Annotated in this window: 60 protein-coding genes (2 of these 60 only partly in view); 45 read left to right on the top strand and 15 right to left on the bottom strand. The window is 40.4% G+C overall.

From position 1 onward, the window contains the following. Window positions 1-778 carry the 3' portion of an NAD(P)-dependent oxidoreductase gene (locus JOC78_RS01175; protein ID WP_204552205.1) on the top strand. The gene continues 92 nt to the left of window position 1, outside the view, so 778 of the gene's 870 nt are visible here — the last part of the coding sequence; its start codon lies beyond the left edge, outside the window; it ends in the stop codon at window positions 776-778. Window positions 779-817: 39 nt separating this feature from the next. On the opposite strand, the gene JOC78_RS01170 is transcribed toward JOC78_RS01175, so the two are convergent. Further along, a complete protein-coding gene (locus JOC78_RS01170; RefSeq protein ID WP_204552203.1) occupies window positions 818-1,978 on the bottom strand; it encodes an aminotransferase A in 1,161 nt (386 codons plus the stop codon). A 396-nt stretch (window positions 1,979-2,374) separates the two neighbouring features. On the opposite strand from JOC78_RS01170, the gene JOC78_RS01165 reads away from it, so the two are divergent. Further along, window positions 2,375-2,818 (top strand): TlpA family protein disulfide reductase, encoded by a 444-nt coding sequence (locus JOC78_RS01165; RefSeq protein WP_204552201.1) that lies wholly within the window; start codon window positions 2,375-2,377, stop codon window positions 2,816-2,818. A gap of 199 nt (window positions 2,819-3,017) precedes the next feature. Continuing rightward, window positions 3,018-3,920, top strand: coding sequence for a chemotaxis protein (locus JOC78_RS01160; protein WP_204552199.1), 903 nt, complete (start codon window positions 3,018-3,020; stop codon window positions 3,918-3,920). Between the two features lie 102 nt (window positions 3,921-4,022). On the opposite strand, the gene JOC78_RS01155 is transcribed toward JOC78_RS01160, so the two are convergent. Then, the gene (locus tag JOC78_RS01155) at window positions 4,023-4,484 is read right to left on the bottom strand and encodes a YkyB family protein (protein WP_204552197.1); all 462 of its coding nucleotides are present in this window, start codon (window positions 4,482-4,484) and stop codon (window positions 4,023-4,025) included. A 133-nt stretch (window positions 4,485-4,617) separates the two neighbouring features. On the opposite strand from JOC78_RS01155, the gene JOC78_RS01150 reads away from it, so the two are divergent. From JOC78_RS01150 to crcB, 4 genes are all read left to right on the top strand, one after another. After that, window positions 4,618-6,150: a Ppx/GppA family phosphatase gene (locus tag JOC78_RS01150; RefSeq protein ID WP_204552195.1), complete on the top strand. Its 1,533-nt coding sequence runs from the start codon at window positions 4,618-4,620 to the stop codon at window positions 6,148-6,150. A 15-nt stretch (window positions 6,151-6,165) separates the two neighbouring features. Next, window positions 6,166-8,277, top strand: coding sequence for an RNA degradosome polyphosphate kinase (locus tag JOC78_RS01145; RefSeq protein WP_204552193.1), 2,112 nt, complete (start codon window positions 6,166-6,168; stop codon window positions 8,275-8,277). A gap of 92 nt (window positions 8,278-8,369) precedes the next feature. Next, the gene (locus JOC78_RS01140) at window positions 8,370-8,744 is read left to right on the top strand and encodes a fluoride efflux transporter FluC (protein WP_204552191.1); all 375 of its coding nucleotides are present in this window, start codon (window positions 8,370-8,372) and stop codon (window positions 8,742-8,744) included. After that, a complete protein-coding gene (gene crcB, locus JOC78_RS01135; RefSeq protein ID WP_204552189.1) occupies window positions 8,744-9,091 on the top strand; it encodes a fluoride efflux transporter CrcB in 348 nt (115 codons plus the stop codon). The genes JOC78_RS01140 and crcB overlap by 1 nt, the downstream gene beginning before the upstream one ends. Window positions 9,092-9,115: 24 nt before the next feature. On the opposite strand, the gene JOC78_RS01130 is transcribed toward crcB, so the two are convergent. After that, entirely contained in the window at window positions 9,116-9,988 is an 873-nt protein-coding gene (locus JOC78_RS01130; RefSeq protein ID WP_204552904.1) for a metallophosphoesterase, read from the bottom strand. 193 nt (window positions 9,989-10,181) lie between these two features. On the opposite strand from JOC78_RS01130, the gene fadH reads away from it, so the two are divergent. From fadH to JOC78_RS01115, 3 genes are all read left to right on the top strand, one after another. Beyond that, window positions 10,182-10,946: a 2,4-dienoyl-CoA reductase gene (gene fadH, locus JOC78_RS01125; RefSeq protein WP_204552187.1), complete on the top strand. Its 765-nt coding sequence runs from the start codon at window positions 10,182-10,184 to the stop codon at window positions 10,944-10,946. 213 nt (window positions 10,947-11,159) lie between these two features. After that, on the top strand, window positions 11,160-12,371 hold the full coding sequence (locus JOC78_RS01120) for an EAL domain-containing protein (protein WP_204552185.1): 1,212 nt from the start codon (window positions 11,160-11,162) through the stop codon (window positions 12,369-12,371). 67 nt (window positions 12,372-12,438) lie between these two features. Next, the gene (locus JOC78_RS01115) at window positions 12,439-12,678 is read left to right on the top strand and encodes a hypothetical protein (RefSeq protein WP_338023146.1); all 240 of its coding nucleotides are present in this window, start codon (window positions 12,439-12,441) and stop codon (window positions 12,676-12,678) included. Between the two features lie 62 nt (window positions 12,679-12,740). On the opposite strand, the gene JOC78_RS01110 is transcribed toward JOC78_RS01115, so the two are convergent. Continuing rightward, window positions 12,741-12,983 (bottom strand): glutaredoxin domain-containing protein, encoded by a 243-nt coding sequence (locus tag JOC78_RS01110; protein ID WP_204552183.1) that lies wholly within the window; start codon window positions 12,981-12,983, stop codon window positions 12,741-12,743. Between the two features lie 196 nt (window positions 12,984-13,179). Between JOC78_RS01110 and JOC78_RS01105 the strand changes: the two genes are divergently transcribed. From JOC78_RS01105 to JOC78_RS01055, 11 genes are all read left to right on the top strand, one after another. Next, window positions 13,180-13,437: a YkuJ family protein gene (locus JOC78_RS01105; protein WP_204552181.1), complete on the top strand. Its 258-nt coding sequence runs from the start codon at window positions 13,180-13,182 to the stop codon at window positions 13,435-13,437. A gap of 172 nt (window positions 13,438-13,609) precedes the next feature. Next, window positions 13,610-14,050: a cyclic-di-AMP-binding protein CbpB gene (cbpB, locus tag JOC78_RS01100; protein WP_204552179.1), complete on the top strand. Its 441-nt coding sequence runs from the start codon at window positions 13,610-13,612 to the stop codon at window positions 14,048-14,050. Window positions 14,051-14,263: 213 nt separating this feature from the next. Beyond that, on the top strand, window positions 14,264-15,685 hold the full coding sequence (locus tag JOC78_RS01095; protein ID WP_204552901.1) for an MDR family MFS transporter: 1,422 nt from the start codon (window positions 14,264-14,266) through the stop codon (window positions 15,683-15,685). 37 nt (window positions 15,686-15,722) lie between these two features. Then, window positions 15,723-16,592, top strand: a complete 870-nt coding sequence (locus JOC78_RS01090) for a LysR family transcriptional regulator (protein WP_204552177.1) — start codon at window positions 15,723-15,725, stop codon at window positions 16,590-16,592. Window positions 16,593-16,715: 123 nt separating this feature from the next. Further along, window positions 16,716-17,426, top strand: a complete 711-nt coding sequence (dapD, locus tag JOC78_RS01085) for a 2,3,4,5-tetrahydropyridine-2,6-dicarboxylate N-acetyltransferase (RefSeq protein WP_204552175.1) — start codon at window positions 16,716-16,718, stop codon at window positions 17,424-17,426. A gap of 97 nt (window positions 17,427-17,523) precedes the next feature. Next, window positions 17,524-18,651 (top strand): amidohydrolase, encoded by a 1,128-nt coding sequence (locus JOC78_RS01080; protein WP_204552173.1) that lies wholly within the window; start codon window positions 17,524-17,526, stop codon window positions 18,649-18,651. Window positions 18,652-18,964: 313 nt separating this feature from the next. Beyond that, window positions 18,965-19,507: a peroxiredoxin gene (locus JOC78_RS01075; protein WP_204552171.1), complete on the top strand. Its 543-nt coding sequence runs from the start codon at window positions 18,965-18,967 to the stop codon at window positions 19,505-19,507. A 147-nt stretch (window positions 19,508-19,654) separates the two neighbouring features. After that, window positions 19,655-20,110, top strand: coding sequence for a TlpA family protein disulfide reductase (locus JOC78_RS01070; protein WP_204552169.1), 456 nt, complete (start codon window positions 19,655-19,657; stop codon window positions 20,108-20,110). A 177-nt stretch (window positions 20,111-20,287) separates the two neighbouring features. Next, complete coding sequence (locus JOC78_RS01065) at window positions 20,288-21,619, top strand: cytochrome ubiquinol oxidase subunit I (protein WP_204552167.1); 1,332 nt, start codon at window positions 20,288-20,290, stop codon at window positions 21,617-21,619. A gap of 22 nt (window positions 21,620-21,641) precedes the next feature. Continuing rightward, window positions 21,642-22,661, top strand: coding sequence for a cytochrome d ubiquinol oxidase subunit II (locus JOC78_RS01060; RefSeq protein WP_204552165.1), 1,020 nt, complete (start codon window positions 21,642-21,644; stop codon window positions 22,659-22,661). 74 nt (window positions 22,662-22,735) lie between these two features. After that, window positions 22,736-23,398: a potassium channel family protein gene (locus JOC78_RS01055; protein WP_204552163.1), complete on the top strand. Its 663-nt coding sequence runs from the start codon at window positions 22,736-22,738 to the stop codon at window positions 23,396-23,398. Window positions 23,399-23,441: 43 nt separating this feature from the next. On the opposite strand, the gene rnjA is transcribed toward JOC78_RS01055, so the two are convergent. Next, on the bottom strand, window positions 23,442-25,109 hold the full coding sequence (gene rnjA, locus JOC78_RS01050; RefSeq protein WP_204552161.1) for a ribonuclease J1: 1,668 nt from the start codon (window positions 25,107-25,109) through the stop codon (window positions 23,442-23,444). A gap of 4 nt (window positions 25,110-25,113) precedes the next feature. Then, window positions 25,114-25,323, bottom strand: coding sequence for a DNA-dependent RNA polymerase subunit epsilon (locus tag JOC78_RS01045; protein WP_204552159.1), 210 nt, complete (start codon window positions 25,321-25,323; stop codon window positions 25,114-25,116). A 530-nt stretch (window positions 25,324-25,853) separates the two neighbouring features. On the opposite strand from JOC78_RS01045, the gene JOC78_RS01040 reads away from it, so the two are divergent. Further along, window positions 25,854-26,624 (top strand): Cof-type HAD-IIB family hydrolase, encoded by a 771-nt coding sequence (locus tag JOC78_RS01040; RefSeq protein WP_204552157.1) that lies wholly within the window; start codon window positions 25,854-25,856, stop codon window positions 26,622-26,624. Between the two features lie 30 nt (window positions 26,625-26,654). On the opposite strand, the gene def is transcribed toward JOC78_RS01040, so the two are convergent. Beyond that, the gene (gene def, locus JOC78_RS01035) at window positions 26,655-27,209 is read right to left on the bottom strand and encodes a peptide deformylase (protein WP_204552155.1); all 555 of its coding nucleotides are present in this window, start codon (window positions 27,207-27,209) and stop codon (window positions 26,655-26,657) included. A 171-nt stretch (window positions 27,210-27,380) separates the two neighbouring features. Between def and JOC78_RS01030 the strand changes: the two genes are divergently transcribed. The 8 genes from JOC78_RS01030 (at window position 27,381) to JOC78_RS00995 (ending at window position 34,967) form a co-directional block, all read left to right on the top strand. Continuing rightward, window positions 27,381-28,007 carry a YkyA family protein gene (locus JOC78_RS01030; protein WP_204552153.1) on the top strand — a complete coding sequence of 209 codons (627 nt, stop codon included), beginning with the start codon at window positions 27,381-27,383 and terminating at the stop codon, window positions 28,005-28,007. Between the two features lie 447 nt (window positions 28,008-28,454). Next, a complete protein-coding gene (gene pdhA / locus JOC78_RS01025; protein WP_204552152.1) occupies window positions 28,455-29,567 on the top strand; it encodes a pyruvate dehydrogenase (acetyl-transferring) E1 component subunit alpha in 1,113 nt (370 codons plus the stop codon). 3 nt (window positions 29,568-29,570) lie between these two features. After that, window positions 29,571-30,548, top strand: coding sequence for an alpha-ketoacid dehydrogenase subunit beta (locus tag JOC78_RS01020; protein WP_204552150.1), 978 nt, complete (start codon window positions 29,571-29,573; stop codon window positions 30,546-30,548). A 112-nt stretch (window positions 30,549-30,660) separates the two neighbouring features. Continuing rightward, entirely contained in the window at window positions 30,661-32,019 is a 1,359-nt protein-coding gene (locus JOC78_RS01015) for a dihydrolipoamide acetyltransferase family protein (RefSeq protein ID WP_204552148.1), read from the top strand. A 4-nt stretch (window positions 32,020-32,023) separates the two neighbouring features. After that, window positions 32,024-33,433, top strand: a complete 1,410-nt coding sequence (gene lpdA / locus JOC78_RS01010) for a dihydrolipoyl dehydrogenase (RefSeq protein ID WP_204552147.1) — start codon at window positions 32,024-32,026, stop codon at window positions 33,431-33,433. 148 nt (window positions 33,434-33,581) lie between these two features. Continuing rightward, window positions 33,582-33,842, top strand: coding sequence for a hypothetical protein (locus JOC78_RS01005; RefSeq protein WP_204552145.1), 261 nt, complete (start codon window positions 33,582-33,584; stop codon window positions 33,840-33,842). A 41-nt stretch (window positions 33,843-33,883) separates the two neighbouring features. After that, complete coding sequence (locus tag JOC78_RS01000; RefSeq protein ID WP_204552143.1) at window positions 33,884-34,672, top strand: polysaccharide deacetylase family protein; 789 nt, start codon at window positions 33,884-33,886, stop codon at window positions 34,670-34,672. Window positions 34,673-34,850: 178 nt separating this feature from the next. After that, window positions 34,851-34,967 carry a GapA-binding peptide SR1P gene (locus JOC78_RS00995; RefSeq protein WP_204552141.1) on the top strand — a complete coding sequence of 39 codons (117 nt, stop codon included), beginning with the start codon at window positions 34,851-34,853 and terminating at the stop codon, window positions 34,965-34,967. Between the two features lie 121 nt (window positions 34,968-35,088). Here the strand turns inward: JOC78_RS00995 and JOC78_RS00990 are convergent, their stop codons facing one another. Next, window positions 35,089-36,558 (bottom strand): aminotransferase class I/II-fold pyridoxal phosphate-dependent enzyme, encoded by a 1,470-nt coding sequence (locus tag JOC78_RS00990; RefSeq protein ID WP_204552139.1) that lies wholly within the window; start codon window positions 36,556-36,558, stop codon window positions 35,089-35,091. 188 nt (window positions 36,559-36,746) lie between these two features. On the opposite strand from JOC78_RS00990, the gene JOC78_RS00985 reads away from it, so the two are divergent. Then, window positions 36,747-37,721: an NAD(P)H-dependent flavin oxidoreductase gene (locus JOC78_RS00985; protein ID WP_204552137.1), complete on the top strand. Its 975-nt coding sequence runs from the start codon at window positions 36,747-36,749 to the stop codon at window positions 37,719-37,721. A gap of 18 nt (window positions 37,722-37,739) precedes the next feature. Beyond that, window positions 37,740-38,015, top strand: coding sequence for a UPF0223 family protein (locus JOC78_RS00980; protein WP_204552135.1), 276 nt, complete (start codon window positions 37,740-37,742; stop codon window positions 38,013-38,015). An 82-nt stretch (window positions 38,016-38,097) separates the two neighbouring features. Here the strand turns inward: JOC78_RS00980 and JOC78_RS00975 are convergent, their stop codons facing one another. Further along, entirely contained in the window at window positions 38,098-38,718 is a 621-nt protein-coding gene (locus tag JOC78_RS00975) for a YktB family protein (protein WP_204552134.1), read from the bottom strand. Window positions 38,719-38,868: 150 nt separating this feature from the next. On the opposite strand from JOC78_RS00975, the gene JOC78_RS00970 reads away from it, so the two are divergent. Next, complete coding sequence (locus tag JOC78_RS00970) at window positions 38,869-39,063, top strand: hypothetical protein (protein WP_204552132.1); 195 nt, start codon at window positions 38,869-38,871, stop codon at window positions 39,061-39,063. A 165-nt stretch (window positions 39,064-39,228) separates the two neighbouring features. Then, on the top strand, window positions 39,229-40,023 hold the full coding sequence (locus tag JOC78_RS00965) for an inositol monophosphatase family protein (protein WP_204552130.1): 795 nt from the start codon (window positions 39,229-39,231) through the stop codon (window positions 40,021-40,023). A gap of 46 nt (window positions 40,024-40,069) precedes the next feature. Here the strand turns inward: JOC78_RS00965 and JOC78_RS00960 are convergent, their stop codons facing one another. Then, entirely contained in the window at window positions 40,070-40,255 is a 186-nt protein-coding gene (locus JOC78_RS00960) for a YlaF family protein (RefSeq protein ID WP_204552129.1), read from the bottom strand. 159 nt (window positions 40,256-40,414) lie between these two features. Between JOC78_RS00960 and typA the strand changes: the two genes are divergently transcribed. Both typA and JOC78_RS00950 read left to right on the top strand, forming a co-directional pair. Beyond that, window positions 40,415-42,250 (top strand): translational GTPase TypA, encoded by a 1,836-nt coding sequence (gene typA, locus JOC78_RS00955; protein WP_204552127.1) that lies wholly within the window; start codon window positions 40,415-40,417, stop codon window positions 42,248-42,250. Window positions 42,251-42,270: 20 nt separating this feature from the next. Next, window positions 42,271-42,579, top strand: coding sequence for a YlaH-like family protein (locus JOC78_RS00950; RefSeq protein WP_204552126.1), 309 nt, complete (start codon window positions 42,271-42,273; stop codon window positions 42,577-42,579). Window positions 42,580-42,599: 20 nt separating this feature from the next. Here JOC78_RS00950 and JOC78_RS00945 read toward each other — a convergent pair whose 3' ends face one another. Together JOC78_RS00945 and JOC78_RS00940 are read right to left on the bottom strand one after the other, a co-directional pair. Continuing rightward, window positions 42,600-43,040 (bottom strand): hypothetical protein, encoded by a 441-nt coding sequence (locus tag JOC78_RS00945; RefSeq protein ID WP_204552124.1) that lies wholly within the window; start codon window positions 43,038-43,040, stop codon window positions 42,600-42,602. Further along, window positions 43,037-43,240: a YlaI family protein gene (locus JOC78_RS00940; RefSeq protein WP_204552123.1), complete on the bottom strand. Its 204-nt coding sequence runs from the start codon at window positions 43,238-43,240 to the stop codon at window positions 43,037-43,039. The genes JOC78_RS00945 and JOC78_RS00940 overlap by 4 nt, the downstream gene beginning before the upstream one ends. Window positions 43,241-43,399: 159 nt before the next feature. Here JOC78_RS00940 and JOC78_RS00935 point away from each other — a divergent pair, with 159 nt between their 5' ends. Further along, window positions 43,400-43,855: a pyridoxamine 5'-phosphate oxidase family protein gene (locus tag JOC78_RS00935; protein WP_204552121.1), complete on the top strand. Its 456-nt coding sequence runs from the start codon at window positions 43,400-43,402 to the stop codon at window positions 43,853-43,855. A 36-nt stretch (window positions 43,856-43,891) separates the two neighbouring features. Here JOC78_RS00935 and JOC78_RS00930 read toward each other — a convergent pair whose 3' ends face one another. Continuing rightward, the gene (locus JOC78_RS00930; RefSeq protein WP_204552899.1) at window positions 43,892-44,503 is read right to left on the bottom strand and encodes a YhcN/YlaJ family sporulation lipoprotein; all 612 of its coding nucleotides are present in this window, start codon (window positions 44,501-44,503) and stop codon (window positions 43,892-43,894) included. 295 nt (window positions 44,504-44,798) lie between these two features. Here JOC78_RS00930 and JOC78_RS00925 point away from each other — a divergent pair, with 295 nt between their 5' ends. Then, window positions 44,799-46,127, top strand: a complete 1,329-nt coding sequence (locus JOC78_RS00925; RefSeq protein WP_204552119.1) for a PhoH family protein — start codon at window positions 44,799-44,801, stop codon at window positions 46,125-46,127. 175 nt (window positions 46,128-46,302) lie between these two features. Next, window positions 46,303-47,412 (top strand): HD-GYP domain-containing protein, encoded by a 1,110-nt coding sequence (locus JOC78_RS00920; protein WP_204552118.1) that lies wholly within the window; start codon window positions 46,303-46,305, stop codon window positions 47,410-47,412. Between the two features lie 46 nt (window positions 47,413-47,458). On the opposite strand, the gene JOC78_RS00915 is transcribed toward JOC78_RS00920, so the two are convergent. Continuing rightward, window positions 47,459-47,959 (bottom strand): peptidyl-prolyl cis-trans isomerase, encoded by a 501-nt coding sequence (locus JOC78_RS00915; RefSeq protein WP_204552116.1) that lies wholly within the window; start codon window positions 47,957-47,959, stop codon window positions 47,459-47,461. Window positions 47,960-48,122: 163 nt separating this feature from the next. Here JOC78_RS00915 and JOC78_RS00910 point away from each other — a divergent pair, with 163 nt between their 5' ends. The 3 genes from JOC78_RS00910 to pyc all read left to right on the top strand — a co-directional run bounded on the left by JOC78_RS00910 (window position 48,123) and on the right by pyc (window position 53,178). Then, window positions 48,123-48,404: an Fpa/YlaN family protein gene (locus tag JOC78_RS00910; protein WP_204552115.1), complete on the top strand. Its 282-nt coding sequence runs from the start codon at window positions 48,123-48,125 to the stop codon at window positions 48,402-48,404. A 107-nt stretch (window positions 48,405-48,511) separates the two neighbouring features. Next, on the top strand, window positions 48,512-49,675 hold the full coding sequence (locus JOC78_RS00905) for an FtsW/RodA/SpoVE family cell cycle protein (RefSeq protein WP_204552113.1): 1,164 nt from the start codon (window positions 48,512-48,514) through the stop codon (window positions 49,673-49,675). A gap of 65 nt (window positions 49,676-49,740) precedes the next feature. Continuing rightward, the gene (gene pyc / locus JOC78_RS00900; RefSeq protein ID WP_204552111.1) at window positions 49,741-53,178 is read left to right on the top strand and encodes a pyruvate carboxylase; all 3,438 of its coding nucleotides are present in this window, start codon (window positions 49,741-49,743) and stop codon (window positions 53,176-53,178) included. A 46-nt stretch (window positions 53,179-53,224) separates the two neighbouring features. Here the strand turns inward: pyc and JOC78_RS00895 are convergent, their stop codons facing one another. Beyond that, window positions 53,225-54,139 carry a COX15/CtaA family protein gene (locus tag JOC78_RS00895; protein WP_204552110.1) on the bottom strand — a complete coding sequence of 305 codons (915 nt, stop codon included), beginning with the start codon at window positions 54,137-54,139 and terminating at the stop codon, window positions 53,225-53,227. 481 nt (window positions 54,140-54,620) lie between these two features. On the opposite strand from JOC78_RS00895, the gene cyoE reads away from it, so the two are divergent. The 3 genes from cyoE to ctaD all read left to right on the top strand — a co-directional run. Beyond that, window positions 54,621-55,475, top strand: coding sequence for a heme o synthase (gene cyoE / locus JOC78_RS00890; protein ID WP_239586949.1), 855 nt, complete (start codon window positions 54,621-54,623; stop codon window positions 55,473-55,475). Window positions 55,476-55,561: 86 nt separating this feature from the next. Beyond that, entirely contained in the window at window positions 55,562-56,641 is a 1,080-nt protein-coding gene (gene coxB / locus JOC78_RS00885) for a cytochrome c oxidase subunit II (RefSeq protein WP_204552106.1), read from the top strand. Window positions 56,642-56,668: 27 nt separating this feature from the next. Beyond that, window positions 56,669-57,671: the 5' portion of a cytochrome c oxidase subunit I gene (gene ctaD / locus JOC78_RS00880; protein ID WP_204552105.1), read on the top strand. Its footprint extends 869 nt past the window's final position; 1,003 of the gene's 1,872 nt are visible here — the first part of the coding sequence; it begins with the start codon at window positions 56,669-56,671; its stop codon lies off the right edge, out of view.

Genomic DNA, 57,671 nt, shown 5'->3' with positions numbered 1-57,671 from the left:
GATCTACACTCGGACGAAGGATAAAGCTAATGACTTGTTATCAAATGGAGCGATCTGGTGTGAAACGCCAGGGGAGCTTTCGAAACAGTCCGATATAATATTTACGATTATTGGAGAGCCGAAAGATGTGAAAGAGGTGTACTTTGGCTCTAACGGCCTATTAGCCAATAGCCGTCCAGGTCAAATTGTGGTGGATATGACGACGTCAAAGCCAAGTTTGGCGAAAGAGATTTATGAAAAATCGAAAGAGATCGGAGTCAGGTCGATCGATGCCCCCGTTTCAGGCGGGGATATAGGAGCGAAAAATGGCACTTTAGCGATCATGGCAGGAGGAGACTATGAGACATTTACTGATATCTTGCCGCTGTTAGAAATCATCGGAGAAAATATTGTGTATCAAGGGGATGCAGGTGCAGGACAGCATACAAAAATGTGCAATCAAATAGCGATTGCGACAAATATGATTGGAATCTGTGAGTCTTTATTGTATGCCAAAAAAGCAGGACTGAATCCTGAAACGGTGTTAAAAAGTATTGCAAGCGGTGCAGCAGGAAGCTGGTCACTTTCCAATTTAGCCCCTCGTATCATCAAAGGCGACTATGCTCCGGGATTTTATATTAAACATTTTATTAAAGATATGAAAATCGCTTTAGAAGAAGCGGAGCGAATGGAATTAGATCTTCCAGGTCTGACAATGGCAAAAGACATGTATGAAGAACTAGCAGCTAAAGGAGAAGAAGAAAGCGGAACGCAAGCTCTAATTAAATACTGGAACTAAAACAGCCCCCTTCTGAGCGCGTTAGAAGGGGGCTATTAATTATTTCAGAGCCAATGTATTTAAATAAGCCTCTATCCGGTCTAATCCATTTTCAAGCATTTCCATTGAACAAGCATAAGACAGCCGGAAATATCCTTCACCAAACGCAGAAAAAGCACTTCCTGGAACGACAGCCACTTTATACGAAGTGGCTAGCTTATAACAGAAATCAAAAGAAGACTCCGTGATCTGGTCTGGTATCTTCACAAAGAAATAAAAAGCTCCATCAGGTTTTACCACGTCTAACCCCATGTTGGATAAACGTTCGAATACATATTCCCGGCGCTTATTATATTGCTCTCTCATCGGCAAAGCATCATCACACCCTGCAGTCAAGGCTTCAATCGCCGCCATTTGTGACACGGAAGACGCACAAGATACATTATATTGGTGCACCTTCAAAATATGTTTAGCAATCGCTTCAGGGGCAAATAATAGTCCAATTCTCCAGCCGGTCATGGAATGAGACTTTGATAAGCCATTGAGCACAATCGTTTGAGACTTTAAAAACTGCGAAATGGACACATGCGTTTGATCATATGTGAGCTCACTGTAGATTTCGTCCGCAATGATAAAAATATCTTTATCTTTTAACAGTTCGGCAATTTCTTGCAGCTCTGTTTCAGACAAGCTGACGCCGGTCGGATTGGATGGGTAAGGCAAGATCAGAGCTTTTGTCTTTTCAGTAATTGCCTGTTCAATTAAATCGGCTGTTAGCTTAAATTCATTATCACGTGTATCAACCATGACAGGTGCTGCCCCGCACATATGAATAATCGGCTCATAGCCAGGATAAACCGGTCCAGGAAGAATCACTTCATCTCCGCGGCATAAAATGGTTCTAAGTGCCACATCGATGGCTTGGCTTGCACCAACTGTAATGATGACTTCCGTCTCAGGGTTATAATTCAGTTTGTATTTATTATGTACAAAGTTTGCCGCTGCCGTTCGCAGTTCGATAAATCCCGCGTTATGTGTATAGTTGGTGAAATTATTATGAATAGATTTAATGCCAGCTTCTTTCACGTGCAGAGGCGTAGGAAAGTCGGGCTGACCGATCGTCAGCGAAATCATATCTTCTGTCCCGCCTACTAAATTAAAAAACTTCCGGATTCCTGATATCTCTATATTTTTCACACTGTCATTCAGACGATGTTCCAACGTAAAAACCACCTTTCTGTCCTGTTATTTTACCATTGATAGCAGGGGTCTGGCATGATAAATTCCGATTCATTTCTGAAGAACTGATGAAAGTCTGTCATAAAAAAGCAAAGGTTGATTTCACTCCAGGATGCTTCGCTTTCCGCGGGGCGCGCGGTGAGCTTCCTCAGCGCTAAAGCGCCTGCGGGATCTCACCTGTCACGCTGATCCCGCAGGAGTCTCGCACCTTTCGTTTCAATCAATTAGGAGTATTAAGTCATTCTTCATCTCTGAAAAAGTAATTTAAAAATATAAGTCTAGTATCTTGACGTAATTAAAAACAGTTCCTATAATATAAAATATATTAATTAATAATTATTATAAATAAATAAACAATATAATAAGAGGTGGAAGAACTTGAAATTAAGAGAACAAATGCCTGAATTAACTGGAGCGACTAAATGGATCAATGGAGAAGTGACAAAAGAAGAATTAGTAGGTAAGAAACCAACGTTGATTCATTTCTGGTCAGTCAGCTGCTATTTATGTAAGGAAGCGATGCCTGAGATCAATGATCTTCGCGATGAATATGAAGATGAATTAAATGTAGTAGCTGTACATATGCCTCGTTCAGAAGATGATTTAGACGTTTCAGTGATCAATCAAATGGCCATGGGGCATGATATTATTCAACCGATCTTTGTAGATAGCGAGCATAAATTAACAGATGCCTTCGAAAACAAATATGTTCCTGCTTATTATGTATTTGATAAAGAAGGCAAGCTTCGACATTTCCAAGCGGGAGGAAGCGGAATGGATATGCTGAAGAAGAAAATTAATCGAGTACTAGAACAAGAATAAGGTTGAGGCCGGCTCAAGAGTTCGAAGCCTTTACGCAGTCATTCGGCTGCTTAAAGGATCTGAACGTTTGAGTCGGTTTTTTTATGCGGAATGTAAAAATTTTATTAATATAATGTTAAATAAATCTAAATAATTTTCCCGTTTATTACTTCCAGTTTCATGATATAGTAAAATAAAAAAGCAAGGGGACAAAAGGCATATGAACAATGAAACTGGCATTCTGCTTGAAACAGGTACAAACGAACTGGAAATTGTGGAGTTTGAAGTTCAGAATAATAAATTTGGAATTAACGTAATCAAAGTAAAAGAGATCATTCAGCCGCTCCCAATCACATTCATCCCTCATGCTCATGAGCATATTGAAGGGATTATTCAATTGCGCGGTGAGGTCCTGCCGGTAATCAATATGGCCAAAGTTCTGGGCGTACCGCCATCCGGAAACCAACAGACAGATAAATATATTGTCACGGAATTTAACAAACAAAAAGTAGTCTTCCATGTTCAAAATGTCACTCGCATTCACCGAATTTCCTGGAATGATATTGAAAAACCTTCCGATATGTATCAAGGCGGCAACAGTCAAATTATTGGGGTCATTAAAATTAACGGTGAGATGATACTCTTGCTGGATTTCGAGAAAATTATTGTAGATATTAATCCGCACTCAGGCATTCATGTAGGGCAAATCAAGCAATTAGGTGACCGAAAGCGTTCGTCTAAACGTTTAATTGTCGCGGAGGATTCTCCGTTATTAAGAAAGCTGATTCATGATACATTGCATGAAGCAGGATATGAAAATATCGAGTTTTTCGAGAACGGGAAACTGGCATTAGAGTATTTAGAGTCGATTGCTGCAGAAGGCAACGTGGAAGAAAAGGTTCAGCTCCTAATTACGGATATTGAAATGCCGCAAATGGACGGCCATCACTTAACACGGCGGGTGAAAGAACACCCTGAGTTAAAACAGCTTCCGGTTATTATCTTCTCGTCATTAATTACTGATGATTTAAGACATAAAGGCGATGGAGTTGGAGCAAATGCTCAAGTAAGCAAGCCGGAAATCGCCCAGCTTGTCATGCATATCGATCGTTTATCGCTATAGTCGGCAAGAGTAAATAAGAGCTGGCACCTTAAAAAAGCACCGGCTGATCACGTCAGCAGGTGCTTTTTACATAAAGCTTATGGTTAAGAGTGATGATCTCCTTTAATAGGACTGTCCGAGCGGTTTAAATACGGGCTTATTATAGCGAGGCTGTTTAGGAGAAGCATTCGTTTGATATTCCTTCATACCCGTATATTCTTGAAGAATTTTCTTCGCCTGCATTAAATTCATCGTGGTGCGGGGGTTGCGTTTATTCTGATCTAAACTGCCAAGGTGAGGGAGTTTGTCAAAATCCTCTTTGCAAGGAGGAATATGAAACGTATATTCACCGCATGAAACTAGCACATCTGATTGCTGCTGGCTATATTTTGGATTGTTAGAAAAATGCAGACCTGTTTTTTGAGCTCGGCCCTCTACAATCATTTTTAATAGAGCTTTCTTTTTAAGCAAATATAAAAATTTAGGGTTTGTTGCTGTTTTAGCATGCCGGTTTACAGTGAAAATAGCTTTAGCGAGGGTTGGAGTGGTTAGAGGGTTAGTGGTCTTTACCTTATGACTGGTCAAATAAAGGACTCCTTTCGCACTATTTTTTTCATCTATTATAACTCGTTTTTCTTTGTTTGGAAAGCGATTCCCATGTTTTAATCAGGCTTTTTTAGTGGAAAATAGAAGGTAAAAAGAAAGCAGTGAGACAACGATGCAAAATTCTAAAATTGCTATTATTGATATTGGCTCCAACACCGTTCGTTTAGTGATCTATCATATGCGTTATGGAAGCTTTGAAGAGTGTGAAAATATTAAAGCTCCCATTCGGCTTCGCACGTATCTAAATAGTGATAACGAGTTATCAGAAACAGGTATAGAGCTTTTAATCAGCGTATTAAACAGTTTTAAAGAAGTCATTGATTATCACCAAGTCGAACATACAGATTGCACAGCTACGGCAGCCGTCAGACAAGCAGCCAATAAAGAAGAGCTTATTGGTAAAGCAAAAGAGCAAACCGGTTTCCATATTCGAGTATTAAGCGGAGAAGAGGAGGCGTACTTTGGTCTATCAGCTGTGACGAAAACTCTGCCCATTGAAAACGGATTAATTGTGGATATGGGAGGGGGCAGCACAGAAATTACCTGCTTCAAAAATCGCGAACTTCAGCACACATTCAGCTTTCCATTTGGCGTGGTGTCTCTAAAAGAGCAATTCATTAAAGGAAACCGCATGACAGAATGTGAAAGAGATCAGCTGGTTAGTTATGTTCTAAATGAATTTTCACAATTTCCCTGGCTCGACAGTGGAGCAGATAAAGTAGTAGCTATCGGGGGAAGCGCCAGAAATCTTGCGAAGGTTTCCCAATTGAAAAAAGCATATCCGAATATTGGGATACATGGGTATGAAATAGACGCAGATGAATTTACCGAGCTGCATAAAGAATTATCTGTTCAAACGTATGAAGAACTGGAAAAGGTAGACGGGCTGTCTAAAGAAAGGGCAGATCTCATCCTGCCCGCGCTAGAAGTGTTTTATCAATTATTGAAATATTCAAGATCTTCTGCGCTGGCTGTCAGTTCAAGAGGGCTGCGGGATGGACTAATATTAGAGCAGATGCCAGGTGTTTCTTGGGAAACATTACATCAAGTCAAACAAAATGGCACCATGCGAATCGTCAAAAGTTATCAGCTCAATGAAGCTCACCACCACCAAATGCAATTTATTTTAAGCGAACTATTGTCTCAGTTTACACATGAACACTTATTCGATGTAGCGGAAGACGATCAGTTTTTCTTAGAACAAGCCGCCTCACTATTTTATCTTGGGGAGTATATTTCAAGCAGTTCAAAAAGTCAGCATACCTTCTATTTGCTTACCAATTCCACACTTGACGGGTACTCCCATAAAGAAAAAGTAAAGATGGCTCTCGTCGCGTCATTCACTAACTATTCTACTCTAAAGCAATATATTTCTTCCTACGACAACTGGTTCACGAAAGAAGAAATTCAGCAAATGAGAGAATGGGGAGCTCTCTTAAAGCTATGTTTTAGTTTAAATAGTTCAAAACGAAATGTGGTCAAGCGATTAAAGTTAACGGCAGGAAAAGAAGGCCTATTAAAAATAAAAGTATTCTGCGAAAGGGATTATTTGTCAGAAAAATACCAAAGTGACAAACAAAAAAAGCATTTGGAGAAAGTGCTGCAGCGTACGATTCAATTGGATTTCAGTAAGATAGACGACTGACTAGGGGGAAGTTAAATGAGGGGAAATGAGCATACTGCACTATCAGATCCGACGTATTATAATAACCGGGAACTGAGCTGGCTGGCATTTAATGAACGGGTGCTTCAGGAGTCAACGGATGACACCAATCCGCTGCTTGAAAAATTAAAGTTTTTAGCGATTTTCAGTTCCAATCTGGATGAATTCTTTATGGTGAGGGTTGCTGGGCTAAAAGACCAAGTGAAGGCGGGGTTTAATAAGCCAGAAAATAAGGCAGGGATGACGCCGAAACAGCAGCTTAAAGCGATTAGTGAGAAGACTCATTCTTTAATAGAAACGCAATACCAAATTTTAAATGAACAGATTATACCTGCTTTAAATGAACAAGGCATATTCTTTAAACCAATTGATTCCTTAAATCAATCGGAACTGAATTATTTGAATGAATATTTTGAACAGGAGATCTTCCCTGTGCTGACTCCGATGGCGATTGATGCGTATCGTCCGTTTCCGATGCTTTTAAATAAAAGCATCAATATGGTCGTGATGCTTGAGAATAATGATAAAGAAGAGGGAGAAGAGCGCAAAGATAAAGTGGCCATTGTTCAGGTTCCATCTGTCCTGCCACGCTTTATTTCTTTGCCTTCATCTGATTCTCATACCGCTTTTGTGATGATGGAAGATGTACTGGAGCATTATGTTACTCGTTTCTTTAAAGGGTTTACCGTTAAGTCGACGAACATATTCAGAATCACTAGAAATGCCGATTTAACGATTCATGAGGAAGGTGCACGTGATCTGTTGCTTGAAATAGAGAAAGAATTAAAGAAAAGAAAATGGGGTGCAGCTGTCCGGCTGGAAATTAAAAGGGAAGGACTGGACTCGGATGTGCTGGCTTATTTATTAGAGGAGCTAGAAATTCATTCGAAAGATGTATATGAGATCAATGGCCCTATTGATTTAACTTTCTTATTTTCCTTTGTCAAAAAAGTTGGGGATCACTGTGATGATTTATCCTACGAAAATTTTATACCGCAGCTGCCATTTGATTTATCTAACAGAGAAGATATTTTTGAAAAAGCCCTTAAGCAGGACTTATTGTTCTATCATCCATACGAATCCTTTGAACCTATTGTCGACTTTGTGACGCAGGCAGCTGATGATCCAAGTGTGCTCGCTATTAAGCAGACGCTTTACCGGGTCAGTGGGGATTCTCCGGTCATAAAAGCGCTGAAGCAAGCGGCTGAAAATGGCAAGCAAGTAACCGTGCTAGTCGAATTAAAAGCCCGGTTTGATGAGGAAAATAATGTGCAGTGGGCGAAGGAGTTAGAGAAGGCGGGCTGTCATGTCATATATGGCATGCATAATCTAAAAACTCACAGTAAAATAACCTTGATTGTCCGGAAAACAAATAACGGAATTGAACGCTTTGTTCATCTGGGGACGGGCAATTATAATGATCAAACAGCTAAATTATATACGGATCATGGATTAATCACAACGAAACGGAAGTTTGGCATTGACGCGACGAACTTTTTTAACTATTTGAGCGGATACACGGAAAAGCCGGAGTACAATCATATTGTCGTTGCCCCATTTGATATTCAAGATGAATTTATTAAACTAATAGATAATGAGATCCGTCTGCATAAAAAACACGGCAATGGGCGTATTATTGCCAAGATGAACTCATTAACTGATAAAGAACTGATCATGAAGTTTTATGAAGCATCGTGTGCGGGGGTCAAGATTGACTGTATCATACGCGGGATTTGCTGCTTGCGTCCTGGTATTGCCGGGGTCAGTGAAAATATTCGAGTAATCAGCATTGTAGGACGATTCCTAGAGCATAGCCGAATCTATTACTTCCACCATAATGGAGAAGGCAAAATGCTGCTGTCTTCCGCAGATTTAATGACAAGAAATATGATCAAGCGAGTGGAGATTATGTTTCCGATCTTTGACGGTGAATTAAAAAAACGGCTGTCTGAATTTCTTGAACTGCAGCTGAAGGATAATGTGAAAGCGCGATATCAAGATAATCAAGGGTACTATCACTATGTAGAACGGACGGCCGATCAAGAAGAGATAAACAGTCAGTTAATTAATTTAAAAGCAGCTTATCGCGTCGGAGAAGATGAAGAGTAAGAGGATATTGGAAAGCGGATAAGAAAACTCTTCCCTTGTTTATAGTAGTTTGTTAGGCTGAGCAGTATGATCATTATTACGGGGGAACAACTATGAATATAGTGTATGTCATGCTTGGCGGAGGAGCAGGGGCTGTATTTCGTTACTTGACTCTATTTTTGAATAGCAGCTTATTTCCTTTTGGCACGATACTGGTGAATACGCTAGGAAGCTTCGTGCTCGGTCTCATTACTTCCTGGTTTATGCGTAAAAAAATCAGCAAAGCACAATCTTTATTTTATGGCACTGGACTTTGCGGCGGATTTACGACGATGTCCACCTTTTCCAAAGAGGTGTATGAATTATTTCATGTCAATGCAAGGACTGCGACGATCTATATGGCAGCAAGTACAGTCCTAGGCATAGCTGCAGGGGTAACAGGCCTTAAACTAGGCTCCTTAGCCAAGGTCAAAGGAGAGAATAGATAATGGCTTTATTATTGACGGCTGCCGGTGGAGCTGTTGGCGCTTTGCTAAGATATGCAGCCTCATTATTGCTTGCTAAAGTGAAAGGTTCTTTTCCGCTGGGAGCTTTAACGGTAAACCTGTTAGGAAGCTTTCTGCTAGGTCTTTTCATCTCACATGGCCAGGGGCTCTCAATAGAAGCTCAGCTGTTTATCGGTACAGGTTTATTAGGAGGTTTTACCACATTTTCAACGTTCAGTGTGGAAGGGGCTGCCCTATTAGAAAAAAAGAGAAGTACGTTTTTGATTTATGTCTTATTCACCATACTTGGTTCTACCCTATCCTTTGCAGCAGGAATGGCTGCTTCATAAAAAAACATGACTCGCGTTTTGGAGTCATGTTTTTTGCTTTGTTTGTAAAGTAAAAATGGTAATCTCAGGAACGGATAGAAAACGAAAAGGGAGCCTTGTTGTGCCAAGCCCGCGGTTGACATATAAAGTGAGCGGAGATAAGTCATATCTACCTTCCTGATAGCGTTCCGCAAACGGCGGTGTAATGAGCGTTCCTACAAAAGGCAGCTGGATTTGGCCGCCGTGGGAATGTCCGCTGAGCTGAAGGTGAATACCAGAACCAGCTGCTTCATCAGCCAAGTCAGGAGCATGAGAAAGTAATATCTGATAATGGTTTTCTTTCACCCTTTGCTTGGCCAATCCAATGCTGGGCTTTCCTAGCATCGCATCATCAATGCCTAGCAGAAAAATGCTTTCTTCGTCTTTATATATTTCAGCTGATTCATTTTTCAGAAGGGTGAAACCGGATTGTTTCATCATATTTTGATAAAGGTCGGTACCATATCCGCCATGATCATGATTTCCGTAAACAGAGAATTTACCTAAAGGTGCGTGAAGCTCTTGAAGAATTCTTACGGTTTCACGTGCTTTAGACGATTCATATTCATTTGGTTTATCCAATAAATCACCTGTAAAAAAGATCATATCCGGGTTTAGTGAATTGATGAGAGAGATATGCTTTTCTAATTGTTTAAGCGAATATTGAAACCCAAGATGGGTGTCGCTGAATTGAACGATTTTCAGATTGTTAAAGCTTTTTGGGATTCGTTCATGTTGAATCTCTACTTCATTTAATTGCAGCCTGCTTGGTTCAATGAAACGAGCATAGGCATAGCCGCCGCCAGATAAGCCTAAAAGTGAAAACAGAAAAGTGAGAGATTGCTTCAAAAAGCTGCGCCGTGAATATTTTTTAGCCATCATACTTAAGCCACTCTTTCCTGTTTGTTTCTATTATTATATTAAAGTCAGTGGTTTCACACTACTGATAATAGTAGTAAAAAAATAAAAGAAAGAAAATAATTCTGCTTAAAAATATGTGAATTTTCCAAAAATATGTTATCATAAATAATGAGTGGTGATTCATTCATTTTTTATGAACAGGGGGATAAGCATGAAAGATAAAGTTGTGATCGTAACTGGCGGTTCAAGCGGCATGGGAAAATATATGGCGAAAAGGTTTCTTCAAGAAGGCGGCAAAGTGGTGATTGCCGGAAGAAATCAAGAAAAGTTAGAAGCGGCTAAAGCGGAACTTAAAGGGGAGGGCGGCGAGTTATTGCTCGTTTCCATGGATGTTCGCAGCCCTGAAGATGTTGACCGTCTAATTAGTGAAACACATGAAGCGTTTGGAACGATTGATTATTTAGTGAATAATGCGGCAGGAAACTTTATTTGTCCTGCTGAGAATTTATCAGTAAATGGATGGAAATCAGTGATCGATATCGTTTTAAATGGCACATTCTACTGTTCGAGAGCAGTGGGCAATTATTGGATTGAACATGGCATAAAAGGCAGCATGATTAATATTGTCGCCACCTATGCATGGAATGCCGGAGCGGGAGTCGCGCACTCAGCAGCAGCTAAAGCAGGTGTCCTATCCTTAACTAGAACTTTAGCTGTGGAATGGGGACATAAATATGGGATTCGTGCAAATGCAATAGCCCCAGGTCCCATTGAAAGAACGGGCGGAGCAGACAAGTTATGGGAATCAGAAGAAGCGGCGAAGCGAACAATTAATAGTGTCCCGCTGCATCGATTGGGAACACCTGAGGAAATTGCGGGATTAGCTCTCTATCTTTTCTCCGATCAAGCCGGATATATAAACGGGGAATGTGTCACAATGGATGGCGGCCAATGGCTGAATAGATTTCCGTTTTAATTAAATTTATAAGGGGATTGAATGGAGACTTGCTTCTTGCTTGTCTCTTTTTTGAAGTGGTGAAGTGGGTGGAATAGTAAAGGAAATAAGAGTCTCGATTAATCTGATATGAAAAATACGAATATTCTATTATAATAGATATGTTCACATACATAGCGACGATCAATAATCATATGTTTTCCCGAAAAACAGGTAATTATGGAGGTTTAGGAGATGGATGCACTTGAAGTCATGTCACATTTAGATCAAGTCATGCCTGCATTTCAGCCGATTTTCAGTGCGGATGAGCATCGAATTATTGGTTATGAGGTCCTTGGGCGATTTAAAGACGGTGAAGAAATAAAAAGCTTAGGGCCTTTTTTTGAAGATGAAGAAGTTCCGGAAGAATATCATTTAGAGGTGGATTGCCTTCTCATAAGTAAAGCGCTTGATCTATACACAGATTCAAACGAGCAAGCCATGCTCTTTATCAACTGTACGGCGGCCATTTTAATGAAGGAAGATGGCGAGTTTTTTTTACAGCTGCTGAAAAGTTATGAAAGCAAGGGGTTTAAGCTAGAGAAAGTCGTTTTGGAGATTTCAGAAAGAGATTATAGGACAAACCTTGAACATTTAATAAGGTATTACAAGACGCTAGGCATTCGAATTGCTATTGACCATTTAAGTGAAAATAATGCGAATATTCATCGATTATCCGGATGCGCGCCGGATATTTTAAAAGTAAATCTTGATATGCTTCGCAGCGAATCGGCTAATCACAACTATAACGATTTCCTTTATTCCTTATCTATGCTGGCGCGAAAAATAGGTGCTTCGCTTTTATTTGAGAGTATAGAAGTAGAGTATCAATTACAATATGCATGGAAGCATGGCGGGAGATATTACCAAGGATTTTATCTAGAGAAACCCGATTTGTCGTTTAAGCCCTCCGAAATCATGCGCGAAAAGCTCAGAAGGAAATGCCAGGAGTTTATCTTGCATGAAAAGCGTTCTCTTGAAAAAGTGTACATGCTCGCAGAATCGATTCAAAATGAAATCCAAACGGTTGTATCGCGCGTGATGAAGCAGCACGATAGCAAAGAATACTTGCTTGAAGAGCTGGGGAAGAAATTTGAAATGATGTGTTTTCGTTTATACATATGTGATGAGAATGGGTTTGAATTGACGCCTAATTATTTTAAAAAGAGTGGAGAATGGATCTTTCAGCCGGAGTATTTCGATAAAAATTGGAGCTGGCGCCCATATTTTTTAGAAAACATCTTAAAAATGCGTAAAAATAAACGCGGGCTCATTTCCGATCTTTACAGTGATATTGAAACGGGAGAACTGACTAGGACTTTTTCTTATCCTTTGAATGAGCACGAATATTTATTCATGGATATTTCGTATGAATTCTTATTTGAACAAGACGGGCTGCTCTATTAAAGTTGAATACATTTCGATGATTGCGGAGACACTATTCATACATTCATTATTGAAAGGAGTGTCTCCTGTGAGTGATTATATGGTCATTCTTATAGTGGCTGTTACGATTACATTTGTATTCTCGCTTATATATACAATGAAGGTGCTGAAATCGCAAGGTGCGGTAAAAGAAATGGATCAGCCGATCCCAGAAACAGTTCAGCATCATCCTTATACAAAAAATCCGATATTTTGGGCGTATGTCATAGGGATTGGACTTGCTTTGGCATTTATCATTTACGCAGCTGTGGCAAGCGGTTATCTATAAATAGTTTAGACCAGGTTTCTTCTGCTCATTGGAAGATCGGCAAAAGAAATCTGGACGGCTTATTACAGCTGATGTTTCTCAAGAATTTCTGTCAATTTATTGAGATCAAAACCTCTGATAATATCCTCTTCTATAACAACAGTTGGTGTTGAATGGGATTTCCAAATATTTATTAATTCATTCCTGGCTTTGGGATCATCTGCAATATTCTTTTCCTCAAAGAGAACTCCCCGGTCTTTAAGAAATAATTTAATTATCTGGCATGGCGGACATTCAGGCTGGGTATACAATACAATAGCTGACATACTTTCTTCCTCCTTTAGAATGGGTTTATTTGTTTCAGCGTTCATCATAATTAGACAAAAGGTTAAAATAAAACAGTTGGATATAGAATAGATGTATGGTATATTTCTTTTGCCTATTTATTTTATACAATCAGATAGCAGATGGTCAAAATTAAATAAATAATGGATTGCCATATGAAAGGGGACGACCTAATTTATGTCACAATTAATGGGTATTATTCAACGTTTAAAGTCTTTGCAAGAGGGCGGAGAGGCTGGCGAGGTTCAGCAGCGCTTATTCGAAATGAACGGTAAAACTTTATGCCAAGTGAAATATTTTCCTAATAAAGATACGTTTGAATTAGAAGTTTACGATAAGGACGGAAAAGGAAACAAGTATCCTTTCGATGATATCGATATGACAGCAATTGAAATTTTTGATTTGCTTCAAGAAGAAAAACAGCAGCAGCTATAATTTCTTTTCCCTGCTTATAGAAGGCAGGGTTTTTTTCTGTTCTTCGGGTGAGTGAATTAGGTTTTTCCGGGCTAAGTTTGTTATAATTAGGCAGGGGATACATACAGTAAGCAAGCTTCTGTTTGGAAGAGATAGAGATACAGGAAGAAAAAGAAAAAGAAGGGGTATTTTTATGATTTCTTTTGAAAGTAAAGATGTATTAAATACCAAAATAATGGATTATATTATCCCGGGCGAGAAAGTGGCTCATGTTCAGCCAGGGAATAACCTCGAGCATGCGTTGCTTGTATTGACAAAGAGCGGGTATACAGCAATCCCCGTACTTGATGAGAAGTTTAAACTTGAGGGGCTCATTAGTTCACCAATGATCACGGAAGCGATTCTTGGACTTGAACGAATTGAGTTTGAAAAGCTTGAAGATATGCGAGTAGAAGAAGTTATGTCAAAGGATCAGCCGCACCTGACCGTGAATGATCACTTTCGAAAAGCGCTAGGGCTGTTAATCAATCATCCATTTTTATGTGTAACAGATGAAGAAGGAGCGTTTCAAGGGATCTTAACTAGACGGGTTATTTTAAAACACCTGAACTATCATGTAGATCAACTTAGTTAACTAAACGATTCTTTAGAGCTGTCTCGCAGCGAGAAACCAGATTCGTCATATGTTCACTTCATGAATATAGGCGAATAAAGGTCTTGATGGAGCAGCTTTTTATTTTTTGTTCAAATGAAACGGCAAGTGAGAAGGAGGTAGTTCGATGTGGAGACTCAAGCTTTAAAGAGGGAAACGAAACGGCCGCTTGTACTTGCTTCCGTCATATTAGCCATGTTTATGGGAGCGATTGAAGCAACGATTGTGTCAACCGCCATGCCGGCCATTGTAGCCGATTTAGGCGGTTTTTCATTATATAGCTGGGTGTTTTCCGCCTACTTGTTAATGAACGCAGCGACCGTGCTTATCTATGGAAAGCTATCAGATATTTTTGGAAGGAAGCCTGTGCTGTCAGCCGGTATTTTTATCTTTTTATTGGGGTCGCTTTTATGCGGGTTTGCAGGCTCGATGCAGCAGCTGATTGTCTTCCGGTTTATTCAAGGTTTTGGGGCTGGTGCTGTCATGCCGATTGCGTCCACTATTGTTGGAGATATTTATACCAAGGAAGAGCGGGCGAAAGTTCAAGGCTATTTATCAGCTGTCTGGGGAATCTCTGCTGTTTCTGGCCCGGCTCTTGGCGGTTTGCTCGTGGAGTATGTGAGCTGGAGATATATTTTTTGGATTAATTTACCGCTGGGTCTTTTAGCGATTGCCGGACTATATATATTTTTGCATGAAAAAGTTGAAAAGCAAAAACCAGTGATTGATTATAAGGGGACTTTTCTATTTATTATTGCTATTTCCTCTCTCATGTATTTGCTTGTAGAAGGCGGTGTGAGAGTTGCATGGCTGTCTTCGACTAGCGCGCTGTTAATCGCTCTGTTTACGGCAGCCATGGTCTTGTTTATCAGGGAAGAAAGAAAAACAGCTTCTCCTATGATGCCATTTGAACTATGGACGGTTCGCTCCATATTAATAGCCAATCTCGTTTCATTCACAACAGGTATTATGTTAATCGGAATTTCAAGCTTTTTGCCGGCGTATGTACAAGGCGTTATGGGAGAAAGTGCGACAGTGGCTGGCTTTACTTTAACCGCCATGTCGATTGGCTGGCCAATTGCGTCCACTTTATCCGGCCGTATGCTGATCTCGCTCGGATACAGAACGACAACGATGATTGGCGGAGCGGCATTGATGATCGGAAGTTTCATGTTTGTCATGATGAACGGGGCATCTGGTCCAGTGTGGGCCGGCTTTTCTTCCTTTTTCGTGGGAGTGGGCATGGGGCTCACATCAACCGCATTTATTGTCTCGATTCAGAGTTCAGTGGACTGGGAGAAACGCGGGGCGGCAACAGCGGCCAATATGTTTATGAGAAATGTGGGAAATACGGTTGGGGCCGCCCTATTAGGCGGGGTGCTAAATAGCCGTCTTAAAACGTATCTGCACAATAGCGAAGCACAAGAAGCGGAGGCGCTATCCATTGACTCTATTAACGAGTTATTGAGCGGACAAAGCAGCAGTTCTCTATCCGCGGAAGTCCTGCAAGTATTAAAAAACGGTTTGACCTCATCGCTCCATACCGTTTACTTAGTCGTATTTGCGTTTGCTGTGGTTTCTTTCGGTTTATTACTATTTTTGAAAAAAGGAAAATAGCATGAAAGACGTATGTGCTGGGATGGGAGGAATAAGAATGTCATATTCTGAATTTCAGTTATTAACGGTTTTGGCAGAAGAGATGAATATGAGAAAGGCAGCTGAAAAATTATTTGTCTCACAGCCAGCCTTGTCACAAAGGCTGCAGTCGATCGAGAAAGACTGGGGAACAAAAATTTTCAATCGGTCAACGAAAGGTCTTTCTTTAACTCCTTCCGGCGAAATAATTAGTGACTTTGCTCGTGAAGTGATGGCGAAGAGGGAGAAGGTTCTTGAAAACCTTCAAGCACTTGAATCAGAAGTCCATGGAACGCTAAAAATTGCTTGCGCCACCATTGTCGGGCAAAACTGGCTGCCTCAAGTGCTGAAAAAATTTATTGAAAATTATCCTCATGCCAAAATTTCGCTAATGACGGGATGGAGCAGTGAAATTTCCAAAGCATTATATGAAGGTGAAGTGCATCTTGGCATTATTAGGGGAACGCCGGAATGGAAAGGGAGAAAGATTCATCTATTTGAAGACAGTCTTTATTTAGTAGATAAAGAAATTAAGTCTGTGGAAGAAATACTGACAACGGATAAACCATTTATTCAATTTAAAAGTGATTCTACTTATTATCAGGAGATTCAGGAGTGGTGGCACCGTCAGTTTCAGCAGGCGCCTAAACAGTCCATTGTAGTGGATCAGATTGAAACTTGCCGTCAAATGGTGTTTAACGGAATTGGCTACGCTATTTTGCCGGCGATCACATTAAATGGAGCCGAGGGGAATATTTATAAAATACCTCTGTTAGATCATGACCAGCAGCCAATTCGCCGTGATACCTGGCTGCTGGGGTACGATTCAGCATTTGAACTTCGCCAAGTACAGGCATTTATTGAAGTAATAGAAGAATTCAAAAAATAGAGAATCGGAATGCAACAATATTCTTGTGAAATTCACTTCACTTTGATAAAGTAAGAGGAAAAGCGGCAGGCGGCATTGACTGTCTAAAGCTGTATTTATTAGGGAAAGAGGAGGATACATATAATGAAAATGATGGATGCACATGAAATTATTTCTTTTATCAGCAACAGCACGAAATCAACGCCAGTGAAGGTCTATGTGAAAGGTGAGCTTGCTGGTATCGACTTTGGTGCGAACGCAAAATCATTTATTGAAGGCAATTCTGGTGTTGTTTTCGGTGAGTGGGCTGAGATTTCTGAAGCGATTAAAAATAACGAAGACAAAATCGCTGATTATGTGGTAGAAAATGACCGCCGCAACTCTGCTATTCCGTTATTAGATTTAAAAGGTATTAAAGCTCGCATTGAGCCAGGCGCGATCATTCGTGACCAAGTGGAAATTGGTGATAATGCCGTTATTATGATGGGCGCTTCTATTAATATTGGTTCTGTGATTGGTGAAGGAACAATGATTGATATGAATGCTGTTCTTGGCGGCCGTGCGACAGTTGGAAAGAACTGCCACGTAGGTGCCGGAGCTGTTTTAGCAGGTGTCATTGAGCCGCCTTCAGCCAAGCCAGTTGTGCTTGAAGATGATGTGCTAATTGGAGCTAACGCTGTTGTATTAGAAGGCGTAACAATCGGTGAAGGATCAGTAGTCGGAGCTGGAGCTATCGTCACTCAAGATGTTCCTCCGTTTTCTGTAGCTGCAGGAGCCCCAGCTAAAGTGATTAAAAAAATCGATGACAAAACAAAATCCAAAACAGAAATTATGCAAGAACTTAGAAAACTGTAAAACAAATAGGAGACTCCTGTGAGTGTACTTACTATTTGATAATGACAAGCGTGAGCTATTCGCTCACGCTTGTTTTTTAAGTGAGGAGAGTGTAACCGTGAGTAATAAAACATTTGTAGATATTAGACGCGACCTTCATCAAATTCCTGAGCTTGGCTTTCAGGAGTTTAAGACTCAGGCGTATTTACTGAAATATTTGCATTCTTTAAAGCAGGATCGAATGGATATCCAAACGTGGAAAACAGGTTTGATTGTGAAAGTGCATGGAAAGAACCCTAAGCAAACGATCGGCTACCGGGCGGATATTGATGGCCTGCCGATAGAGGAAGAAACGAACTTGCCGTTTCATTCGCTTCATAAAGGGAATATGCATGCTTGCGGTCATGATTTTCATATGAGCATCGCGCTTGGCATCCTGACACATATTGTGAATCATCCAATTAATGATGACATAGTCTTTATTTTTCAGCCGGCAGAAGAAGGGCCGGGCGGAGCTGAACCGATGATGAACAGCGAGGAATTAAAGAAGTGGAAACTAGATCAGGTATTTGCCTTGCATATTGCGCCTGAATATCCAGTTGGCACAATCGCAACGAAAGAAGGCCTGCTGTTTGCGAATACATCCGAGCTATTTATTGATCTAAAGGGAAAAGGCGGTCATGCAGCCTATCCTCATCACACGAAAGACATGGTGGTTGCTGCGGCTCACTTAATCACACAGCTGCAGACGATTGTATCTCGTAATGTCGATCCTTTAGACAGTGCGGTTGTTACGATAGGAAAATTAACAAGCGGAACCGTTCAAAACATCATTGCTGAAAAAGCGAGGCTTGAAGGAACGATTCGTACCCTTTCGGCTGAATCAATGACGGAAACCAAAAAAAGAATTGAAGCTGTAGTAAAGGGAATTGAGGTGGCTTTTGAATGTGAGGCAGCGATCGATTACGGCAGCAATTATTATCAAGTGAATAATGATCCTGCTGTAACGGAATCATTTGTTCAGTTTATGTCTGAAAAGGAAGAGATTAATCTCGTTCTATGCAAAGAAGCAATGACTGGAGAAGATTTCGGCTATATGTTAAAGGAAGTGCCTGGTCTTATGTTCTGGCTTGGCGTAGCTTCTGAATATGGCCTGCATCATTCAAAGTTAAACCCTAATGAACAAGCGATTGAAGTAGCCATCGATGCGGTGTGCAGTTATTTTCATCATTTAAGTGAACAATGAATCTGTAACAAAACAGAATAAACAGCATCAGCCCAATCCTTGCTAAAAAGATCCATTTCTGCATACTTATCATTTTGAAGCCGAATGTAAACATGATAAAATTGTAAATGGAAATGGCGGTTAGGATTAAAAATTCTGGGAAGAATAATATAATGAGAGTTGTTCGTATTATAATGATTTCTAATTTAAAATTATTATAATTAACTGTTGACTCCTTGTACTATTTGATTTAGAATATAACTTGTGAATGAAAGTAATTGAGAATAAATCATTGCTTTCTCAATTAATTATATTTTTGGAGGGATTTTTAGTTATGGCAGAACGTATGGTAGGTAAACAAGCTCCACGCTTTGAAATGGATGCAGTACTAGCTAACAAAGAATTTGGTAAAGTAAGCTTAGAAGAAAACATCAAAAACGGTAAATGGACTGTATTATACTTCTACCCAATGGACTTTACATTCGTATGTCCGACAGAAATCACTTCTTTATCTGACCGTTATGACGAATTTGAAGATTTAGATGCTGAAATCATCGGAGTATCTACTGATACGATTCACACTCACTTAGCATGGATCAACACAGACCGCAAAGACAATGGTCTTGGAGATCTTAAATATCCATTAGCTGCTGATACAAACCACATTGTGTCTCGCGACTATGGCGTACTTATTGAAGAAGAAGGAATTGCGCTTCGCGGATTATTCATCATCAATCCTGAAGGTGAACTTCAATACCAAGTTGTTAACCACAACAACATTGGCCGTGACGTAGATGAAACACTACGTGTTCTTCAAGCTCTTCAAACTGGCGGACTTTGCCCAGCTAACTGGAAGCCAGGACAAAAAACTCTATAATTTTAAACAGACAGCTGAACACCATATCGCTTGATCGCTGAGCGGTGTGATGATATAGGTTAGTCAGCTTGCCTTCGTATAAGGCGATATATATAAAGACCTAACAATTGCTGTTAGGTCTTTTTTCAAAACAAGGAGGTCGTAATCATGAAATTAAGACAGCCAATGCCTGAATTAAATGGTGCTGTGGAATGGTTGAACGGTGAAGTAACGAAATCAGATTTAATCGGCGAGAAGCCGACATTGATCCACTTTTGGTCTGTAAGCTGCCATTTATGTAAGGAAGCTATGCCACAGGTAAATGGTTTCCGCGATGAATATAAGGACAAATTAAACGTAGTGGCCGTTCATATGCCTCGTTCTGAAGATGACCTAGATCTAGAGCTGATCAAAAAAACAGCCGCGGAGCATGAAATTACTCAGCCGATTTTTGTCGACAGTGAACACAAACTAACTGAGGCGTTCGAAAATCAGTACGTTCCAGCGTACTATGTATTTGATAAAGATGGAAACCTGCGTCATTTCCAAGCAGGCGGAAGCGGAATGAAGATGCTTGAAAAACGCGTGAACCGGGTACTGGATGAAATGGAGAAGGCAGAATAATAAATAATAAATGAGAGAAGACCGGTTTTTTAAGCTGGTCTTTCTTTACGGATAAGTTTGTGAAAAGAGTCACAAAATATTCACGAAAAACACATCAGTTGAACAAATTTGCGTTTTAAAATGAAGAAAGAGTGATATTTATCACATATATACTTCATTTTAACAGGGGGGCTTTAAATGGAACTCGATAGCGTCATGCTGAGCAGAATGCTGACTTCCATGACTTTGATTTTTCATATCATATTTGCGACCATTGGTGTTGGGGTTCCAATTATGATTTCGATTGCCGAATTTATTGGAATTAAACGAAATGACTCCTATTATTTGCTGCTGGCTCGCAGGTGGGCTCGAGGATTTACGATAACGGTAGCGGTTGGGGTAGTAACAGGAACGGCCATCGGATTACAGCTTTCGCTTCTATGGCCAAGCTTCATGGAAGTAGCAGGTCAAGTGATTGCACTGCCTCTTTTCATGGAAACATTCGCTTTCTTCTTTGAAGCGATCTTCCTGGGGATTTATCTGTACACATGGGATCGATTTAAAAATCAGATGACACATTGGCTATTGACGATTCCGGTCATGATCGGTTCGTCTGCCTCTGCTTTATTCATTACAACTGTGAACGCATTTATGAATACACCGCAAGGGTTCGATCTAGAGAATGGCAAAGCCGTGAATATTGATCCAATTGCGGCTATGTTTAACCCAGCGACTCCATCTAAGGTGTTTCATGTATTGACCTCATCGTATATGACATCAGCAGCGATCTTAGCCGCTATTGCCGCGTTTGCGATTCTTAGAGGGAAAAGAGGAACATATGAAAGAAAGGCACTTCGTCTTACAATGATATGTACCTTTATCTTTGCGGGTCTAACGGCTGTAGCAGGAGATGTATCTGCTAAGTTTTTAGCAGAGGTGCAGCCGGAGAAACTGGCAGCAGCTGAATGGCATTTCGAAACTGAATCTAATGCAGATCTCATTCTTTTCGGTACGCTTGATGAGAATAATGAGGTGAAGAATGAGATTCGTCTACCTGGCTTTCTAAGCTTTCTTGCAGGCAGCACCTTTGATACAGAGGTCATTGGCTTGAATGAATTTCCGGAAGATGAACGTCCGCCGCTATGGGTTCATTATATGTTCGATTTAATGGTGAGTATCGGATTTTTCGTATTCGCAGTCGCCGGAATTTATTTGATTATGGATCGAATTAAACGATTCAATGAATTGAATAAGCCGCTGCTCTGGATGATTTTTGCCGGCGGACCGCTCTCGATGCTTGCCATTGAGTTTGGCTGGATTTTCGCTGAGGTAGGGCGCCAGCCGTGGATTCTAAGAGGGTATATGAAGGTGGCAGAAGCCGCTACAACAGGAGATGGTGTAGGATTAACCTTCATTCTCTTCGCTCTTTTATATCTGGTACTCGGTGTCATCTGCGCGGTAGTCTTAATTAAGATGTTCAAAAATGCACCAGCTGAAGCGGAATTAGAACAAAGGTTCCCAAGAAAATAATAGATGAGGGGAGGAGAATGAATTGAATCTAGAACTGCTCGGCATAACCGTTCTTTGGACATTTTTATATGGCTATTTAATTGTAGCTTCCATTGATTTTGGCGCCGGTTTTTTTGCTTATTATGGAAAAATAACGAATAAAGATCATATTATTAACAATTTAATATCGAGGTACTTGTCTCCGGTATGGGAAGTCACTAACGTGTTTTTTGTCTTTTTCTTTGTAGGCATTGTTGGTTTCTTTCCAAGTACAGCCTATTACTATGGCACCGCACTTTTAATTCCCGGCAGTATAGCGATTATTTTGCTGGCCATACGCGGGTCGTTTTATGCATTTGGGAATTACGGATCAAGGGATAATATTATTTATTTGTTTTTATATGGAGCCACCGGTTTATTGATCCCGGCGTCCTTATCAACAGCGTTAACCATTTCAGAAGGCGGCTTTTTAAGTGTAGACGATAATAAAGTCACATTTTTAACGAAAGAGCTGCTGACAAGCCCTTACTCTTGGAGTGTGGTTGCCTTATCGATTGTTTCCGTGCTATTTATCAGTGCCGCGTTTTTAACGTATTATGCAGATCGTGCCAATGATTCAGAAGCTCGAAATATTCTAAGGCGATTCTCGTTATTTTGGAGTCCGCCAACGATTATTGCCAGCTTGTTGGTGTTTGTCTCATTGCGTGAACATAACCAGCTGCATTTTGATAAAGCGGTAGGCGAGTACTGGTGGATGTTTGCCTTGTCTTTAATTTGTTTCGGTGCTGCGTCGCTATTGATTTACCAAAAACAAAAATTTGGGACCGCATTTGTATTGGTTATGCTGCAATTCTTTTTCGCTTTCTTCGGCTATGGCGCTTCGCATCTGCCGTATATTCTATATCCGTATATTACTCTGCAAGAGAGCGTAACGAATGAAACGATGGCTACAGCTCTTGTCATAGTGTTTATCCTAGGGCTCTTGATGCTGATCCCATCCCTCTATTTATTGATGAAGCTCTTTTTGTTTGATGCGGATTACATTAAAGGAAATAAAAAGTAAAATAGACGCTTTTCTTCGGTTTTATGTTAAAATATCATGATAAATCTAATATGGTTTGCAGTGGAGGAATTGTCATGAAAAAAGAATTCGTGGTCATTGGATTAGGTCGTTTTGGCGGAAGCATCTGCCGGGCTTTATCTGAACAGGGGATGGAAGTAATGGCGATTGATGTCGATGAAGACCGGGTCAATGAATTCGCAGCTATTGCTTCGCATGCGGTAGTAGCTGATACTACCGATGAATCCGTCTTAAAAAGTCTTGGAATCCGCAACTTTGATCATGTGATTGTTGCCATTGGTGATGATATTCAATCCAGTATTTTAACAACCTTGATGCTTAAAGAGATTGGGGTCAACAGAATTACAGCCAAAGCACAAAACGATTATCATGAAAAAGTGTTAAGGAAGATCGGAGCGGATCAAGTAGTCCATCCTGAACGTGACATGGGGAAGAGGATTGCTCATAATATTGTTTCTAATAATGTGCTTGATTATCTGGAATTATCAGATGAACACTCCATTGTGGAGATTGTAGCCAATGAATTATTGTCTGGACACACGTTAATTGATCTTGATATTCGTGCGAAATACGGCATTAATATCGTAGCTATTAAACGCGGGAAAGATATATTGGTCTCACCGCAAGCGGATGAATCGATCCGCCAAGGGGATATTTTAATTGTGATTGGTGCAGATTCAGATATTAGCCGGTTTGAGAAGAAAGTAATGAATGGGTAACACATAATAGAATAAAAAAAACGAGCCGCAGGGCTCGTTTTTTTTATACCTCCATAATGATTGGCAGAATCATTGGACGGCGTTTTGTTTTCTCATATAAGAATGGAGAAAGCGTATCGATAATTTCATTTTTAATTTCAGACCATTGTGTTGTTTTACGGTCAAGCACTTTATGGATATGTTTGTTTAACATGGATTGTGCTTCATAAATGAGGTCGCCTGATTCACGCATATAAACAAATCCACGAGAGATTATATCAGGGCCTGCTTCGACTTTATAATCCTTCATGTTAATGCTGACTACGACCACTACTAGTCCTTCTTCAGAAAGGATTCTTCGGTCACGCAATACGATATTTCCGATATCGCCAATTCCGCTGCCATCAATATAGACAGAACCTGAAGGAACTTTACCGGCAATCGATGCTTGGTCTTTTCCTAAAGCAAGCACTTCGCCATTATCCATTAAGAAGCAATTTTCTTCAGGCACACCGCAGTCATTCGCAAGCTGTGCATGCATTCGCTGCATCCGGTATTCACCGTGGATCGGCATAAAGTATTTAGGTTTAATTAGACGAAGCATAAGCTTTTGCTCTTCTTGTCCACCATGTCCTGATGTGTGAATGTCGCTTAGTGAACCATGAATAACGTCGGCTCCAGCGCGGAACAAAGCGTTAATTGTGCGGTTGACACTAATGGTGTTTCCTGGGATTGGTGATGAAGAAAAGACAACGGTGTCTCCTGGCTGAATTTGAATTTGGCGATGCGTTCCGTTCGCAATTCTTGAAAGAGCAGCCATTGGCTCACCTTGAGATCCTGTACATAAAATGGTGACTTTATTCGCAGGAAGACGGTTCAGCTGATGAGTATCAATGAACGTATCCTTTGGCGCATTAATATAGCCTAATTCTTGTCCAATATTAATGGCAGCTTCCATACTGCGTCCGAATACAGCGACTTTTCTGCCGTTTTCTACAGCGGACTCTACCACTTGCTGCAGGCGGTGGATATTAGAAGCGAAAGTAGCAAAGATAATTCTTCCTTCTACTTTTCTAAAGATATCCTGAATGCTTTCACCTACTCGGCGTTCAGACATCGTAAAGTTAGGCACTTCGCTGTTTGTACTGTCTGACAGTAAACAAAGAACGCCGTCTTTACCGATTTCGGCCATTTTAGTTAAGTTAGCCGGCTCACCTACAGGAGTAAAATCAAACTTGAAGTCACCTGTATGCACAATGTTTCCTGGCGGAGTTTTAACTACTACACCATATGAATCAGGAATGCTATGTGTGGTGCGGAAGAACGTCACAGATGTTTTTCTGAATTTGATAATATCATCTTCGTGAATTTCGTGTAATCTAGTCTGGCGCAATAAACCGTGTTCTTCGAGTTTATTTCTTAATAGTCCTAACGCCAGCTTCCCGCCGTATACAGGAATATTCACTTTTCTTAATAAATATGGGATCCCGCCGATGTGGTCTTCATGACCGTGGGTAATAAATAAACCTTTAATTTTATCTTCGTTCTTTTCTAAGTACGTATAATCAGGAATGACATAATCAATGCCGAGCAATTCATCTTCCGGGAATTTAATTCCGGCATCAATTAAGATAATTTCGTCTTGGAATTGAACTGCATACGTATTTTTTCCGATCTCGCCCAAGCCGCCCAGGGCAAATACCGCTGTTTGATCATTTTTAACAAATTTCATACTATTACAGCTGCTCCACTTTGTAGTTCGGAGACTGCTTTTCGTACTCTAAGAATGAGTTAGCAACTTTTTGAACGAACTCAATATTGTATGGGCGGCTTTTTAGGGCATGGCGGACTTCACGCTCAGACCCGGCTTCAGTATAAAGTACTCTTGTGTTTTCACGTACAGGAACTTCGTTTTTCTTCTCTTGGTAATACACTTTAAAAATCATTTAATTCTCTCCTTATCCGAGTTATATATCTAAACTGTGCAAACTAAATACGTACATTTAGCTTAACAGTTCTTCTAACGGTTCATTTATTCATGTTTTCATTATATAGATAAAGGGAAAAATTTTCATTATTTTAGATTCCCTAATCTTAGCTCATTTTAAACTAGTATAAACTATTTTTGGATTTATACACAAAGACAGCCCTTCATAAAGGAAGGGCTCAACCATTCTTTATTATGCGATTGATTTTCTTCTGAGCATATCTCTCCACTGTCTTTTGAGCTTTTTTCTCAGCTTTTTCAACATAGTGGATCACTCCTTGCTTTTATTTTATCACAGGTTTGTCTAAATATAAAGCGCCTGTCCATTGGCGTACTGATTTCTGTTTATAGTATGCAGAATGAAGCTCTGTTTTATTTGTGGGTTTTTATGGAAACTGCATAAAAGGATAGTGAACAGATGATTTGACTTTTGCTGTCATCTCGGATAATTTGAACTCGAATCCAATTAGATAATGAGGAGACAAACAAATGAAAAAATTAGTCTTTTTTGATATAGACGGAACGCTTTATGATCGTGACAAACGACTTCCTGAGAAAACAAAAGAAGCCTTGCAGCTTCTAAGAGAGAAGGGTGTTTACACAGCGATTGCCACAGGGCGAGCCCCTTTTATGTATGAAGACTTAAGAAAAGAGCTCGATATCCATTCGTTTGTCAGTTTCAACGGGCAGTACGTAGTCTTTGAAGATGAGGTTATTTATTTAAATCCACTGGCAGTTGCACCGCTCGAAAAGCTAGCAGGAGAAGCCAAGAAAAAACAGCATCCATTAGTCTACATGAATGAAGCAACGATGAAAGCAAGTCATAAAGATCATGCTCATATAGAAGAAAGTCTGCGTTCGCTTAAATTTAACTATCCAGACCAGCATGACGAATTCTATAAAGAGAGTGAATTGTACCAGTCTTTAGTCTTTTGTGAAGAAAAAGATGAGGATTATTATAGAGAGAACTATCCTGAATTCACCTTTATCCGCTGGCATAAATACTCGGTCGATATTTTACCTGCAGGAGGTTCAAAAGCGGAAGGGATTAAGAAGATGATGGAACGTCTCGATTTTGACATTGAAAATGTCTATGCATTTGGAGACGGATTAAATGATAGAGAAATGCTTCAAATGGTAGGCACTGGAGTAGCGATGGGCAATGCATTGCCTGAAGTGAAGAAATGCGCGGACCTCGTAACAGACGATGTAGAAGAAGATGGGATCTATAATGGACTGAAAAAATTAGGACTGATTTAAACAAAAAAACAAGCCCCCGGGCTTGTTTTTTTATCGCTCAATAGCGATGGCACCATCTAATATTTTGAAAGGCTGATTATGATCGATATGATCATAGAACATGACACCGTTTAAATGATCGATTTCATGCTGAAAAACAATCGCAGGCATTCCTTTGAGACGGAGCTTTACTTCTTCTCCTTCGAGTGTCGTGCCTTTTACTGTTATGCGGGCATAACGATGTACATAGCCAGGTACATCTCGATCGACGGACAGGCAGCCTTCACCTGTCGTTAAATACGCCATCTCCACTGAATGGCTGACAACTTTAGGGTTATATAGAGCGTAACTCCATTGTTTTCCTTCTTCATCATTTACTTGCACGGCAATCATTCGCTTCGCTATTCCTATTTGAGGAGCGGCAAGGCCTACACCGGGCCGAAGCTGATATTTTCCTGCTATAGCAGGATCTTGACTATTTTGAACATATTCCATTAAACCGCTAAGTATTTCTTTATCTTCTTCACTAGGCGGAAGCTTTACTTCTTCAGCCTTCATGCGAAGAACGGGATGACCCTCGCGAACGATCTCATTCATTGTGATCATATGTATACCTTCTTTCTAACGTCAATTCATACACCTAGTCTACCAAAGAACACAAGAAAAGTTAACGTATGAATAACATTTGGTTTTAATGAGGTAAAATCAGGTTATTTAAAAAATATATTGAATTTAATGAAAAATATACATAGATAAAGTGAGTAGGGAGGGGAAGCAGTGAAGAAGATAGTAAGAGTCACTTTAGGATTCGGGATTTTTCTCTTAGCGGGCTGTGGAGGAACCCCGGAGGAAAAGGCGAAAGAAATCATTGAAAAGACCCGATCAGCAGAAGAACAAAGGGTACATACTCAAATCTCCATGTCTAAGTTAGAATCAAAGGAAAAGGGCATTTTTGAAGAACTAATGAGAATAGATGCTGACAGTACGGATCAATTGAAGGAAGCAGCGAAAAAGGGAAGAGAAAATGTAACGGAGCGTCAAGAAAAAATGAAGGATGAGCAGCAAGCGATGGATCAAGCTGCTAAGGAATTTGCAGAGTTGAAAGAGGTCGTACCAGACATTGAAGATTCGGCTTTAAAGAAGCGGCTAAATCAAATGCAGAAACACATGGCAGAGAGGAATAAAGCTCATAAAGAGATTACACAGCTATATGCAGAAACAACTGAAATTAATTTAGCATTATATGATGCTCTTCAACAAAAAGACACGAAATTCAAGCAAGTGAAAAGTTACATTGCTAAGCTTAATGAAAAGAATAAAGATCTACAAGCCGCGCATAAAACATTTAATAAGCTCACAAAAGAGTTTAATGAACAAAAGAAAGTATTATATGTGGAGAAGTAAATGGTCTGACTGAAAACCATGAAGGAATCCAATTCATGGTTTTTTTCTTTGTTGCAAGGGTAAGGTGTACATGTAGGAAATGGTAAGAAAACTACAAAATCTACTCTATAACAGCTGAAATATCTTTTGGGTTTTTATAATACAGAAGGAGGTGTGGGAGTAGTACAGTTAGTTTTGTTTGAAATAGAATACAATAATTTTTAAAGAAAATAAGGAATTTTATTTGACTATCAATGGATTTTTATTATAAACTAACTTTGCAATTAAAGGTTGTATTAGTGATGTGTTGCGTGAAACTAATACAGTTGATTGAAGTATAAATATATATTATGACTAAACATTTAATCTAATCATGCCATGAGTTGTGTGTATGTATGTTTTTTTAGGGCAAATTACAAAATAGGCATGCACATACTATCAGGATAAGGAAAGGAAGAGGTGACTTTCATGAGTGCTAAAAAGAAGGCACAATTCGATGCAGTGAAAACGCTCGAAACGATTGAAAATCAGTTTGAAATGTTTCAAATTCTAAATGAAGAGGGCGCTGTTGTAAATGAAGAAGCAATGCCTGAATTAACAGATGAACAGCTTCAAGAATTAATGTCTCGTATGGTATATACAAGAATCTTGGATCAGCGTTCGATTTCTTTAAATCGTCAAGGACGTTTAGGATTCTATGCGCCGACAGCTGGACAAGAAGCTTCTCAAATCGCATCTCATTATGCGCTTGAAAAAGAAGATTGGATTCTTCCTGGATACCGTGATGTTCCACAAATTATTTGGCACGGCCTTCCATTATACCAAGCATTTTTATTCTCTCGCGGACACTTCCACGGCAACCAAGTGCCAGAAGGTGTAAATGTACTTGCTCCTCAAATCATCATCGGAGCTCAATACATTCAAAATGCTGGAGTAGCGCTTGGACTTAAGAAACGCGGGAAGAAAGCTGTTGCCGTTACATACACAGGAGACGGCGGTTCTTCACAAGGTGACTTCTATGAAGGAATCAACTTTGCCGGTGCTTATAATGCGCCAGCAGTATTCATCGTACAAAACAACCAGTTTGCGATTTCTACTCCTCGTGAAAAGCAAACAGCAGCAAAAACAATTGCTCAAAAAGGTATCGCAGCCGGAATTCCAAGCATCTTAGTAGATGGTATGGATCCATTAGCTGTTTATACAGCTGTTCGTGATGCACGTGAGCGCGCAATTAACGGTGAAGGTCCTTCACTGATCGAAACTTTGTGCTACCGTTATGGTCCACATACAATGGCTGGAGATGACCCAACTCGCTACCGTGCATCTGATATGGATACTGAGTGGGAAAAGAAAGATCCATTAGTGCGTTTCCGTAAATTCTTAGAAGATAAAGGCTTATGGAACGAAGAGAAAGAAAACGAAGTAATCGAACGCGCGAAAGAAGAAATTAAACAAGCGATCAAAAAAGCGGATGATTATCCAAAACAAAAAGTAACAGATTTAATGTCATTTATGTATGAAGAAATGCCAGTGAATCTGAAAGAACAATACGAAATTTACAAAGAGAAGGAGTCGAAGTAAGCCATGGCGCAAATGACTATGATCCAAGCAATTACGGATGCTCTGCGCACTGAACTAAAGAACGATGAGAATGTATTGGTCTTTGGTGAAGACGTGGGAGTAAACGGTGGGGTTTTCCGTGCGACGGAAGGACTTCAAAAAGAATTCGGTGAAGATAGAGTGTTTGATACACCGCTTGCTGAATCCGGTATCGGCGGACTTGCGGTTGGACTTGCTCTTGAAGGATTTCGCCCAGTTCCTGAGATTCAATTCTTTGGCTTCGTATTTGAAGTAATGGACTCTGTCAGCGGCCAGCTGGCACGTATGCGTTACCGTTCAGGCGGAACATATTCCGCGCCTGTAACAATCCGCTCACCATTTGGAGGCGGTGTTCACACACCTGAACTTCACGCGGACAGCTTAGAAGGACTTGTTGCCCAGCAGCCTGGACTGAAAGTGGTTATCCCTTCAACTCCTTACGATGCGAAAGGTTTATTGATCGCTTCTATTCGTGACAATGACCCGGTTATTTTCTTAGAGCATATGAAATTATACCGTTCATTCAGACAAGAAGTGCCTGAGGAAGAGTATACAATTCCACTAGGCAAAGCAGAAGTAAAGCGTGAAGGAACAGACTTATCTATTATTACTTACGGAGCAATGGTGCATGAATCCATTAAAGCTGCGGAAGAGTTGGAAAAAGAAGGCCACTCTGTAGAAGTAGTAGATTTGCGTACTGTACAGCCGCTTGATATTGAAACAATCATCGCATCTGTTGAAAAAACAGGCCGCGCCATTGTTGTTCAAGAAGCGCAAAAACAAGCAGGTATTGCAGCGAACGTAGTAGCTGAAATCAACGACCGTGCGATCTTAAGCCTTGAAGCACCAGTATTGCGTGTAGCAGCAGCAGATACAGTATTCCCATTCTCACAAGCAGAACCAATCTGGCTGCCTAACTATAAAGACGTAAAAGAAACAGCGAAAAAAGTACTTGAATTTTAATTGAATTAAACTGCCATGGAGAGTCGGATTAATCCGGCTTTCCTGGTCTTTTTCCATAATTAAAATCATTTTGATCATATATTTATAATTATTTTTTAGGAGGATGAATACTTTGGCATTCGAATTTAGATTACCGGACATTGGTGAAGGTATCCACGAAGGCGAGATCGTTAAGTGGTTTGTTAAATCGGGCGATCAAGTAGCAGAAGACGATGTGCTTTGTGAAGTACAAAACGACAAAGCGGTTGTAGAAATTCCATCTCCTGTAGCTGGTACGGTTGAAGATATTCTTGTTGAAGAAGGTACAGTAGCGGTAGTGGGCGATGTACTTATTAAGTTTGATGCACCGGGATATGAAGACCTTAAATTTAAAGGCGACCACGGTGATGAAGAAAAAACGGAATCACAAGTTCAATCGACTCTTGAAGCAGGTCAAGATGTAGAGAAAGAACAAGCTCCTGAAGATAAGCCAGCAGGCGAAACAGGTGCCGGCGAACAGCCACAAGTGCAAGAGGCAGATGTTGACCCTAACCGCCGTATTGTTGCGATGCCATCAGTACGTAAATATGCTCGCGAAAAAGGCGTGGATATTCGCCAAGTATCTGGTTCTGGAAAAAATGACCGTGTCTTGAAAGAAGATATCGATGCATTTGTTTCCGGCGGCGGAAAAGCTCCTGAAGCACCAGCAGCTGAATCGAAGACTGAAAAAGCAGCAGAAACGAATGAACCTAAAGCAGCGGCAGCGAAAGCGGCACCGCCTGAAGGTGAATACCCAGAAACTCGCGAGAAAATGAGCGGTATGAGAAAAGCAATTGCTAAGGCAATGGTTAACTCTAAACATACAGCTCCTCACGTAACATTAATGGATGAAATTGATGTAACTAAACTTTGGGCGCACCGTAAAAAGTTCAAAGAAGTGGCTGCGGAAAAAGGTGTCAAACTGACATTCCTTCCATACGTAGTAAAAGCTTTAACAAGCGCACTTCGTGAATATCCAGCTCTTAATACTTCTATCGATGATGAAGCAGGCGAAATCATCCAGAAGCATTACTACAACATTGGAATTGCTGCAGATACAGACAAAGGCTTAATGGTGCCTGTTGTTAAAAATGCAGATCGCAAGTCCATGTTCACGATTTCTAATGAAATTAATGAATTAGCAGGGAAAGCTCGCGACGGCAAATTGGCAGCAGATGAAATGAAAGGTGCTTCATGCACGATCACGAACATCGGTTCCGCTGGCGGACAATGGTTTACACCTGTTATTAACCACCCAGAAGTCGCTATTTTAGGAATTGGCAGAATTTCTGAAAAACCTGTAGTAAAAAATGGTGAAATTGTAGCTGCACCTGTGTTAGCATTATCATTGAGCTTTGATCACCGTATGATTGATGGGGCTACGGCTCAAAATGCGTTAAATCATATTAAACGCTTATTGAACGACCCTGAATTACTATTAATGGAGGCGTAATATAATGGTAGTAGGAGATTTCCCAATCGAGACAGATACTATAGTAATTGGTGCTGGACCTGGCGGTTATGTAGCTGCAATCCGAGCTGCACAACTAGGACAAAAAGTAACAATCGTAGAAAAAGGCGAACTAGGCGGCGTTTGTTTAAACGTGGGATGTATTCCTTCTAAAGCCTTGATCACAGCAGGCCACCGTTATGAGCAAGCAATGCATTCTGATGACATGGGTATTGTGGCTGAAAATGTTTCAGTTAACTTTGAGAAAGTTCAAGAATGGAAAGCTGGCGTAGTTAAGAAATTGACTGGCGGCGTTGAAGGTCTTTTAAAAGGTAATAAAGTAGAGATCGTTCGCGGAGAAGCTTACTTCGTTGATGCGAACACAATCCGCGTAATGGATGAAAACTCTGCTCAAACGTATAAGTTTAAAGATGCGATTATCGCGACGGGATCTCGTCCAATTGAAATCCCTAACTTTAAGTTCTCTGAGCGCATCATTGATTCTACAGGCGCACTAGCTCTTAAAGAAATACCTGGCAAAATGATTGTTGTTGGAGGCGGCTATATCGGTACGGAACTTTCTACTGCCTATGCGAACCTTGGAACAGAAATCACCATTCTTGAAGGTGCGGACGATATCCTTAGCGGTTTTGAAAAGCAAATGACTGCTCTTGTTAAACGCGGCTTAAAGAAAAAAGGCGTGAAGATCGTAACGAAAGCAATGGCTAAATCAGCGGAACAAACGGATAATGGCGTTGTTGTCACATATGAAGCAGGCGGAAAAGAAGAGAAATTAGAAGCTGACTACGTACTAGTTACTGTAGGACGCAAGCCGAATACGGACGAACTTGGCCTTGAGCAAGCTGGCGTGAAAATGACGGAGCGCGGTTTAATCGAGATCGACAAGCAAGCACGTACAAGCGTATCTAATATCTATGCAATTGGAGATATCGTTGAAGGTCCTCCATTGGCGCATAAAGCTTCTTACGAAGGAAAAATTGCTGCAGAAGCAATTGCTGGAGAGCGTTCTGAGATCGATTACCTTGGCATTCCTGCGGTATGTTTCACTGAGCCAGAATTGGCTACAGTGGGCTATACGGAAGCTCAAGCGAAAGAAGAAGGACTTGAGTTTGGCGCTGCTAAATTCCCGTTCGCTGCAAACGGACGTGCACTAGCATTGAACAGCACAGACGGTTTTGTTAAGCTTATTACTCGTAAAGAAGATGGCTTGCTGATCGGTGCTCAAATTGCCGGTTCGGGCGCTTCTGACATGATCGCAGAGCTTGGTCTTGCTATTGAAGCAGGAATGACTGTGGAAGATATCGCTATGACCATCCACGCTCACCCGACTCTTGGAGAAATTTCTATGGAAGCTGCGGAAGTAGCTCTTGGAACACCTATCCACATCGTAAAATAATGTTTTATTTAAAAAGGCTGCCATTTGGCAGTCTTTTTTATTTGGAATGAGGCAAAAAGAAATGTTTATGAATGACAGAAAATAGGCAAAGCAAATGGATTTATTTCATATATATGGTATCAGTTTATAGTGAAAAGAGCTGGTGCAAATGAACTTATATATAACATTTCTTCTGCAAATGATCTTTTGGAGTTTCTTTACACTTGCGGGCTGGCTGTCGAGAGGAGATTCAACGGAATTTCATTGGCTATTATTTGGTGTGTTTTTGTATTTGAATTTACTGCTGGCATTCAAAATCCTGCAATCCAAACGGAATGGTGTAATGATTACTGTTGCCGGTGCTACCTTATATTTTTTGGTCGAAGCTGCTTTTAATGAGACTAGCATTTTTCTTTTCGCCTTGAAGTGAGTTTTGGTACACTAGAGAAAACATCCAGAAAGAGGGTACTTATGAAAAAGATAGTAATAATCCTGTGTATGATGATGTTAACTAGCTGTGCTCAATCTCCTGAATCAAAAAATGAACCACCAAAGAAATCTACTGAATCGCTCCAAAAGGAGGAGACAGAAACGAAGGAAGCCGAAGAAGTGGTGTCTAAATCAATTGCTCCTGAATATAAAATCAATTCTCAAACCTCTGCAGTAGAACCTATTGGAGGCGCGCCTGCAAAGGTTGCATTACTGACAATCGATGATGCACCGGACAAATATGCGCTGGAAATGGCTAAAACATTAAAAGGACTTGATGCCAAAGCGATCTTTTTTGTAAATGGAATCTTTCTAGAGAGTGAAGAGCAAAAACAAATCCTGAAAGAAATAGCAGGCATGGGGTTTGAAATTGGCAACCATACGCATTCCCATCCAGATTTGAAAACTTTATCAGAAGAGAAGCAAAGGGAAGAGATCCTTAGTCTCAATGACGCTATTGAAGGGGTTATAGGCAATCGTCCTAGATTCTTTAGAGCTCCATACGGAAGCAATACGCCCGTTTCTAATGAACTAGCACGTCAAGAAGGAATGACGAGCATGAAATGGACGTACGGCTATGATTTTAATAAAGAGTATCGTGAGCCAGCAGCTTTAACAAATATCATGGTGAACACTCCTTTGTTAACCAACGGAGCAAACTTGCTGATGCATGATAAGAAGTGGACGAGTGAAGCTTTAGAAGGAATTGTCAGTGGCTTGAGAGCCAAAGGGTATACATTTGTTGATCCAAAAGCTATCCAAACTCCATAAAACGATGAACACGGGTGCGAGAAATGCGCCTGTGTTTTTTATAAATGTTAAAGATATGTGAACGCTCAAATAAATTTAAATGTGTCATACAATTAAGGGTTGATAAATATAATGTGTTATATTATTATCTATATATGATAGATAAAGCGTTTACAAAATAAAAAAGGAGATGTTGGAAATGGGAACAATCGTTTGTAAGTCTTGCCTAGATACAATGGAGCATTTTGAGGATGAAAAAGTAACGACGCTATATTCTCATTGCGGTTGTGAAGAAGAAACAGATTTAGACGATTAAGCCATACGCTTCATCCATAATCTTAAATGTTGCTTTTTATAGATAGCAAAGCCGGCATGCTGCATGCCGGCTTTTTTATATTCGAAAAAGCCGGAGCCTCCTGAAGGCTCCGGCCGCTTGATTATATAATCGCTTTTCTTTCTTTAATTACCCTGAGGCTATTTAAGGTTGGGTCTTCAGGTCCCTGCACAGGAAGTCCTGCTTGCTGATTTTCATACAGGTAGCGAAGATTGTCTTCGGTGATAATTTCTCCTGGGATAAAAATAGGAATGCCAGGCGGATATACCATCGCAAACTCTGCGCTGATTCTTCCAGCTGATTCTAAAAGCGGAATGACTTCCGTTTCCGCATAAAAGGCTTCTCTTGGTGATAAGGCTAAGAGCGGAATGTCAGGAAGCAATACGTGAGCATGCTTAGATTGAGCTTTAACAGAAAATACATCTGCCATTTCAGTTAAAGCTGTGACAAGCAAGTCAGTATCTTTTTCTGTGTCACCTGGTGTAATAATGCAAAGTAAGTTATATAAATCAGAGAGTTCCACTTCAATATTATAGTGATCTCTTAGCCACACTTCAGCATCATGCCCGGTAATGCCAAGGTTCTTAATGGAGATGATCAGCTTGGTAGGGTCGTAATCATAAGTAGCTTTAGACCCTAGAATTTCATCACCAACACAATACAGATGATTGATGGCATTAATGCGTCTTCTTGTCGACTGTGCCAGCTTGATTGCTTGCTCTATCAGCTGTTTACCTTCTGTTGCTAATCGCTTCCTTGCTGTGTCTAGTGAAGCGAGAAGGAGATAAGAAGTGGAAGTCGTAGTGAGCATGCTCAAAATGGTCTGCACTCTGTTAACTGACACTAACCCTTCTTTAACATTTAAGATCGAGCTTTGAGTTAATGAACCGCCTAACTTATGGACGCTCGTGGCTGCGATGTCAGCGCCGGCCTGCATAGCAGATAAAGGCAAGTCCTCGTGGAAATGAATGTGAACGCCATGAGCCTCGTCTACAAGGACAGGCACATTAAATGAATGGGCAATATCTACAATTTGCTTTAAATCTCCGGCGATGCCGAAATACGTTGGGTTAATAACGAGCAGTCCTTTGGCATCCGGATGTTCTTCTAACGCTTTTCTAGCAGAATCAGTTGTGATTCCATGGGAAAATCCAAGGTCTTTATCAATTTCCGGATGAATGAAGATGGGAATTGCTCCGGAGAAAACAATGGCTGTCATGACTGATTTATGAACGTTGCGAGGGACAATGATTTTCTCGCCTGGTCCGCAGACTGCCATCACCATTGTCATGATTGCTCCGCTTGTACCCTGGACAGAGAAAAACGTATGGTCTGCTCCAAAGGCTTGTGCAGCTAATTTTTGAGCCTCTTGAATCATGCCTTTAGGCTGGTGCAGGTCATCAAGCGGTGCGATGTTAATTAAGTCAATTGATAAGGCATTTTCGCCTATAAATTCTCTGAATTCAGGGTCCATTCCATTCCCTTTTTTATGACCGGGAATATGGAATTGAACTGGGTTTTTTTGGGCGTGCTTAAGCAGGCCGCTAAATAGGGGAGTTTCAAATTGTGACAAAGTCATTTCCACCTCGCAAAATTATAATTTATGTTTATTCGATTATTTAATTTTTAATTAAAGGCATAAAACACAAGAATTATAGCATTACATGATCTGTTTGCATAGAATTTTTATTGTAAAAAATAGATGACTGAAAAGGATTTTGAGGGTGGCAACTAGAAGTGATGAACTAGGAGGGATGAAAGATGAACTTGGAAACCAAAGTAACGAAATTATTAGGCATTCAATATCCGATTATTCAAGGAGGGCTTGCACACTTAGCGTATTCCGATTTGGCCGCGGCTGTTTCTAACGCCGGAGGGCTTGGTCAGATCACTGCTATGTCGCTTCCATCTCCTGATGAGCTGAGAACAGAAATACAAAAAGTCAGAACATTAACAGATAAGCCTTTCGGGGTGAATTTCTCTATTGGTCAGCAAGGGAGGCCGTATGAGCACTATCTTGATGTAGCCATTGAAGAGGAGGTGCCTGTGATCAGCATGACCGGGGGCAATCCGGCTCCGCTGTTTGAAAAGCTAAAAGGGACTGGAATTAAAACGCTCGTACTCGTCGCTGCTGTCAGACAGGCGCAAAAAGCGGAAGAGCTTGGGGCAGATGCGGTCATGGTAGTAGGTCAAGAAGGGGGAGGCCATTTAGGACGAAATGATCTTGGCACCTTTGTGCTGGTACCGAGAGTGGTTGACAGTGTTTCCATCCCAGTGATTGCTTCTGGAGGCATAGCGGATGGCAGAGGCCTTATGGCGGCGTTAGCTTTAGGAGCGGAAGGGATCGAAATGGGCACTCGTTTTATTGCTGTTAAAGAATGTGTGCATGCTTCTGAGTTATATAAGCGCACATTGATCGAAGGCACTGAAAATGATACAGTGGTCATTAAGCGTTCAATCGGCGCACCAGCTAGAGCGATTGCAAACAGCTGGACGGATAAAATATTAGAAGTCGAACAGAATAGCGGCGGTTATGAAGGCTTAAAGGATTACATAAGCGGAACTGCCAACAAACGCTATATTTATGAAGGTAAAGAAGACGAAGGATTTGCCTGGGCTGGACAAAGCATGGGGCTGATCCGTGATATACCTTCGGCTAACGATTTAATTCAGTCGATGATGAAAGAGGCGGATGCTATTGCCAGCCGATTTGGCTGCGTTAGTATAGTTAAATAAGAAAAGAGGTTTTTGAAAATGGAATATTCTTATCCTTTTTCAACAGATTGGACGACAGAAGAAGTGATTGATGTGGTGAAGTTCTTTGAGAAAGTGGAACAAGCTTACGAAAAAGGGGTGCAGCGCGAAGAATTCATGAGCGCATACCGCCGCTTTAAAGAAATCGTCCCAAGTAAAGCGGAGGAGAAAACCATTTGCAATGAATTTGAAGAAGCAAGCGGATACTCTTCCTATCGGACCATACAAAAGATGAATAGTCTACCAGACGGAGAAAAAATTAAAATGAGCAAATAAATGATTCAGCAACTCGTCCTGTTAGTTTCTTCTTATAATAGGAAACCCCTCCCAAAAGAAAAATTGGGAGGGGTTTTTGCGTTTAGATTAATTCATATAGGGGTACTAATTTTACAAACACCTCATTAACTTTGTTCACTAACTCTTCACCTGTTAAATGAACGGCTTCCTCTCTGGGGATATGATATCCGCAAAGGATCTCGGCTTTCTTCACCGTTTGGAGACGTTCAAAGAAATGCAATAATTCGTTATCAGTCAAGTCACTCATTTTCACAGCGCCGGGCTTTGTATGATCATCAGACCAGACGAAGTCTCTTGGAATGGACTGGCGCAGCTTTTGGACATTTCTCTCGAGAGAAGAACCGATTTGATTTTTATTTGGGGCTTCATAGATGACAGCGAACCAAATAAATACGTGGGATTCCCATAAACCAATTTGAAAGTGGGGGTGTTTCTTATAGCCTCTTTTGTCAGGAGCAAACGCAACCCAAGTATCATTGGGAGGATTAACCGTTCGGCGGGCGTGTTTAGCGACATGGTAGAACATCTCATTCCCTGTTAACACGGATAAGTCCGACGCGAAATGGTCTCCTAAAGATTCGAGCTTTGGCCGGATTTGGCTCTTTAAAGCGTCCATCCGCGGTTCGAGGCCATCAATTGTGAACACATCGAAATCATTATTAGTAAATCCAGCTACATTCATTCATAATCCTCCTAGTGATTAATTGGAAACATTTTATCATAAAAAACAGACAAACAAGAAATACTAACCATTAAATAGTCTTTGTTCAACTAGTTTAGTGATAGCAAGTCCCTTAGAATAAAAATTACGATTAGAAGGAGTGCTTTCATAATGAAACAAGTCATGAATGGTGTAAAAAGACAACCGGAATCCAGAGAGAAACTAGCTGTACTAAAGATGGAGTTAGATTATGAACTAGCGGTCCTTTTCGAAGCAATGGAAAGTAAAAATAAAAATCAAATGGAAAAATCAAAAGAAAAATTGAATACTCTTCGCAGCCAATTAATTCACTTGAATGCGATGTAACCCGAAGATTCAAAGGGAGTAATTAAATGTCAATTCTGAGTTAAAAATGGACTCTACGATTAAGTAGTGAGTCCATTTTTTTGTTTGGAAAACTTGAATGATTTTAATATTTCAGATAAGCTAAAAGATAAAACTGCAGATAATTTCCATTTTGGAGGAATGAATATGACAAGCTGGAAGGAAATTGACGATTGTGTAAAGCGCTGGATTGCCGAAGCGGGGGAGCGTATAAGAAAATCATTCAGTCATTCGTTAAGCATTCAAACGAAATCAAACCCCAATGACCTGGTCACTAATATGGACAAAGAAACAGAACAGTTTCTTATTCAAAATATCAGAAGCCACTTTCCAGATCACTTGATCCTTGGAGAAGAAGGACATGGGGATCGTGTGAACTCAATGGATGGCATTGTATGGATCATCGACCCGATTGATGGAACCATGAACTTTATTCATCAGCAGCGCAATTTTGCGATTTCCATTGGGATCTATGAAAATGGGGTGGGGCGTCTCGGTTATGTCTATGACGTGACGCACGATGAATTGTACTTTGCAGAAAAGGGCAAAGGAGCATACATGAATGATGTGCAGCTCCCTGTTTTGACAGAAGTTCCGCTAGAACAATCGATCCTTGCCATCAATGCTACCTGGCTTGTTAAGAATACATATTTTGATCCGGGAAAACTTGCTGCATTAGCTTTGAGTGTAAGAGGAACACGGTCTTCAGGGTCCGCTGCGCTTGAATTGGCCTATGTTGCTTCCGGACGTTTTGACAGCTATATAACTATGAGACTCTCTCCTTGGGATTTTGCAGCTGGAAAGATCTTAGTGGAAGAAGTCGGGGGTATTGTGACAAATCTGCACGGGGAACCCTTAGATATGCTTGCAACCAATTCCGTATTTGCGAGTGTTCCGCGCTTGCACTCTCATATTTCAGATGAATTCTTACGCGAGAAATAAGAAAACCTCCGCCAGAGGAAGGCGGAGGTTTTCTTATGGTCATTTATTAAAGTTTTCCTTCTCGGCGCATTCTAGCTTTTGTTGCAAATCCGTACCCCATAACCCCTACTAGAAGAAGGATGCAAGCGATCAATCCAATCATGCTTTCCTGGCCAATTGCTATTCCCATCCCGATCATGCAGGCGGCTGCGGCAATCGCAAAAAATAGAAAAATCCATTTGATTTCTTTCATGATGAGCCCCCTTTTTTATCTATTGTACAAGATATATCGAGATTGACAAATAGTATTTGATTATTATTAAATAGGAATTACTTTGTTTATGTGATACAATAATTCAGTTAATAATACTACCCAGAGGATATAAAGGCTTTATATTTAGGAGGAAATAGATTGAATACAAGAAATGACTTGAAAAATATTGCGATCATTGCCCACGTTGACCACGGAAAAACAACTTTGGTTGACCAGCTCTTGAAGCAATCTGGTATTTTCAGAAGCAATGAACACGTAGAAGAGCGCGCGATGGATTCGAATGATTTAGAAAGAGAACGCGGTATTACGATCTTAGCGAAAAATACGGCGATTCAATATAAAGATACAAAAATCAACATTTTGGACACTCCTGGACACGCCGACTTTGGCGGAGAAGTAGAGCGGATTATGAAAATGGTTGACGGAGTATTGCTTGTTGTTGATGCGTATGAAGGCTGTATGCCACAAACTCGTTTCGTATTAAAGAAAGCACTAGAGCAAAACCTGCGTCCAATCGTTGTTGTCAATAAGATTGACCGTGACTTTGCCCGCCCGGCTGAAGTAGTAGACGAAGTGCTTGAGCTTTTCATTGAGCTAGATGCAAATGACGACCAGCTTGAATTCCCAGTGATCTATGCATCCGGTATTAACGGTACAGCAAGCAAGACAGCGGACAAGCAAGATGAAAACATGGAAGCATTATATGAAGCCATTGTGGAACATATTCCTTCTCCAGTTGATAACAGCGAAGAGCCTCTGCAATTCCAAATTGCGCTGCTTGATTACAATGACTATGTAGGACGTATTGGAATTGGCCGAGTATTCCGCGGAACGATGAAAGTTGGCCAGCAAGTGGCTTTAATGAAGCTTGACGGTACGGTTAAACAATTCCGTGTAACGAAAATGTTCGGTTTCATGGGCTTAAAGCGTATTGAAATTGAAGAAGCAAAAGCGGGAGACCTAATTGCCGTATCTGGAATGGAAGATATCAACGTAGGGGAAACAGTATGCCCTGTTGAGCATCAAGAAGCATTGCCTGTTCTTCGTATTGATGAGCCGACGCTTCAAATGACGTTCCTAGTAAACAACAGTCCGTTTGCGGGCCGTGAAGGTAAATTTGTTACTTCTAGAAAAATTCAAGAGCGTTTGGATTCTCAATTAGAAACAGATGTCAGCTTGCGCGTAGAAAATACAGATTCACCAGATGAGTGGATCGTTTCAGGACGCGGTGAACTTCACCTGTCTATTCTTCTTGAAAACATGCGCCGTGAAGGATTTGAGCTGCAAGTATCCAAGCCTGAAGTTATCGTAAAAGAAATTGACGGTGTTCGCTGTGAGCCTGTTGAACGTGTACAAATTGATGTGCCGGAAGAATACACAGGTTCTGTTATTGAATCTCTGGGTTCTAGAAAAGGCGAAATGCTTGATATGATCAATAACGGAAGTGGACAAGTACGCCTGATCTTCACTGTTCCAGCTCGCGGATTAATTGGTTATACAACAGAATTTTTAACGATGACTCGCGGATACGGCATCATTAACCATACATTCGACAGCTATCAGCCGATGGCACCAGGTCGAGTGGGAGGCCGTCGTCAAGGTGTCCTAGTAGCTTTAGAAAATGGAAAAGCTTCACCATACGGTATTATGGGTGTTGAAGACCGCGGAACCATCTTCTTAGAGCCTGGAACAGAAATCTACGGCGGGATGATTGTTGGTGAGCATACTCGTGATAACGACTTAACTGTTAACATTACTAAAGTAAAAGCAGCTACGAATATCCGTTCTGCGAATAAAGATCAGACAACTACGATGAAAAAACCTCGTATCATGTCTTTAGAAGAAGCGCTTGAATATTTGAATGAAGATGAATACTGTGAGTTAACTCCAGAGTCTATCCGTCTTCGTAAAAAAATTCTAGACAAAAACGAACGTGAAAGAGCCGCTAAAAAGAAAAAAAATGAAGAGTTGTAAGGCTTAAGGGGGAGTAGGAAATGGCAGGGTTAGAACATGTCAGTCCGCTGCTGGGTGCCTTGATTGAAGGAATAGGAGTTACGTGGGCAGTGCGAGTCTACTGGGCTGCCCTGATCCTTCTTTCGATCCTGGTGTATAATCTGGGTTTTGCCAAAAAGTTAACTTTAGGCAAAAACATCATTGTCTATATCTCTTTGATCATTGGATCATTGCTTTTATTGATTCTTTCTTATCAGCTTCCTGTAATGGAAAGTCTGCTTGTGGCAGTCCTTATTTTAGGCATTTATAAAATCAGGCTTAAAATGCATAAGGAAGAAGAACAGCATTAAAGCAAAAAAACATCGTTCCTCTAGGAGGCGCGATGTTTTTTTTGATAAAAATTCCCCCATGAAAAGAGGGCGTAAGCATATACAATATGACCCAATGTCCAGTAGATAAAAGCTGATTGATCCATTAAGTCCGGCACGGGCTTGATGGCTAAGTAACTAAGCGGGAAGTAGAGAAGCACAGCCGGCAGTGTTAAAAGTAAAGCAGTCACTAAAGGACGTCTTGCAGCAGGAGTGACGTTTGAAAGCAAATAAAAATAACTAAAGCTAATGGCAAATGAAACGAGCAGATGAAAGGAAAATTCAATCCACTCGGGCCACACGATATTTCCGATCAAAGGAATAAAGTCCACATTTAATAATAATGTATAAACAGCTTTGCCGGTCTCGCTTTCAATGATTTTTAACAAGAAGCCTAAAAGCAATCCGGTAATTAATCCTGTCACTAAGGATTTTTGAATCACGTGAGAAGTTCCTTTTGTTTTCCTGAACGGTACACGTGAAATTTGCCTGACGCAATTCGCTGTTCTGTCTTTTCGGTAATTCGCTCTTTGCAAGACGGGCATGTATAGGTATGAATCGGCCGATTTCTTAACCGTTTCGCTTCCAATAAATTATCATCCAATTTATCAATTTTATCGCATAAAATACATTTGACTCTCATAATTAACCTCCTTATCCCCTTTATTTCTTAGTATAGCACGAGAAACTAAAACATCCCATTTACAATATAGATCAGAGAATATTTAGAGCTGTTCAACGGCATATTAGTCGCATTGTTTACAAAAAATGATGTATAATAATGACAAAAGGAGGGATGACTTTGGCCAACCGTATTGAACCGCAACTTATTCCAGATTTATTTGAGGCTCTGCAAGCTGAAAGGCTCGTTACATTGGCAACAGTAGATAACGAAACAAAAGGACCGGCTCTTCACGCGCTTTCATGGATTTGGGCGAGCGATGAAGAAACCATTCGTTTTGCTGCAGAGAGTCGTTCACGCATCGTTGAGAACATAAAAGAAAACCCAGTCTGTGCCATTAATTTAATCGCCAATGAATCTACATATGCTATACATGGAAAGTGCCAAGTGCTCGAAGAAAAAATTCCTGACGTTCCATTTAAAGGAGCGGTAATTGAAATGAAAATTACCGAGATACGGGACATCATGTTTTACGGATCAAAAATTACTGGTGAACCAAAATATGAGAAAACATATGATTTAGGTGCAGCCGAGAAATTAGACAGCCAGATTATGAATGCATTAAAAAGAGCCTAGTTTCGTATGGAGAAACTAGGCTCTTCCGGCTTCTTTTTACTTGTAAAAGTTGGATTGTTTTTCCTGCTCTTTGTTTAACTCTTGACGCTGGTCTTGATTTAAAGGTTTTTTAGACTGATCTGGGGCTTGTTCAGGTTCTTTAACGGGTGTGAGGTTTCCTGGGATCTCAGGCATGGCTCTTCCGGCTATATCAGCTAATTCGTTTGCAATTCCTTGAATGGGCTGGCCGTTTCTAAAATCCTGTGCGAGCTCTTTCAATCGAGCGTATAAATCAGGGTCGGCTACAACCATTGCACTGGCGCCATGCGGTTCATTTTTTAATGCTTCAGCTACTGTGTATTTAATGGAGCCGACTTCAGATCTTTCTAGCTGGTCGTCTACATCTATGCCAACGATTGCGTAACGTCCGACAGCCACTGCTGTTGCATCCGATACATTGGGCATTTCTTTGGCAGTAGCTGCTAAACGTTCTGAAATATCTTGAAAGGATTGTCTGTTAGTTTCTTTCACTTGATTATCTTTTGTACTGATTTGATAAGGCTGGGTACGATCATCGTCTGTTTGATAGCCGATCTCTTCTTTTTGGCTGCATCCGGCAAGTATAAATAGCAGGAGTACAAAGGAGTAAAGTATTTTCAATCGTGTCACCTCGCTATAAGAATTAGAAATGAAGTTACACATATTTTGCGAAATTCTTCTAATTCTATTCACGAAAACATATATATTTAGCAGATGAATTTTTTCGAACGATTAGCATGAACCTTCATATAATGTTAATGGGGAGAAGCATCTCGAACTGGGCTTTTAGAGAAGAGAACTGTTGTTTACTGCCATATTGCCATAAGGTTCATGGGTGCTGCTATAGATCTCCAGAGAGAGTCACTCTTTAAGTAAGCGGCGTGATCAGATACTTAAAAAAGATGATGAAGCGGGAGGCGTATCTTTGAGTAAAGTTTACGTACTAGATACTAACGTCTTATTACAGGACCCATATGCAATCTTTTCGTTCAAACAAAATGAAGTCGTTATTCCGGCAGTGGTTTTAGAAGAATTAGATTCAAAAAAGCGTTATATGGACGAGATCGGCAGAAACGCAAGGCTGGTATCTAAATTAATAGATAAACTCCGGGAAACGGGGAAGCTGCATGAAAGTGTACCGCTTGAAAATGGCGGCAAACTTAGAATAGAGCTTAACCATCGTTCGTTTAATAAGCTTCAGGATATATTTGTGGAGAAAACAAATGATAATCGAATCCTGGCGGTAGCAAAAAACTTATCTCTTGAAGAAGAAACGAAAGAAAACGGCAGTTCGGTTATTTTAGTGAGTAAAGACACGCTGGTTCGGGTTAAGGCTGACGCAATTGGTCTTGCGGCAGAAGACTTTTTAAGCGATCGGGTCATCGAAGTAAACGACGTGTATTCAGGGTTTTTAGAAATATATATCGGCAAGGAGCTGCTGGATTCCTTTTACCAAAAAGGGGAACTAGCCCTGTCAGAAATTGCTCATCACCCATTCTACCCGAATCAATTTTTATTGCTGAAGGACGCGCTGGGCAGTTCTTCCTCAGCGCTTGGAATGGTAGATGAAAAGAGTAAGTTTCTCAAAAAACTTTATCATGATGAAGATATCATCTGGGGAATAAAACCTCGAAATGTCCAGCAGGTCATGGCGATCGAATTATTAATGAGACCTGATATTCCGCTAGTTACCCTTTCAGGAAAAGCTGGAACGGGCAAAACGCTGATCGCCCTTGCGGCAGGTCTATTGCAAACAGAAGATTTACAGCTGTTCAAAAAATTGCTGGTAGCCCGACCGATCGTTCCTGTAGGGAAAGATATTGGTTTCTTGCCAGGAGAAAAGCAGGAAAAGCTTCGGCCGTGGGTGCAGCCAATTTATGATAATCTGGAGTATTTATTTAATACGAAAAAACCAGGAGAAATTGACAACATTTTAGCAGGAATGAGTTCAGTCGAGGTAGAAGCACTTACCTATATTCGCGGACGCAGTATTCCAGAACAATATATTATCATTGATGAAGCGCAAAACTTAACCAAGCATGAAGTGAAAACCATTCTGACCAGGGTTGGAGAAAGAAGTAAAATTGTATTAATGGGGGATACGGCTCAGATCGATCATCCCTATTTAGACGAATACAACAATGGATTAACCTATGTCATTGAGAAATTTAAAGATCAGGCTGCGGCAGGGCATGTAAAGCTGATGAAAGGAGAGCGTTCCGGCTTGGCTCAGCTTGCTGCGGATATTTTATAGGCAATGAAAAAACCAGCATTTATACTTTTGCTGGTTTTTTTATGTCAATTTGTATAAAAATGTCGAATATCTATCTAACATAATAATATAATTGTGTTAAAATATAACATAACTGAAATGATAATCTAATTAAATTGATAGATTATTCATGTACTAAATGAAGGAGCTACTCAGTATGAGACTTTTGGCCGTAGCGTCACTTGAAGAAGATGTGAAATTAGCTAAACCAGTATATAATGATAATGGCCAAATATTAATTAGCAGCGGAATTCCACTGACGAACTTAATGATTAAAAGGCTTAACCAGTTGGGAATTTCATTTGTTTATATAGAAGATGAAAATACGGAAGATATTATCATTCGTCCGGCCATTACGGAGAGTACGCGAAGAGAAGCGATGGGCTTAATGAAGCAGACGTTCGAATTTGTTCATACGGATCAAACGCTGACGAAACGTTTTTCTTTTGATAAAGTAGAAAAGCAATTTAGGTCTGTGATTAGAGACGTCATTGATCAAGTGAATGGACATAAGGAAGCTGTATCCATGCTTTCAGAAGTATGTGCCCATGATAACTATATTTTAAACCACTCTTTAAATGTGACGATCTATGCATTGGCACTGAGCATGAAAATGAAGAACATTACCAAGAAGCAACTTGAGGAAATAGGACTAGGAGCCATGCTCCATGACGTTGGCAAGCTGCTGATCCCATTAGACATATTAATGAAGCCTTCTCGGTTAACGAATGAGGAATATGCCATTATAAAGAAACACACCGAGTACGGGTTTGAGTTATTGAGAAGGGAACATTCGATTCCATTAACCGCTGCTCATTGTGCGTTTCAGCATCATGAACGTTTAAATGGCAAAGGCTACCCAAGAGGGCTAATCGGAAATGAAATACATTTATATGGAAAGATTATCGGCATAGCTGATGTATATGATGCAGTTACATCGAACCGTGTCTACCGGCAAGCCATGCTTCCGCATGAAGGGCTTGAAATTCTATACGCTGGTTCAGGAACAGAATTCGATTCTGAAATGATTGAGGCTTTTCGCAAAGCGATTGTTATTTATCCTAATGGGTTATCTGTGCACCTTCATGATGGGAGAAGGGGTGTCGTATTAAGACAGAATCCGGCTGTAAGTGACAGGCCTGTCTTATTGATTTTAGAAGAGAACTTGCATAAAGTTGAAAAGCCTTATGAACTGGATATGACGAAGGATTTAACCGTGCTGATCAGTGAAACGGATACAACTTTACTCGGAAAAAAAGTATTTTAAAATTAAAGAACAGGCCTGGCATGCTTAACCTGCCAGGCCTGTTTCATTATTCGATTCGAAATGCTTTTACACCTTTGATAGGGTCATTCTGGTTGGTTCCATCAGTAAATAAAATATGAACCGGACCGTTGTCGCGCAGTGGTTTGCCATCTTTTGAAAAGGCAAGAATTAAATTGGGTGCATTCTCAATCGGCAAAACAACTTCGTCAGAATCAGTTTCGATAATTAGCTGTGTGGCCTCTTGATCGGGCTCAGCATTTTTTAAGAAAGGTTCAAAAGGTACGGCGAATGAACCAGTTAACACCTTTTGTTTTTCATACTTTTTTTCTGATTTTATAGTAGGGGGGAGCACAGCACCTTCTCTAATTTCCTTGTCCCAAAACCGTGACACTTCTTTTGTGTATTTCTCTTCTTCTGACATTTCAATTTCCCGTGTTTCCGTAAAATATGTATTTAAATCGATTCGGCGGTCATCGAAAATCCATACCCCTGGATCAAGAGTAATCGGAAATTTAACCTTTCCTTTAAAAGGAATAATGTTCTCCATTTACGTTGTCTCCTTTGCTCGTTTTAAGTTGATCTTTCTAAAGTATATCGTTTTCACACCTGCTTGTCAGGAGACAAGTGTAAAATTCCTTGCAAATTAGTCATATTAACGATAAAATTTTAAAATATAGTCATTCCATTGGACGGAACAGGGGGAGTTCTACATGGCGTCTGAATTAACAATCGACCACAGGGAAAAAGCCTACTCTCTTTTACAAGCAGACGCAGAAAAAATCCTGCGACTTATTAAAGTGCAGATGGATAATTTAACAATGCCACAGTGTCCGCTCTATGAAGAAGTATTGGATACACAAATGTTTGGCTTTTCCCGCGAAATAGATTTTGCGATCCGCTTAGGTCTGGTAGATGAAAAAGATGGCAAGGAATTAATCGATTCCTTAGAAAGAGAGCTCTCAGCTCTTCATGAAGCATCTATTGACAATTAGTAAAAGAACTCAAACAGTCTAGCAGGTTGTTTGAGTTCTTTTTAAATAAACTGCCGCTTCTGCGTCAGTCTAAAGTACAAAGAAGTTATGGAGATTGGAAGATCACTATGTGGAAAAAAGTTTTAAAATCGTATGATTATTCAATTATTGCTGCTTTTGTATTGCTTTGCCTATTTGGTTTAATGATGATCTACAGTGCCAGTTCAGTCACGGCTGTTCAGCGTTATGATGTGGCAAGCGATTTTTTTTATAATAAGCAAAAAATACATGTCATATTAGCTATGTTTATTTTTGCTGGCGCAGCCATCTTTCCATATAGAGCGTATAAGAACAGTAAATTTTTGTTTCTTATAGTTTCAGGTATCATAGGAGCATTATTAATGGTGCTGCTGGTTGGAACTGTGTCTAATAATGCAAAGAGCTGGTTTCGGCTGGGAGGACTCTCTATTCAGCCGGCGGAGTTTGCTAAATTAGTCATTATTATTTATATGTCAGCGGTCTATGCCAAAAAACAAAAGTATATAAACTCATTTAATAAAGGAGTTACCCCTCCTGTTATATTATTAGTAGTCATATGTATGATTATTGCCATTCAGCCCGATTTTGGGACGGCATTTATCATCTTTTTGATAGGATGTACGATTATTCTTACATCTGGAATGAAGTTTAAAAGCATGTGGAAGCTTATTGTATTAGGCTTTATGATTGCAGTTATACTTTCGCCTCTTGCTCTATTAAAAAAAGACCAAATTTTCACAACAGAAAAACTGGGGCGCGTAACAGGATTCCTTGATCCATTTCAACATGTGGAAGATGATGGTTATCATCTAGTGAATTCCTACCTCGCCATAGGCTCTGGAGGAATTAGTGGAACCGGTCTCGGGCAAAGTATTCAAAAGCTTGGATATCTGCCAGAGCCGCATACCGACTTTATTATGGCGGTCATAGCGGAAGAACTGGGTGCTCTCGGTGTATTAATTGTCATTGGGGGTCTTGGGTTTATCGTTTTAAAAGGGATTCTGGTGGCTAACCGCTGTGAAGACCCGTTCGGTTCGATGATGGCAATAGGGATTTCGAGTATGATTGGAATACAAGCAGCCATTAATTTAGGCGGTCTTTCCGGCGTCATACCTATAACCGGTGTGACATTGCCGTTTATCAGCTATGGAGGTTCCTCCTTATTGCTGTTAGCTGGCTGCATGGGAATTTTGGTTAATATATCAATGTTTTCCAAATTTGATCGAGTTTACAGAAAAAAACAAACAATTTAGTAGTAGAAAGGTTCAATTTATTGAACCTTTTTATATATATATTTGGTTAATAGGGAGTGAACTTAATGAAGCAAATTAAAAAAGTGCTTGTAGCGAATAGAGGAGAAATTGCTATTCGTGTATTCCGGGCATGTACAGAGCTGCACATTAGAACAGTTGCCATTTATTCAAGAGAGGATTCAGGATCTTATCATCGTTATAAAGCTGATGAAGCCTATCTTGTTGGGGAAGGTAAAAAACCGATTGATGCTTATTTAGATATTGAAGGAATTATCGAGATTGCGAAACAGTCAGAAGTAGATGCCATTCACCCAGGCTATGGATTTTTATCTGAAAATATCGAATTCGCAAAAAGATGTGAAGAAGAAGGAATTATTTTTATTGGCCCTCACTCACGACATTTAGATATGTTTGGCGATAAAGTAAAAGCAAGAACACAAGCTCAATTAGCCAACATTCCTGTTATTCCAGGTACAGATGGTCCGGTCACTAGCCTAGAAGAAGTTGTTTCTTTTGGTAAGCAGCATGGTTACCCGATTATTATTAAGGCAGCACTTGGAGGCGGCGGACGCGGCATGCGGATCGTCAACAGCAATGAAGAAGTGAAGGAAGCATATGAACGAGCGAAGTCTGAAGCGAAAGCGGCATTTGGAAACAGCGATGTTTATGTTGAAAAGTTCGTACAAAACCCTAAGCATATTGAAGTTCAAATTTTAGGTGATCACGATGGAAACATTATACATCTTTACGAACGTGACTGTTCGGTACAGCGCCGTCATCAAAAAGTAGTAGAAATCGCTCCATGCGTTTCGATTTCTGAAGATTTGCGCAACCGAATTTGTGATGCAGCGGTTCACCTAATGAAAAATGTTGATTACTTAAATGCAGGAACAGTGGAGTTCCTAACTGCAGGAGAAGATTTCTATTTTATTGAAGTCAATCCTCGAGTGCAGGTTGAGCATACTATCACAGAAATGATCACTGGGGTCGACATTGTTCAATCACAAATTCTAATTGCTGAAGGACATGCACTGCATAGCAAGAAGGTAGGCATTCCAACCCAAGAAAACATTAAAACACATGGATATGCGATCCAGTCCCGTGTAACAACAGAGGACCCGCTAAATGGATTCATGCCAGACACAGGCAGAATTATGGCCTATCGCTCAGGCGGCGGTTTCGGTGTTAGGTTAGATGCAGGCAACAGCTTCCAAGGCGCTGTAATTACACCGTACTATGACTCTTTATTAGTTAAAGTTTCTACATGGGCACTTACATTTGAACAAGCGGCTTCTAAGATGACTCGTAACCTTCAAGAATTCCGTATTCGCGGGATTAAAACAAATATTCCATTCCTAGAGAATGTGATGAACCATGAAGATTTTGTTTCAGGAAATTACGATACGTCATTTATTGACACAACACCTGAATTATTCATTTTCTCTAAACGAAAAGACCGTGGAACGAAAATGCTTAACTACATTGGGAATGTGACAATCAATGGTTTCCCTGGTATTGAGAAAAAGAAGAAGCCTATTTTTGAAAAGCCTCGTGTACCGAAAGTGAAATATTCTGATCCGACACCTCCAGGAACGAAGCAGATTTTGGATGAAAAAGGGGCGGATGGATTAGTCGATTGGGTGAAATCACAATCGAATGTACTTTTAACAGATACCACTTTCCGTGATGCACACCAGTCTCTCCTTGCAACACGTGTAAGAACGAACGATTTAATGAATATTGCACAGCCGACATCTAAATTATTGCCGGATCTATTCTCACTTGAAATGTGGGGCGGAGCTACATTTGATGTATCCTACCGTTTCTTAAAAGAAGATCCATGGAAACGTTTAATCGGCTTAAGAGAACAAATTCCGAATGTTCTTTTCCAAATGCTTCTGCGTGCATCGAATGCAGTAGGCTACAAGAATTATCCAGATAATGTCATCCGTGAATTTGTTGAGAAATCGGCATCAGCAGGCATCGATGTATTCCGTATTTTTGATAGCTTAAACTGGGTTAAAGGGATGGAAACTGCTATTGATGCTGTACGCCAAACAGGTAAAATTGCCGAGGCAACGATCTGTTATACAGGTGATATTGATGATCCGACTCGCACGAAGTACGATACTCAATACTACAAACAAATGGCAAAAGAATTAGAAAATCAAGGTGCACATATCTTGGGAATTAAAGATATGGCCGGTTTATTAAAACCACAATCGGCTTACCGACTAATTTCTGAATTAAAAGAAACGGTAGATATTCCGATCCATCTGCACACGCATGATACAAGCGGCAACGGCATTTATATGTATGCGAAAGCCATTGAAGCAGGAGTAGACATTGTGGATGTAGCGCTTAGTACAATGGCTGGTCTGACTTCTCAGCCTAGTGCCAATACACTTTACTATGCGTTAAAAGGAACAGACAGAGAGCCGAATGTGAATGTCGAGTCCCTTGAGCAGCTATCTTACTATTGGGAAGATGTTCGAAAATACTACTCCGATTTTGAAAGCGGAATGATTGCCCCTCATACGGAAATCTATGAGCACGAAATGCCTGGCGGACAATACAGCAACCTTCAGCAGCAAGCAAAAGCTGTCGGACTTGGCGATCGCTGGGACGAAGTGAAAGATATGTATCGCCGTGTGAACTTAATGTTCGGTGATATCGTGAAAGTAACTCCTTCTTCTAAAGTTGTTGGAGATATGGCTTTATTCATGGTTCAAAACGACTTAGATGAAGAAAGTGTTCTAACAAATGGGGAGAAGATTGATTTCCCTGATTCTGTTATTGAATTGTTTGAAGGCTATTTAGGACAGCCATATGGCGGATTCCCTGAACAGCTGCAAAAAGTAATTCTAAAAGGAAAACAGCCAATCACTGTCCGTCCGGGAGAACTTCTTGATGACGTAGACTTTGATGCATTGCAGGAAGAGCTCTTTAAAGAGCTAGGTCGTCAGGTGACCAGCCATGATGTCATTGCGTATGCTCTATATCCGAAAGTGTTCTTAGATTACAATAAGACAATTGAGCAGTTTGGCCATGTTTCAGCTCTTGATACTCCAACGTTCCTATATGGTATGCGTTTAGGTGAAGAGATTGAAGTTGAAATTGAGACAGGTAAAACATTAATCGTTAAACTTGTATCGATTGGTCAAGCGCAGGCAGACGGTACACGTGTCGTTTATTTTGAATTGAATGGACAAGCGCGTGAGATTGTCATTAAAGATGAAAGCATCAAATCTTCAGTTGCGACTAAGATGAAAGCAGACCCTAAAAATGATACTCACATCGCTGCAACAATGCCTGGAACCGTTATTAAAGTCCTTGTCGAAAAAGGTGAGAAAGTTAATAGGGGAGACCATTTAATGATCACTGAGGCGATGAAAATGGAAACGACAGTTCAAGCTCCGTTTTCAGGAACCGTTAATAGCATTTATGTTCAAAACGGGGAAGCGATCTCTACAGGCGATTTATTAATGGAGTTAGAAAAATAAAATAGGGCAAATAAAAACACAGCAGATTCAGCATCTGCTGTGTTTTCTATTTATGCTTGGCATTTATCCTGCTTCGTGAAATTAATAATATGAAATAACATAGTAAGCCGAACAAGCAAGAAATAAATAATGCATGTGCCAAAGCGATGAAAAGGTTTAATCGAGTATATACGACTAAAGCTCCTGCGACGACTTGCATGACGACTAATATAAAGGCAATAATCCATCCCCAATAAAGCACGCGCTGATGTTTATAATGCTTTACAGCAAGATAAGTAATATAAGCGATCCAGATAAATATAAGGCCGGCAGCTGCGCGGTGACCCATTTGAATCCATTGATACATATTAATAGGAAGAGAAGGGTCGCTGTTGACGCATAATGGCCAATCAGGGCAAATTAAGCTGGAGTTCGTGTGTCGGACTAAGGCTCCTGTGTAAACGACTAAATAACTGTACAATGTAACGCCGATCGTATGCCACTTCATTCTTTGATCAATGACGATGGTAGAAGCATCGAATTTCTGATCTACTTCAAAAATGAGCAAAGTTAACAGTAAAACTGCCGCAAAAGAAATCAAAGATATTCCGAAATGGAGAGCAAGAATGAAATCCGACTGTCCCCATAATACAGCTGCAGCTCCAATCAGCCCTTGGGCAAACAAAAAGAAGAAAGATAAGACAGATAGGAACTTAGTTTCCCGCTTATGGCCAATTGAGCGCCACGACCAAACAGAAAGCCCCAGCACCATTAACCCTACTAGACCGGATACAAATCGATGGGCAAGCTCGATCAATGTTTCCATAGGAATATCATCCGGGATCAGCTGTCCATGGCATAAAGGCCATTCTCTTCCGCAGCCTAAACCCGAATCCGTTTTTGTAACTAGTGCACCCCCGAGAAGAACAAGAAGCATTCCAAACGTAGTCAGCACCGCAAACCATTTTAACCAACGCTGCAATCTATTCACCTACTTAATAATAATATAAAGAAATGAATCACTCTTTAGTTTATAAATATAAAGATTAATAGCCGATCGTCTTGCACCTTTCTGATGATACCGAAGTTAGCAATAAAAGACAACTTGTAAAATATTGTGAAGTTTTTTCAAGAAAAGGTTGAAAAAATAACATTCTTTTGCTAGAAATAAAGAAGTGAATACTCATAAAAAAAAGAAGAGAATGGCTCAATTTCTCTCATTAATCATTATCGTATAAAATTATTCGATTGGGAATTAATCCGAGTTCTCTTTCACAATTTCGACATATTTAGTTCATCATCTGTTCACAAAAATATAGGAATATGTGATTAAATGATAGAAATGCAGAGATTTATCATTTATATTAGAGAGTAGACAGGTTTGTTCTTAATCGAGAGGGGGGAAATTTGTGTCACGTGCCGTTACTACTGTTGAGAAAACAGAGCTTCCGGAAACGACAATTATGAAAGACTTTTTAGCTTTAATTAAAATAGGAATTGTCAATTCTAATCTAATTACAACATTCACAGGAATGTGGCTAGCATTCGTATTGAATGATATTCATTTCTTATCACAGTTAGACACAGTCTTACTGACTTTACTCGGATCTTCCTTTATTATTGCGGGTTCAGCCAGTATGAATAATTATATAGACCGCGATATTGATCCGCTTATGGAAAGAACGAAAGGACGCCCGACTGTCACGGGAAGAATTACGTATTCCAAAGTGATGGCTATCGGCCTTGCATTCATTATCGTCGGGACTGCTATGTTGTTTTTAACGACATTTACTGCTGGGTTAATTGGTTTATTCGGCGTATTCAGCTATGTAGTGCTATATACAATGTGGTCAAAACGCAGACATGTCAGCAATACAGTAGTTGGAAGTATTTCTGGTGCCGTTCCGCCGCTAATTGGGTGGGCAGCTGTTGATCCGAGTTTAGACATGACAGCCTGGATGCTGTTTTTAATTATGTTTATTTGGCAGCCGCCGCATTTCTATGCACTGGCTATGAAGCGATGCGAGGAATACCGTGCTGCAGGCATACCTATGCTTCCTGTAGTGAAAGGGTTTGCAGTGACAAAGCGCCATATGGTTTTATGGGTGCTTGCACTTTTACCATTGCCATTTTTCATGACCACGCTTGGAACTGCTTTTGTCATACTGGCAACGATTTTAAATATCGGCTGGCTGGCTTTAGGAATTTCAGGTTATAAGATGAAAGATGATTTAAAGTGGGCAAAACTTATGTTTGTTTATTCTTTACAGTATTTGACTATTATGTTTGTAGCAATGGTCATCCTTACTGTAATTTAATTTTTGGGAATTCTTTCTTTAAAAGAAATCCATATATAGCTCAGTTTCATATTTAACAATTTAAGAAAGAGGGGGTTAATTAAGCTATGAAAGCTAGGCTAGCAAAATGGCGTCTTTTCACTATTTTTAGCATGTTGACGCTGGTTCTGTCTGGCTGTGGTGAACCGTTCCTTTCCACGCTGACACCTGCCGGAGAAGTTGCTCAATCACAGTATGATTTAATGGTTCTGAGCACGGTCATCATGGTCTTCGTAATTATAGCAGTTACTGCTGTCTATTTAATTGCTGTCGTCAAATTCCGTCGTAAAAAAGGCGATGAGAAGAAAATTCCTAAACAAGTAGAAGGCAGCCATGTTTTAGAGATTGTGTGGACCGTTATTCCAATTATTCTTTTATTAGTTCTTGCTGTTCCTACAGTAACTGCAACGTTTAAATTTGCAGATGTGCAGGACATGGAGAAAAAGAATAAGGATGGCGAACGCGAAGCATTGGTTGTTAATGTTCGCGCGAACTTATACTGGTGGGAATTTGAATACCCAGATCAAAAAGTTGTCACTGGACAAGAATTAGTGGTGCCAACTGATCAAAAGGTTTACTTCCAGATTAAAGCTTCTGATGTAAAGCACTCGTTCTGGATCCCTGCTGTAGGCGGTAAAATGGACACTAACACGGATAACGTGAATAAAATGTGGCTAGAGTTTGATGATGAAAAAGCAAAAGACGCCGACAACCTGTTCTATGGTAAATGTGCGGAGCTTTGCGGCCCATCACATGCTTTAATGGACTTTAAAGTTAGAGCACTTCCAAAAGCTGAATTCGATCAATGGATGGAAGATATGAAAACAGCGAAAGAAGAGACTCCTGCTGATCCTGAAGCACAAGCAGGACAGGAAATCTTCAAACAAAACTGTTTAAGCTGTCATGCCGTTACGCCTGAGGATGCGCGTCCGGAACAAGCTCGTCTTGCACCGAACTTAGCAAACTTTGGAGAACGTACTCGTGTGGCTGGTATTTTGGATCATAACGAAGATGAATTGAAAAACTGGATTAAAGATCCAGAGAAGTACAAACCAGGAAACAAAATGACAGGTACTTATGGCGAGCTTTCCGATCAAGAGCTTGACCAGTTAGCAACATACTTAATGAGCTTAAAAGTACAAGATTAATAGAGAATAAAAAGGGAGGTTAAACCGTTGAGTACCATTGCAAAAAAACAAGGTTTCGCAGCCACTTTATGGGATTATCTTACGACAGTAGACCATAAAAAAATTGCGATCCTTTACCTAGTTGCGGGTGGAATCTTCTTCCTCATGGGCGGCCTAGAAGCAATGCTTATCCGCATTCAGCTTGCTGTACCAAATAATGATTTCGTTAGTGCAGGAATGTATAACGAACTTATAACGATGCACGGTACAACAATGATTTTCTTAGCAGCAATGCCTTTATTGTTTGCTTTTATGAATGCGATTGTGCCACTTCAAATTGGTGCCCGTGACGTAGCATTTCCATTCTTAAATTCGCTTGGATTTTGGCTGTTCTTTTTCGGCGGATTATTTTTGAACTTATCTTGGTTCCTTGGAGGAGCACCTGATGCTGGTTGGACTTCTTATGCATCCTTATCATTAGCCTCTGAAGGACATGGTATTGACTTTTATGTACTTGGTTTACAGGTCTCAGGTTTCGGTACACTTATTGGCGGGATCAACTTTTTAGTTACGATCATCAATATGCGTGCTCCTGGTATGACTTACATGAGAATGCCTTTGTTCACTTGGACAACATTCGTAGCGTGTGCTTTGATATTATTTGCATTCCCTCCATTAACAATCGGGATCTTTATGTTAATGTTTGACCGTTTGTTTGGAGCTAACTTCTTTAATGTAGCAGCTGGCGGTAACACAATCATCTGGGAGCATTTCTTCTGGATCTTTGGTCACCCAGAGGTATACATTCTAGTATTGCCGGCATTCGGTATTTTCTCTGAGATCTTCTCAACTTTCTCAAGAAAACGTTTATTCGGATACTCTTCAATGGTATTCGCAACTGTTCTGATTGGTTTCTTAGGCTTCATGGTATGGGCTCACCATATGTTTACAACAGGTATGGGTCCTATTGCCAACGCGATCTTTGCGGTAGCAACGATGGCGATTGCCGTTCCTACAGGTATTAAAATCTTTAACTGGATCCTAACTATGT

This window comes from Bacillus ectoiniformans, assembly GCF_016908875.1.
Classification (GTDB): Bacteria; Bacillota; Bacilli; order Bacillales; family Domibacillaceae; genus Bacillus_BX; species Bacillus_BX ectoiniformans.
This window is presented reverse-complemented; position numbering and strand designations above follow the sequence as displayed.

Excerpts from the sequence above, each read along its gene's own strand:
- JOC78_RS01160 (WP_204552199.1), top strand. The coding sequence starts at position 3,018 with ATGAACAATGAAACTGGCATTCTGCTTGAAACAGGTACAAACGAACTG.
- JOC78_RS01150 (WP_204552195.1), top strand. The coding sequence starts at position 4,618 with ATGCAAAATTCTAAAATTGCTATTATTGATATTGGCTCCAACACCGTT.
- JOC78_RS01145 (WP_204552193.1), top strand. The coding sequence starts at position 6,166 with ATGAGGGGAAATGAGCATACTGCACTATCAGATCCGACGTATTATAAT.
- JOC78_RS01140 (WP_204552191.1), top strand. The coding sequence starts at position 8,370 with ATGAATATAGTGTATGTCATGCTTGGCGGAGGAGCAGGGGCTGTATTT.
- crcB (WP_204552189.1), top strand. The coding sequence starts at position 8,744 with ATGGCTTTATTATTGACGGCTGCCGGTGGAGCTGTTGGCGCTTTGCTA.
- JOC78_RS01130 (WP_204552904.1), bottom strand. The coding sequence starts at position 9,988 with ATGGCTAAAAAATATTCACGGCGCAGCTTTTTGAAGCAATCTCTCACT.
- fadH (WP_204552187.1), top strand. The coding sequence starts at position 10,182 with ATGAAAGATAAAGTTGTGATCGTAACTGGCGGTTCAAGCGGCATGGGA.
- JOC78_RS01120 (WP_204552185.1), top strand. The coding sequence starts at position 11,160 with ATGGATGCACTTGAAGTCATGTCACATTTAGATCAAGTCATGCCTGCA.
- JOC78_RS01110 (WP_204552183.1), bottom strand. The coding sequence starts at position 12,983 with ATGTCAGCTATTGTATTGTATACCCAGCCTGAATGTCCGCCATGCCAG.
- JOC78_RS01105 (WP_204552181.1), top strand. The coding sequence starts at position 13,180 with ATGTCACAATTAATGGGTATTATTCAACGTTTAAAGTCTTTGCAAGAG.
- cbpB (WP_204552179.1), top strand. The coding sequence starts at position 13,610 with ATGATTTCTTTTGAAAGTAAAGATGTATTAAATACCAAAATAATGGAT.
- JOC78_RS01095 (WP_204552901.1), top strand. The coding sequence starts at position 14,264 with ATGTTTATGGGAGCGATTGAAGCAACGATTGTGTCAACCGCCATGCCG.
- JOC78_RS01090 (WP_204552177.1), top strand. The coding sequence starts at position 15,723 with ATGTCATATTCTGAATTTCAGTTATTAACGGTTTTGGCAGAAGAGATG.
- dapD (WP_204552175.1), top strand. The coding sequence starts at position 16,716 with ATGAAAATGATGGATGCACATGAAATTATTTCTTTTATCAGCAACAGC.
- JOC78_RS01075 (WP_204552171.1), top strand. The coding sequence starts at position 18,965 with ATGGCAGAACGTATGGTAGGTAAACAAGCTCCACGCTTTGAAATGGAT.
- JOC78_RS01070 (WP_204552169.1), top strand. The coding sequence starts at position 19,655 with ATGAAATTAAGACAGCCAATGCCTGAATTAAATGGTGCTGTGGAATGG.
- JOC78_RS01065 (WP_204552167.1), top strand. The coding sequence starts at position 20,288 with ATGGAACTCGATAGCGTCATGCTGAGCAGAATGCTGACTTCCATGACT.
- JOC78_RS01055 (WP_204552163.1), top strand. The coding sequence starts at position 22,736 with ATGAAAAAAGAATTCGTGGTCATTGGATTAGGTCGTTTTGGCGGAAGC.
- rnjA (WP_204552161.1), bottom strand. The coding sequence starts at position 25,109 with ATGAAATTTGTTAAAAATGATCAAACAGCGGTATTTGCCCTGGGCGGC.
- JOC78_RS01045 (WP_204552159.1), bottom strand. The coding sequence starts at position 25,323 with ATGATTTTTAAAGTGTATTACCAAGAGAAGAAAAACGAAGTTCCTGTA.
- JOC78_RS01040 (WP_204552157.1), top strand. The coding sequence starts at position 25,854 with ATGAAAAAATTAGTCTTTTTTGATATAGACGGAACGCTTTATGATCGT.
- def (WP_204552155.1), bottom strand. The coding sequence starts at position 27,209 with ATGATCACAATGAATGAGATCGTTCGCGAGGGTCATCCCGTTCTTCGC.
- pdhA (WP_204552152.1), top strand. The coding sequence starts at position 28,455 with ATGAGTGCTAAAAAGAAGGCACAATTCGATGCAGTGAAAACGCTCGAA.
- JOC78_RS01020 (WP_204552150.1), top strand. The coding sequence starts at position 29,571 with ATGGCGCAAATGACTATGATCCAAGCAATTACGGATGCTCTGCGCACT.
- lpdA (WP_204552147.1), top strand. The coding sequence starts at position 32,024 with ATGGTAGTAGGAGATTTCCCAATCGAGACAGATACTATAGTAATTGGT.
- JOC78_RS01005 (WP_204552145.1), top strand. The coding sequence starts at position 33,582 with ATGAACTTATATATAACATTTCTTCTGCAAATGATCTTTTGGAGTTTC.
- JOC78_RS01000 (WP_204552143.1), top strand. The coding sequence starts at position 33,884 with ATGAAAAAGATAGTAATAATCCTGTGTATGATGATGTTAACTAGCTGT.
- JOC78_RS00995 (WP_204552141.1), top strand. The coding sequence starts at position 34,851 with ATGGGAACAATCGTTTGTAAGTCTTGCCTAGATACAATGGAGCATTTT.
- JOC78_RS00985 (WP_204552137.1), top strand. The coding sequence starts at position 36,747 with ATGAACTTGGAAACCAAAGTAACGAAATTATTAGGCATTCAATATCCG.
- JOC78_RS00980 (WP_204552135.1), top strand. The coding sequence starts at position 37,740 with ATGGAATATTCTTATCCTTTTTCAACAGATTGGACGACAGAAGAAGTG.
- JOC78_RS00975 (WP_204552134.1), bottom strand. The coding sequence starts at position 38,718 with ATGAATGTAGCTGGATTTACTAATAATGATTTCGATGTGTTCACAATT.
- JOC78_RS00970 (WP_204552132.1), top strand. The coding sequence starts at position 38,869 with ATGAAACAAGTCATGAATGGTGTAAAAAGACAACCGGAATCCAGAGAG.
- JOC78_RS00965 (WP_204552130.1), top strand. The coding sequence starts at position 39,229 with ATGACAAGCTGGAAGGAAATTGACGATTGTGTAAAGCGCTGGATTGCC.
- JOC78_RS00960 (WP_204552129.1), bottom strand. The coding sequence starts at position 40,255 with ATGAAAGAAATCAAATGGATTTTTCTATTTTTTGCGATTGCCGCAGCC.
- JOC78_RS00950 (WP_204552126.1), top strand. The coding sequence starts at position 42,271 with ATGGCAGGGTTAGAACATGTCAGTCCGCTGCTGGGTGCCTTGATTGAA.
- JOC78_RS00940 (WP_204552123.1), bottom strand. The coding sequence starts at position 43,240 with ATGAGAGTCAAATGTATTTTATGCGATAAAATTGATAAATTGGATGAT.
- JOC78_RS00920 (WP_204552118.1), top strand. The coding sequence starts at position 46,303 with ATGAGACTTTTGGCCGTAGCGTCACTTGAAGAAGATGTGAAATTAGCT.
- JOC78_RS00915 (WP_204552116.1), bottom strand. The coding sequence starts at position 47,959 with ATGGAGAACATTATTCCTTTTAAAGGAAAGGTTAAATTTCCGATTACT.
- JOC78_RS00910 (WP_204552115.1), top strand. The coding sequence starts at position 48,123 with ATGGCGTCTGAATTAACAATCGACCACAGGGAAAAAGCCTACTCTCTT.
- JOC78_RS00905 (WP_204552113.1), top strand. The coding sequence starts at position 48,512 with ATGTGGAAAAAAGTTTTAAAATCGTATGATTATTCAATTATTGCTGCT.
- pyc (WP_204552111.1), top strand. The coding sequence starts at position 49,741 with ATGAAGCAAATTAAAAAAGTGCTTGTAGCGAATAGAGGAGAAATTGCT.
- cyoE (WP_239586949.1), top strand. The coding sequence starts at position 54,621 with ATGAAAGACTTTTTAGCTTTAATTAAAATAGGAATTGTCAATTCTAAT.
- coxB (WP_204552106.1), top strand. The coding sequence starts at position 55,562 with ATGAAAGCTAGGCTAGCAAAATGGCGTCTTTTCACTATTTTTAGCATG.